The following is a 47,730-nucleotide window of genomic DNA, read 5'->3' as shown; positions in this document are numbered from 1 at the left end:
CCGAAATCTCTCTCCACGGCATCAACACCTCCCGCCAAAAGGCAAAAAGTGTTACCCATGTCTTCGGTACAAAACGTCACCTATCTCTCAGGTCGGACAATAAAGATCATAATTTCAGAATGTCATCGCGTGAGGCGAGGTGAGCCGATATCACGGCAAACTGAGGCGTTGGACGTCAGCCAGGCGTTGTTACGATCATCCGGGGCAAACAGCCGGTCGACCAATGCGACCGAGGAGAATCAGTGAACGGTGTCGCCGCAAAGATCCTCGTCGAGGAGACGCAGGGTCTCGAACAGGCTTTCGACAAGCATGTCGGTGAGTTCATCGGCCCTGTTTTCCGCGAGGATGCGTGCGATCGCCGTTTCCTGCTGTTCTCGGAAAAGCTCGGGGTCGATGGGCATTCCGTGGTCTCCTGCCTAGCTCGTTGTCGCCTCTTCATGCCTTGGCTAAGTCACCTGGCTTGCGCAGGGCTTGACCATGGTCGACAGGCATGGCGAAAGCGGGGCAGAGGCAAGATCACCGATTGAGGGAAGTTCGTGCGGACATTGCGCCAGCCGTATCGTTTCGAACAGGAGATTCGAAAAAGCCGGTTCGTAGCGGTTGCCGCACCCGTTGCCAGCGAAGCACTTGCACGCACTTTCATACAGGCACACATGGGCGGATCAGCAAACCACAATTGCTGGGCCTATCGCGTCGGCACTCTCTATCGCTTCAACGATGATGGCGAGCCGAGCGGAACGGCCGGAAAGCCGATATTGCAGGCGATTGATGGACAGGAACTCGACTGTGTGGCTGTCATTGTCCAGCGATGGTTCGGCGGTGTTCTGCTCGGGACAGGCGGACTGGTACGGGCTTATGGCGGAACTGCAGCGGCCTGTCTCAGGGCCGCCGACACCATCGAAATCGTTCCTACCGTGGTTCGTCGCGTGACAGGGAGCTTCAGCGATATCGCGACAATAAAGGCTCGCCTCGTTCCCCTTCCCGATACCACCATATCGGGGGAAACCTACGCGGCTGACGGCGCTGCGTTTCTGCTCGAAATTCCAACCGGCCGGCTTGAGAAGATCGGGAAACTTGTCGGAGATCTCACGGGCGGTCGGGTCTTTCTATCAGATCCGGACTGAGCGGAAGCCGTTCATACGGCCGCCTCTCCACCGACCAGAGAGCCGAACTTGGCAAAGAACTCACCAGCCAGTTTCTTTGCCGTCGAATCGATTAGGCGGCTGCCGAGCTGTGCGATCTTGCCACCGACCTCGGCCTTCACCGCATAGGTGAGAATCGTGGCATCCGGCCCGTCGGCCTGCAGCGATACATCCGCGCCCCCCTTTGCAAAGCCTGCGATGCCGCCCTTGCCTTCCCCGGAGATGGTGTAGGACGTGGGCGGATTGAGGTTCTGAAGTTCGACCGCACCCTCGAACTTTGCCTTGATCGGGCCAACCTTCAACACGACGCGGGCGGTCATGTTGGTGTCGGATGTCTTTTCCAGGCTCTCGCAGCCGGGAATCGCCTGCCGAAGGATTTCCGGATCATTCAGCGCCTGCCAGACCTTCTCGACAGGCGCCTCGATGCGCTCTGTTCCACTCATATCCATGATATATCCTCCCTCGTCCTCTCGTCAGAACCATGATGCCTCCACGCGTCATGGTTCTCGATCTCCGGCTTCATATTTCTATGGTCGGAGAGGAGAGCGCAATAGGAAGTTCAGGAAAGCCTGATAGACATAGGAACAGCGATCACCAACACGCGGGTTCAGACCCGCACCACCTGCTCCACCCTTTCCTCGGCCCCGAAGAAGCGGAGATAGCGTTCGACCTCCGCTGCGTCGCCGGTCGCCTTGCGGGGGTTATCGGAAAGCTTGACGGCCGGTCGCCCATTCGCTTCGCTTACCTTGCAAACGATGGAAATCGGCATGAGACCAGCGTTCTCCGTTGGTGCGCATCCGGCGAAATCATTGGTGAGGTTGGTCCCCCAGCCGAAGCTCATCCGCACGCGCCCCTCGAAATGGCGATAGGTGTCGATAATGGCATCGACATCCAGGCCGTCGGAGAAGATCAGCAGCTTCTGACGCGGATCGCGGCCCATCTTTTTCCACCACGCGATGATTTTCTCGCCGCCTTCGATCGGCGGCGCGCTGTCCGGGCGAAACCCGGTCCAGTCCGCCACCCACTCGGGCGCGTTCTTGAGGAACGCGGCGGTTCCGAACGCGTCCGGCAGAACGATCAGAAGATTGCCGCCGTAAAGCTGGTTCCAGTCCTGCAAGATCTTGTAGGGAGCCTCGGCGAGTTCCTGGTCATTGTTCGCGAGTGCCGCCGCGACCATCGGGAGTTCATGGGCGTTGGTCCCGACCGCCTCGAGATCGGAGTCCATTGCAAGGAGGACGTTGCTGGTGCCGGTGAAGGCCGGTCCGATACCCTCCTTCAACGCCTCGACGCACCAGCGCTGCCACAGAAAACTATGGCGGCGGCGAGTGCCGAAATCGGAAATTCTGAGGCCTGGCAATGCGCCGAGACGCTGGACCTTTTCCCACATCTTCGCCTTGGCCCGTGCATAGAGAACGTCCAGGGTGAAGAAGCCTAGCGACCGCATCGCTGCACGGCTGCGCAGCTCGTTGATGATCGCGAGAGCCGGGATCTCCCAAAGCGTCGTCTCCATCCACTTACCGCGAAATTCCAGCTGGTACTGGCCGTCCTTGCGGGAGAGCTCGTATTCCGGGAGCTGCAGGTTCGACAGCCAAGCGAGGAATTCCGGTTCGAAGATCTGTGCCCGGCCATAGAAGCTGTTACCGGCGAGCCAGATCATCTCCTTCTTGGCAAGCTTCAAGGTGCGCACATGATCGAGTTGCTCGCGCAGTTCCTGTTCATCGATCTCGTCGGCGAGCCGCACGGTCTTCGTGCGATTGATCAGTTCAAAAGTGGCATCCACCTCGGGATAGAGCTTCCAGATCATCTGGAGCATCAACAGTTTGTAGAAGTCCGTATCGATGAGGCTACGAACGATCGGATCGAGCTTCCAAGTATGATTGTAGACGCGCGACGCGATATCGGTTTTCGTCATGTGGTCGCCCGCCTCCGGATCAGGACATTAAGACGCGGCCAAACGGGCGCCCGCTTCGGACGCCCGTTATCAAAACATTTTGCACGAAAGTCTATAGCAAGGGCCGGGGAGACGGATCAGTTTCCAGCCTCGGGCTGCGTGCGCTGCTCCTGCGCGCTCGGCTGCTGCTCAATGGTGTTTTCAGGGTAGGCCTGCTCGACCGCGTTCTCTTCCGGCGGCGCGATGCTGCTTCCCCACCATTCCGCGGGAATCCATACCAGCATGGCGATGATGAGTCCCCCGAGAAGGACGATCAGGACCGGTCGTCCGATGGAGCCCTGCCGCGCTTCCGTCGGTGTGGCGGGATGTTCGCGGCGCTCCGGATAGGTTTTCTTCGGGCTCTCGCTTCGTGTGTTCAAGGTTCCGCTCCTTTGCTCTCAACAGGGCCTTTGCGGCCTTCAATGCCTGAGCAACGGGCTTGAGACGGAGAAGTTCCCGTTCTTCGAAAACCTCAGTAGCCTGCCTTTCTGTCAACGACATGTTCGAGGCTTTCACTTCGCTCGAACCGGGCGATCTGGTTTTCGGCGTGGCGGAACAGCGCCTGGACATCGGATGACGCCGCCGCATGCGGCGTGATGATCACGGTGTCAAATGCCCAGAGGGGACTGTCAGTACCAAGGGGTTCCCGCTCGAAGACATCGAGGGAGGCGCCACCCAATATCCCGCTCGACAATGCCTTCGCGAGATCGGCCTCCACCTGGCTACCGCCACGACCGGCATTGATAAAGACAGGCTTGCCGAGCGCGCCACCCTGCCGAAGCCGCGAAAAAAGCCTCGCGTTGTAGAGGCCTTTCGTTTCCGAGGTCAGCGGCAGCAGGCCGACGAGAATGTCGGTTTTGCCGAGGAAAGCCTCTAGGCTGGCCGCATCATAGGTGTCGACATCCTCGATATGTTTCTTTCCCCTCGACCATCCGATGACGTTGAAACCCATCACCTTCAGCTTCCGCAAAGAATCAAGTCCAAGGACGCCAAGCCCCATGATTCCGACAGTGACGTCACGCGCCTCCGGCTGGGGCTCGATATCGTACCACACCGCTGACCGTTGCTGCCGGATATAGTCCGGCAGACGCCGAAGATGGGCGAGGCACTGAAGAACAACCCATTCGCTCATCCGATCCGTCAGGCTGCGGTCGACGAAGCGGACAATCGGGATATCGGGCAGGTCGTAGTTCGACAGGATGTGATCGACGCCGGCGCCGCCTGAGAAGATGACCTTCAGATCTTTCGCCCTCTCCAAGAGGAACGGATCAGGCTTCCACAAAACGGCGTAAGGTATGCCGGAGAGATCGCGACCCTGATTGGCCTCGTCGCCGAGATCGACGACCTCGCGGCCCGCGAAGGCCCCGTCAAGCGCGGATTTTACCGCGTCACGGGAGAATTTGAGATCGACGAGAACCGCACCCAAAGACATGAGAACTCCAGATTATTGGCTGATACCGGCGATATCGACCGGCTTCAGATCGAAGGCCGCGGCCATCAGGGCACGGGTGTAATCCTGCTTGGGCGCCGAAAATATCTCGGAGGCCGGTCCCTGTTCGACGACCTTGCCATGGCGCATGACAATGACCTCATTGGCAAGCGCCTTCACCACCTTGAGGTCATGGCTGATGAACAGGTAGGCGAGATCATGCCTTTGCTGGAGATCGCGCAAGAGATCGACGACCTGGGCCTGGACGCTCATGTCGAGCGCCGATGTGGGCTCGTCCAGCATCACGAATCGTGGTTTCAGCACCATCGCGCGGGCGATTGCAATGCGCTGGCGCTGGCCGCCGGAAAACTCGTGTGGGTACCGCCAGCGGGTGTCCCGATCAAGACCGACCTCCTGCAACGCCCAGCAGACGCGTTCGTCGCGTTGCTCGAACGACAGGTTCCTCTCGTGAACCTTCAGACCTTCGGCAATGATTTCGCCGACAGACATTCGAGGGCTGAGAGAACCGTAAGGGTCCTGAAACACGATCTGGAGACGGTCGCGGTAAGGTCGCATCTCCTTGTAGGAGAAGCGATCAACCTCCTGACCTAGAAATACGATCCGGCCCCTGGAGGAAATGAGACGTGCCAGAGCAAGACCGAGGGTCGTCTTTCCAGATCCGGATTCGCCAACAATGCCCAGGGTCTGGCCCGCGCGCAGCGTCAGATCAACGCCATCGACTGCCTTGACGTGATCAACCACCGTGCGCAGGAAGCCCGACTTTATCGGAAACCATACCTTGAGGTCCCGGCCTTCCATCACGATGGGCTTCGAGGAGTCCAGCGGCGGCGGTTCGCCGCGGGGTTCCGATGCCAGAAGGTGTCGCGTGTAGTCATGTTTCGGAGCGCCAAAAATCTCCTCGACCGGTCCGGCCTCAACGATGCGCCCTTTCGTCATGACGCAGACCTTGTCCGCGAACCGCCGCACGATACCGAGATCGTGAGTTATGAAGAGCATGGACATGCCATGCTCGGCCTTCAAGCGCCCAAGCAACTCGAGGATCTGAGCCTGGACGGTCACATCCAGCGCTGTCGTCGGTTCATCGGCGATCAACAGTTTCGGACGGTTCGCAAGCGCCATGGCGATCATGACGCGCTGGCGCTGGCCGCCGGACAGTTCGTGGGGATAGGCGGCGAGCCGCTTTTCCGGTTCGCGGATGCCGACCTGGTTCAGCAGTTCGAGGACGCGTGCCCTTGCCTGCTGGCCGATGAGCCCCTGGTGTAGCGCGAGAATTTCCCCGATCTGCTTCTCGATCGTGTGAAGCGGATTGAGCGAAGTCATCGGCTCCTGGAAGATCATGGTGATGTCGTTGCCACGTACTTCGCGAAGTTCGCGATCCGACATCCGCATCAGATCCTTGCCCTCAAAAAGGATTTCGCCTGAAGGATGGCTGGCAGCCGGATAAGGCAGCAACTTCAGGATCGAATTGGCAGACACCGACTTTCCGGAGCCCGATTCGCCAACCAGCGCAACAATCTCCCCAGGAGAGACATCAAAGGAGATATGATCGACCGCGAGGTTCGATTTTCCACCCTGCTCGAACAGAACGGAGAGATCGCGAACGGAGAGAAGCGGCGCGGTCATCGGAACGTCTTTCTCGGATCGAAGGCGTCACGAACGGCCTCGCCGACGAAGATCAGGAGCGACAGCATGATCGACATCGTGAAGAACGCCGTGAGGCCGAGCCAAGGTGCCTGAAGGTTGCGCTTGCCCTGCGCAATCAACTCACCGAGCGACGGAGAACCCGGCGGCATGCCGAAACCGAGAAAATCAAGCGAGGTGAGCGTCGTAATCGATCCCGACAAGATGAAAGGCAGGAACGTCAAAGTGGCGACCATGGCGTTTGGAAGCAGATGGCGGAACATGATCGTCCAGTTGCCGACACCAAGTGCCCGGGCGGCATTCACATATTCGAAGTTGCGGGCCCGCAGGAACTCGGCGCGCACAATACCCACAAAACTGACCCACGAAAACAAGAGCATGATGCCCAGGAGTACGAAGAAACCCGGTGGCAGGATCGAGGCGATGATCAGCAGGATGTAAAGCACCGGTATCGAAGACCATATCTCGATGAAGCGCTGCATCAGTAGGTCGGTCGTTCCGCCGAAGTAGCCCTGCACGGCGCCCGCAGTGACCCCGACAAAGGCGGAGGCGATCGTCAGCATGAGCCCGAATAGAACCGAAATCCGGAAACCATAGATCATGCGCGCGGCAACATCGCGGGCCTGATCGTCGGTACCCAGCCAGTTGAGATTGCCGAGGACGCAGTCGGGATCCTCCGCCCCCAGCGCGTAGCCGGCGCAACGCTGCTCTTCGGGCATCAACCAGAAGGGCGCGGTGGGCGCCGAATGTGGGATGTTGGAGTTGACCGTGCGATACGAGTAGCGGATCGGTGGCCACACCATCCATCCGTTCGCCTCAATCTCGTCGCGGATGAAGGAGGAGCGATAATCGGTTACGGCAAGAAACCCGCCGAATTTCTCCTCGGGATAATCGATGATAACGGGCGCCAGAATCTCGCCTTTGTAGGAGACGAGGAGAGGCCGGTCATTCGCTATAAATTCGGCGAAGAGGCTGAGAACGAACAGGACCATGAAGATCCAGAACGACCAGTAGCCACGCCGGTTGGCGCGAAAATTCTCCAGCCGCCGGCGGTTCGTGGGCGACAGCCATGGTCGTTTCGGCGGCACAAGAGCGGGAGTGTGATCGGTCACGGCCATGTCAGACGTCCCGCCGTTCGAAATCGATGCGGGGATCAATCCACGTGTAGATCAGATCGGAGATGAGGCTGACGAATAGGCCCATCAGGGAAAAGATATAAAGGGTGGCGAACACCACCGGATAGTCCCGATTGACGATCGAGAGATAACCGAGCCGGCCCAGACCGTCGAGCGAGAAGATGTTTTCGATCAGCAGCGATCCGGTGAAGAATGCCGAGATGAAGGCGCCTGGAAAGCCAGCGATGACGATCAGCATGGCGTTACGGAATACATGACCGTACAGAACCTGACGCTCCGACAAACCTTTGGCGCGGGCTGTTACGACATACTGCTTCTTGATCTCGTCGATGAACGAGTTCTTTGTCAGAAGCGTCGTGGTCGCAAAGGCGGAAAGGGACAGGGCGATCAAAGGCAGGGTCAGATGCCAGAAGTAATCGATTATCTTCTCCCACCAGGTGAGTTCAGCAAAGTTGTCGGACACCAATCCGCGCAACGGGAACCAATCGAAGAACGAGCCACCGGCAAAGAGCACAATCAGCAGGATACCGAAAAGGAAGCTCGGCACGGCATAGCCGATGATGATCACGCCAGAGGTCCAGATATCGAAGGTCGAGCCGTCCCTCACCGCCTTCCTGATCCCCAGCGGAATGGAAATCGTGTAGGAAATCAGCAGGATCCAGACGCCGAGTGACACCGAAACCGGGAGTTTCTCGATGATCAGGTCGATCACCGTGGTGTTCCGGAAGAAGCTCTCGCCGAAGTCGAACCGGATGTAGTCCCACATCATGTCAAGGAAGCGGGTCAATGGCGGCTTGTCAAAGCCAAACTGGACCTCGAGCTTCCTGATAAGATCGGGATCTAGACCCTGAGCACCCCGGTACTTCGAACTCGTTTCATCCGCACCGAACTGGTTCAGAAGGTCTCCACCGCCGGACAGACGCTGGTCGGCACTGTCGCCCTGACCCGTCAGCTGGGCAATCACCTGCTCGACCGGCCCTCCGGGCGCGAACTGGATGACCAGAAAGGAAATGCCCATGATGCCGACCATGGTCGGTATCATCAGAAGCAGGCGACGCAGGATATAGGCACCCATCAGCGGCTACCTCCGCACCATGTCGCCCGTTCGTCGCCTGCGCGACAGTTACACGCCAAAATATTGCCCCTTCCGCTGGGTCCACGCAGACCGCGTTCGATTCGCTCCCCGCATTGGTAGCCGACGTCGCAGCAGACGCAAGTGGCTGTTGCCATCACTGCGCTTTCGCCCACCATATGTCGGGAAAACCGTTGGAATAGGTCGGTAGTTCTTCGGGATGCTGCAACCAGGATCGGTAGGCAAGCCTGGAAGCCCTCAGCGTGTAGCTCGGGACAACATAGGCGTTGGCAAGGAGAACACGATCGAGCGCCTTGGTTGTGGCGACCAGAGTGTCGCGGTCCTTGGCGAAGATGATCTGCTGGATGAGATCGTCGACGACAGGATCGCTGATACCCGCATAATTTCGGGATCCTTCGCGCGTCGCTGCATTCGATCCCCAGTAGTCCCGCTGTTCGTTTCCGGGATGAAGCGACTGGGCCCATCCGAGATAGATAACGTCGTAGTCGAACGAGCGAACCCTATTGGTGTATTGCGCCTGGTCGACCACGCGGACACTGACTCCGACGCCGATCTGACGCAGCTTTTCGGAAAATGACAGCGCCACGGGCTCAATCGTTGGTCCGCCCAACAGAATTTCGAAGACGAAGGGTTCCCCCGTCTTCGTGTTCGTCATCCGGCCGTTGCGGATTTCATAGCCGCCCTCACGGAACAGCACGATCGCCCGGCGAAGATTCTCGCGTAGTCTGGTCTGATCACCGGCAACCGGATTTTTATATGGAGCAGTGAAAATCTCCGGCGGAATCCTATCCCGGTACTGCTCCAGAATTTGCAGTTCCTGGCCGGAGGGCAGGCCTACCGATGCGAGATCGGAGCCATAGAAATAGCTGTCGATCCGCTTGTATTGTTCGAAGAACAGCGTCTTGTTCAGTTCCTCGAAATCGAACGCGTAGTTCAGTGCCTGCCGCACTTGCCTGTTTTTGAACTTGTCGCGCCGCATATTGGGAATGAAGCCGACCATGACGCCCGAGGACCGATAGTCGTTCTCAATCATTTCGCGCTTCACGTCGCCGTTGGCGACAGCCGGGAAATCGTAGCTGTTGGCCCAACGCATCGCCTTGTTTTCAAGCCAGAAGTCCGTATTGCCGGCGCGAAATATCTCGAATTCCACGTCCAGATCGGCATAGTAGGTATAGGTGACCGTCCGGAAGTTGTGATAGCCGATGTTAACGTTCAGATCCTTGCCCCAATAGTCGTCCCTCAGTTCGTATCGGACGTAAGCGCCAGGCTTGAAATCGGCGATCCGATAAGGGCCGGAACCCATAACCGGTTCAAGCGTCGTGCGCATGATGTCACGCGGCTTGCCGTCGCTGCCCGTCCCCTCCCACCAGTGTTTCGGCACGATGTCGAGCTGGCCGATGATTTTGGGAAGCTCTCGATTGTTCTTTTCGTCAAACGTGAACGTGACCTCGCGTTCACCGGTCTTTTCCGCCTTCATGACGTGGGCATAGTAGACTGCGTACTCGGGGGTCAGTTCCCTGAAGCGGTCGAAACTGAAAACGACATCCTCCGGTGTGACCGGCTGACCATCCGCCCATCTTGCCTCAGGCCTCAGACGGTAGGTGGCAAACGAGTAGTCGTCAGGATAGTGCACGGCCTCGGCAAGAAGCCCATATTCGGCATCGATCTCGTCGAGCGACGGCTTCATCAACGTCTCGGTGACGAGCGAGAGCCTCGGCGACAACCCCGATGCCAACTCGCCTTTTTCTAGCACCGGATTGAACGTATCGAAGGTGCCGCTTGCCGACAATCGCAGGTCACCACCCTTGGGGGCATCGACGTTGACGTAGTCGAAATGGGCAAACCCTTCAGGATATTTGACGGGTTCGACGATCGATGTACCGTGATACCAGGTCTTCTCCTGGGAGAAGCCCGTCGAGGGTACGATCAGGCACGCGAAAATCACGATCGCCAGGCGGCGCATGTCCATCATGCTCATCCCCTTGCTGTTTCTTGTTACGGACAGGATAGGGAGAAATTCGTCAAAAAACAGCCATCTCTGAACCGTAGTCGCGCAATCGGATTCACCGTTGTGTGATTTCGCGATACACTCCGACCAAATCGGCGGAGGCGGCAACCCGCGGTTTTGATGAGAACGAGGGCAACAAATGGGCGTCTACAAAACGATCATGACGGTGCTGTTGGCTGCGGCATCGGTGCTGGCGTCGGTTGACGCAAGCACAGCAACCGAGAAGCCTGCCAAGGAGCTTTTCGGCGCGGTGAAACTTCCCAGCCGTTCGACGCCCGAGACCTATGGCTTCTATTCGAAGGGTTGCATCAGCGGCGCCGTCGCAATCCCGACCGATGGACCGACCTGGCAGGCCATGCGCCTGTCCCGCAACCGCCGCTGGGGACATCCGCAGATGATCTCCCTGCTCGAGCGTCTTTCACGCGACGCTGCCCAATATGATGGATGGCCCGGACTTCTACTCGGTGATATCTCTCAACCCCGGGGTGGGCCGATGCTGTCTGGCCATGCGTCGCATCAGGTTGGTCTGGATGCTGACATCTGGCTTACGCCGATGCCATCACGAACGCTGTCGGCAAAGGAGCGTGAGGATATTTCGGCGACCTCGATGCTGAAAAAGAATACCTTCCTCACCGTCGATCCCAGTATCTGGACTCCGGCGCACGCGGCGGTGATCATGCGCGCCGCAAGCTATCCCGAGGTCGAACGCATCTTCGTGAACCCGGCGATCAAGAAGAAGCTCTGCGAAACCTGGAGCGGAGAGCGTTCGGCGCTCGGCAAGGTACGCCCCTACTATGGTCACGATTACCATTTTCACGTCCGGATAAAGTGCCCGGCCGATTCCGCCGGCTGCAAGGAACAGGCGGCCGTTCCCGCCGGCGACGGATGCGGCAAGGACCTCGCATGGTGGTTCACCGACGAACCGTGGGCGCCGCCCAAAAAAGACCCTAATGCCAAGCCCGCACCGAAACCGAAGCCTGCGAGGCTTGCGGATCTGCCGAAGGCTTGCGCCCGCGTTCTCGATGCGCCAGGCCCCGCCAGCGAAGCGGAGGTCACGTTGGGCAACGGGTTTACGCCGACCGTCGCTGCCATTGGTGCTGGTGCAGTTTCAACCTTCGCCGATTTGCCGGCCAGAGTTCCAATACCGATGGCTCGTCCTTCCGGCGACGAGTGAACGCTTTCCAAATGTCACGATGTTGATATAGACGTGATCAAATCGATTTAAGGCTGGCCGGCTGCGGGGAACGATGGCAGGGAAACCCTCTATTGCGCTGATCGCGCACGATCAGAAAAAAGATGATCTCGCTGACTTCGCCCACAGGCACGAGGCGGTGCTTGCCGGATGGCAGATCGTGGCAACCGGCACCACGGGTGGGCGGATCCAGCAGGCCTGCCCCAGCCTGTCCGTTCAGCGCATGAAAAGCGGCCCCCTTGGCGGAGATCAGCAGATAGGCGCGCTCATCGCGACTGGTGAGATCGACATGCTGATCTTCTTCGTCGATCCCCTGACCGCCATGCCGCACGATGTCGATGTCAAGGCACTTATGCGACTGGCAACCGTTTATGATATTCCCATGGCGCTTAACAGGGCGACAGCCGAACTGATGATCGCCCACGCCACTCGCTGAACCGATTCGCCGCTTGGACGCCCCTATGCCCAGATCTCACAACCTAGAAAACCCACCCTTCCCGATCCTCATCGGCGATATCGGCGGCACCAATGCGCGTTTCTGGCTGCTCGCGGATGCGCAGGCGGAGCCGAACCAGTTCCCGAACGTCCATACGGCCGATTTCGCCACGATCGACGCAGCCATTCAACAATGCGTGCTCGACAAAACCCCGGTACGGCCGAAATCGGCTATTCTCGCTGTGGCGGGGCCAATCAAGGGCGACGAGATACCGCTTACCAATTGCGACTGGGTGGTCAAGCCGAGGGACATGATCTCCGGACTGGGCTTCTCCGATGTCCTCATCGTCAACGATTTCGAAGCTCAGGCGCTCGCCGTGGCTACGCTGCCAGACGAGTACCGGCAGCCGATCGGCGATAATGTGGAAAGCCCCGTCGCGTCGCGCGTCGTTCTGGGTCCAGGGACCGGTCTCGGTGTCGCGGGTCTTGTTCACGCGCAGGACACGTGGTTTCCAGTGCCTGGCGAAGGCGGCCATGTCGACATCGGACCCCGCAGCCAACGCGATTTCGAAATTTTCCCTCATCTGGCGCCAATCGAGGGGCGGATTTCGGCGGAGCAGCTGCTCTGCGGACGCGGTATCGTGAACATCTACCAGGCGGTGTGCAAGGCAGACGGCCTTGAGCCACAGTGGCACGATCCAGCGGATGTGACGTCGCGCGCCCTTGCCGGTACAGACAGAGCCGCTGAAGAAACCATTTCCCTGTTCGTGACCTATCTCGCACGCCTTGCCGGTGATCTTGCGCTGATCTTCATGGCGCGTGGCGGTGTCTATCTTTCGGGGGGCATTTCACAGAAGATCGCCAGGGCACTTACAACGGATCAATTCCGCGCGGCGTTCGAAGACAAGGCACCTCACTCGGCCATGATGAAATCCATTCCGACCTTCATCGTGACCCATCCCCAGGCGGCACTTTCGGGGCTTGCCGCCTATGCGCGAGCGCCGTCCAGTTTCGGCCTCGCCACCGAAGGCCGCCGTTGGCGCTCGTCGTGACGCGCGGCATGCGCAACGCTGGTCAAAGCCAACGGGAATGGCTATAGAGCCGCGAGGTTAGCGCCAGATCGGCGCGTTCCTCCATGAAAGCGAATTCAGAAAGTCTTCGTATTGGCTGCCCAGACAAAGAAGGTCCCGGCGATCGACCCCGACAGCGTCAGCGCGGTTCTGAGGCGGATTGTATCAGAGAACGGACGCGATCACTGGCGCGGATACGCCTTTGCGATCGCCTGTCTGGCGACCGTGGCACTCACAACGGCGTTCACCGCATGGATCATGGAAGCCGTCGTCAACGAGGCGTTCGCCAATCGGAGGGCTGACGTTGTCTGGCTGATCTGCGGGTCTATCCTTGCCGCTTTCGTATTGCGCGGCTTCGCATCCTACGGACAGGCTGTGGCTCTTGCCAAGATCGGCAACAACATCGTTGCACGTTACCAGCGGCGCTTGTTCGCACATCTTATGAACCTCTCGGTGGGTTATTTCACCGATGCCCGCTCGGCCCACCTTTCGGCCCAGGTAAGCCAGAACATCAACGGCATACGCGATGTCCTGAACCTCACGGTCACTTCAATGGCACGCGACCTGCTGACGCTGATCGCGCTGATCGGGGTGATGCTGCTCAAGGATCCGGTACTGACGCTGATCGTCTTCGTCGTCGCGCCACCGCTACTGTGGGCCCTCCGATACATCTCGCGCCGCCTGCGCAGCGCGACCCGCGAATCCGTGATCTTCAACAGCCGCGTTCTTGGCGCGATGCAGGAAACGATCCAGGGGATCGCGATCGTGAAGGCGTTCACGATGGAAGCCGAACTGACCCGCAAGGTCGATGGTGTCATCACGGCTGCGGAAAATCGATCCAACAGGATTGCAAGGCTCAGCGAGCGCACATCGCCGATCACGGAGACGTTCGCGGGCGTCGCGATCTCCAGCGTGCTGGCTTATGCCGCATTTCGCTCGATCTATGGCGGCGTTCCGCCCGGCGCCTTCTTCTCCTTCGTCGCCGCATTGTTGATGGCGTACGAGCCTGCGAAGCGACTTGCAAAGCTGCAGGTGCAGATGGAACGCGCCGTCGTCAATGCCCGGATGATATACGAGATACTCGACTCCCAGCCGCATCAGCGCGACAAGCCGGACGCCAGGGATCTCGTTGTCAGCGAAGCACGGATCGAGTTTCGGCACGTCGGTTTCGCCTACGGTGAGAACGCGATCCTCAAGGACGTCAGCTTCGTGGCCGAGGGGGGCAGAACCACGGCGCTCGTGGGACCATCTGGTGCCGGCAAGTCGACGATCATCACGCTCATCCCGCGCTTCTATGATCCCGGCCAGGGAGAAATCCTGATCGATGGCCAAAACATCGCCGACGTGACCAAAGCCTCGCTTCGCCGCCACATCGCCTATGTCTCGCAGCAGCCTTACCTCTTCGAGGGCACGATCCGAGACAATATCCGTTATGGCAGACCGGATGCGACAGACGCCGAGATCGAAGACGCGGCAAAACACGCTTATGCGCACGATTTTATCATGGCTCAGCCCATGGGTTACGATACGCCTGTCGGCGAAAACGGGCTGACGCTCTCAGGAGGACAGCGCCAGAGACTGTCGATCGCGAGAGCGCTGGTGCGAAACGCGCCGATCCTACTCCTCGACGAGGCGACATCCGCGCTCGACACCGAATCGGAGGCTGCGGTTCAGAAGGCGTTGGACGAAGCCATGGGCGGACGCACCGTTGTCGTTATCGCGCACCGGCTTTCGACGGTCGTGAACGCAGACCAGATCATCGTGATGGAAGGCGGTCGGGTCGTCGAGCAGGGTATTCATGACGACCTTGCGCGCCGCGCCGACGGACTTTACGCTCGCCTCAACAAGCTGCAGGCGACGTCCGTTCACGACGTTACGATGCCGACGGGAGGTGAGAATAAATGACCCAGGCCATGAAACTGGTTGTGGTCGGAGCCGGCGGCCGGATGGGCCAGACGCTCATCCGCCTCATCCACGCCTCACCCGATACCGAGTTACACGCCGCAATCGAACGGCCCGGTTCGGTTCATATCGGCAGAGATGCTGGTGAGATCGCGGGGCTTGGTCCGATTGGCGTCGTGATAACAGACGATCCGCTTTCTGCCTTTGTGGCAGCCGACGGCGTCGTGGATTTCACGTCACCAGCGGCCTCTGTAGAATTTTCAGTGCTAGCCGCCCAGGCTCGTATCGTCCACGTCATCGGCACCACCGGATGCAGCAGTGACGATGACGCAAGATTTGCCGCAGCGGCGCGGCATGCGCGGATCGTCAAATCCGGCAATATGAGTCTCGGTGTCAATCTGCTGTCGGTTCTCGTACAGCAGGCGGCCACGGCGCTCGATGCCGCCGGTTGGGACATCGAAATTCTCGAGATGCACCACAAGCACAAGGTTGACGCGCCGTCAGGCACTGCACTTCTGCTTGGGGAAGCCGCCGCCAAGGGACGCGACATCGATCTAACGGACCACTCCGTGCGGGTCCGCGACGGACATACGGGGCCCCGCGAGGCGGGATCGATCGGATTTGCGACGCTGAGAGGCGGATCGGTGATCGGCGATCATTCTGTCATCATCGCTGGCGAAGGAGAAACCGTGACGCTTTCACACAATGCGGGAGACCGCACAATCTTTGCCCGCGGAGCGCTTAAAGCGGCGTTATGGGCGCGCGACCGCAAACCTGGATTCTATTCAATGCTCGACGTGCTCGGGCTTTCATCATCCCACTGACATATCCTTGGAGGATCCCTATGAGCGGCACCCTGGTTCTCGTCCGTCACGGCCAGAGCGAATGGAATCTCAAGAACCTGTTCACCGGCTGGCGTGACCCTGACCTAACGGAGCTCGGCGTGCAGGAAGCCAATGCCGGCGGCAAGGCGCTTGCCGACTATGGCATCAAGTTCGACGTGGCCTATACATCGGTGCTCAGCCGGGCCCAGAAGACGTGCCAGATCATTCTCGACAATGTTGGCCAGTCCGACCTGACTACAATCCGTGACGAGGCACTGAACGAACGTGACTACGGCGATCTGTCCGGCCTCAACAAGGACGATGCCCGTCAGAAATGGGGCGAGGAGCAGGTTCATATCTGGCGCAGGTCCTACGACATTCCGCCGCCGGGCGGCGAGAGCCTTCGCGACACCGGCGCACGCGTCTGGCCTTACTACCTCACTGAAATCCTTCCGCGAGTGCTGCGTGGAGAGAAGGTACTCGTCGCAGCGCACGGCAATTCCCTTCGATCGCTCGTGATGGTGCTCGACAAGCTCAGCAAGGAGCAGATCCTCAAGCTCAACCTGGCGACGGGCGTTCCGATGGTCTACAGGCTCAATGCCGATTCGACGGTCGCATCCAAGGATGTGCTGGGCGACATGTCTGGCGCTCACTGAGTCGGCGGCTGGCCGTTATCCATTGGTGACGGTCAGTTGCACACGGTCTGCGGGGAACCGCGTTACCGCGTACTGAACCGGCACACCGTCTAGATCCGTATTGAGAGCCTTCGTCATTAGAACGATAGCTCCGGGAGCCAAGCCCAGCGCCGCCAGGTCCGATTGTTCGGCATGGGCGGCGCTTATTTCCGTCTTGGCACGGACGTAGTCCTCTAATCCGCACAGTCCGAAGGCCCGCGTGATCGAGCCGGTCTGCTTATAGGCATCACCCATATTCTCGAATCGCGGCATGGGAAACCAACTGGTCGACGTCGAAACGGCGCGACCATCGGCCTTGCGGAGCGCTTCGATCCTCAGGACTGGCGCCAACCGTTCCAATTCCAACGATTTGGCGACTTCAATCGTCGCCGCCTCCACCTCCGAAAACAGAAGAATTCCCTCTATCTCCCTCGCCTGCTCGCCTATGCCCTCGGTGAAGCGGGTGCGACGGGAGATCGGAAAGGAGAAACGTTCGCGTCTTTCGATCAGCGTCCCCCGCCCCTGAACGGGCCTGACGATACCCTCCTGTCCGAGTGCTGCGAGCGCGGCGCGTACCGTGTGTCGATTGACGCCGAACTGCTCGGCGAGTGCTGCCTCCGGCGGGACCATACCCGTCTCGTCATACCGCCCCTCGGCAATGGAAACGCGGATCCGGTCCGCAATCTGGCGCCATAGCGCCACGCCATTCTGTCTCTGCACTGTTCTCACTGGCCCCATGTCACACTCTTGTCACTCGCCAAACGTAGAAGGAAAGAATAAGATGTGTAGTTGTCTATATAAATAGACATTTGTCGGAAAGCAAGGAGCGATCGATGGAGCTTCCAGCGGAAGGAATGACGGAGCCGCCCCGCAAACGCATCGTAGCGCTGCTGGCGAAGGCCACATCGAGGGAGTTGCAACTTGCCTGGGATGGCTTGGAACCGAAGCCGGAGGTGAGCATGCTTCGCGGACCTGAAACCGGTCTGGTCATGGTCAAAGGCAGGATCGGCGGTGGAGGTGCAGCCTTCAACCTCGGCGAAGCGACGGTAAGCCGGGCGACGATCCGCCTGACCTGCGGCACGGTCGGGCACGGTCAGACACTTGGAACGGGAAAGACCAAGGCGCGTCTGGCGGCGGTCTTCGACGCGCTTTGGCAAAAGCCGGAGACAAATCCGTTGGTAGAAGCGCTGCTGGCCACGGTGGCCGCGCGCCTCGAGGCGGAAGACCGCAAGAAGCAGGAGGAGACCGCGGCCACGCGCGTCGATTTCTTCACCATGGTTCGCGGAGAGGACAAATGATCCCCAAGACCGACGCATTCACCGGCGGTTTCAGCGAGCCCGTCTACCAGTCCCAGACCGTGTTCCGTGCGCTGATGGATGGAATGGCGCGCCCGGGAACCCTACAGACCGTGGCGACACAGGTAGCTCCACCGCCACCAGTGGGCGTGGCGGCCGGGGCCGTCGCACTTTGCCTCTGCGACCATGACACAACGATCTGGATGAGTTCAGCTCTGGGCAAGTCGGTCTTCGGCGAATGGCTGGGGTTTCATACCGGAGCGCCTTTGACGCGCGAGAAGACAGAGGCGCGTTTTGCCTTCTTCGAACTGGGGGCGGCTCTTCCCCCCTTCGGACTGTTTTCAACCGGCACCCAGGAATATCCAGACCGGTCTACGACCCTGATCGTTGAAGTGGCGCAACTCGCTGACGGCATCCCCCTGACACTGCGCGGTCCGGGCATTAAGGACACCCATGCCATTGCACCCGGTCCTTTGCCGGAGACCTTCGTTCGAAGCTGGGCCGATAATCGCGCCCAGTTTCCACGGGGCGTCGACGTGATTCTCACCTGCGGAGCGCAATTTGTCTGCCTGCCGCGCACCTGCACCATAACAGCTAGGGAGCAATGACGAATGTATGTTGCCGTCAAAGGGGGCGAGACCGCGATCTCCAATGCCCACCGTCTCCTCGCTGATCGGCGCCGCGGCGACCGTTTGCTGCCCGCGCTGACAATCGAGCAGATCGTCGAGCAGCTTGGACTTGCTGTCGACCGCGTCATGGCCGAAGCCTCGCTTTACGACCGGTCTCTTGCCGCCCTCGCCATCCGGCAGGCAAGGGGCGACCTGATCGAGGCGATCTTCCTGTTGCGGGCGTATCGCACAACGCTGCCACGCTTTGGCTATACGGTTCCGGTCGATACCGGCACCATGCTCATCGAGCGGCGGGTTTCGGCGACCTACAAGGATCTTCCGGGCGGCCAATTGCTCGGACCGACCTTCGATTACACCCACCGCCTCCTCGATCCTTCCTTGCTCGAAGACAGTGACGTTGACGAGCCCGTCCAGCGTGCCGATCTGCCGGAACCAGCCATGCGCGTATCGGAAATCCTCGCACAGGAGGGTTTGATCGAAAGCGATGGTGACATGCCGGAGGACCACCTGGCCGGTGACATCACGCGCGAGCCCATCGAATTTCCGATGACGCGCGATCTCCGGCTGCAGGCCCTGGCTCGCGGCGACGAGGGTTTTCTTCTCTCGCTCGCTTATTCCACGCAGCGCGGCTACGGGCGGACGCATCCTTTCGTCGGAGAGGTCCGGATCGGGGAGGTCGAGGTGGAAATGGACATTCCGGAACTTGGCTTTTCCGTTTCGCTCGGGCGTATCCGCGTCACGGAATGCCAAATGGTCAACCAGTTCAAGGGGTCCGCTAAGGCTCCACCCCAGTTTACCCGCGGCTACGGGTTGGTGTTCGGCCAGAGCGAACGCAAGGCCATGGCCATGTCGCTGGTCGACCGGGCGCTGCGCGTGGAGGAATTCGGAGAAGATATCGTCGCCCCCGCACAGGACGAGGAATTCGTCATTTCCCATTCCGACAACGTCCAGGCAACGGGTTTCGTCGAGCACCTGAAACTGCCGCACTATGTCGACTTCCAGGCGGAGCTCGATCTCGTGCGGCGAATGCGTTCGAAACATGACGCCAGCCGGCCCGCGCCGGACGCGATGAAGGAGGCCGCAGAATGAGTGCGCCGGCAACCGAACTCGCAGCCTACAACTTCGCCTACCTCGACGAACAAACAAAGCGGATGATCCGCCGTGCGATCCTTAAAGCTATCGCGATCCCCGGTTATCAGGTCCCCTTCGCAAGCCGGGAAATGCCCATGCCCTATGGCTGGGGTACCGGAGGCGTCCAGGTGACGGCATCGATCCTAGGGGCAGACGACATCCTGAAAGTGATCGATCAAGGCGCAGACGACACGACCAACGCAGTCTCCATCCGCGCCTTCTTCCAAAAGGTCGCGAACGTCGCCGTCACGACACATACCCGAGAGGCGACGATCATCCAGACACGCCACCGGATTCCCGAGGAGAAACTCTCGGAACACCAGGTTCTCGTCTATCAGGTTCCGATACCCGAGCCGCTTCGTTTTCTTGAGCCGCGCGAGACGGAAACGCGCAAGATGCATGCGCTCGAAGAGTACGGGCTGATGCACGTCAAACTCTATGAAGACATTGCACGCAACGGCCATATCGCCACCACCTACGCTTATCCGGTCAAGGTCAACGGCCGCTATGTGATGGACCCGTCGCCGACGCCGAAATTCGACAATCCGAAAATGCACAGATCCGAAGCGCTTCAACTTTTTGGCGCCGGTCGCGAAAAGCGCATCTACGCGGTTCCACCACACACGGATGTCGTCAGCCTCGATTTCGAGGACCACCCGTTCACGATCCAGAAGTTCCACAAGCCTTGCGCGCTCTGCGGCGCCGAGAACGTCTACCTCGACGAGGTAATCCTCGATGACAAGGGCAAGCGCATGTTCGTGTGCTCGGACACCGACCATTGCGAGGATCGCCGCGCCAAAGGGCATGTCGGCGAGATGCTGGCACAGACCAAGGACGCAGCCGAATGAACGATCTGCCTCTTCTCAAAGTCCGCAACATATCCAAATTCTATGGAAACAGGATCGGTTGCCGGGACGTCTCGTTCGACCTGTGGCCGGGGGAAGTGCTGGCTATTGTCGGCGAGTCGGGGTCGGGAAAAACGACACTCCTCAACTGCCTTTCGACACGGCTGATGCCCACGACAGGCTCGATCGACTACCAGATGCGGGACGGAAACTACCGCGAACTCTATCACCTGACGGAAGCAGAACGCCGTTTCCTGATGCGGACAGACTGGGGCTTCGTACACCAGAACCCGGCCGACGGTTTGCGCATGACGGTCTCCGCTGGCGCGAATGTCGGCGAACGGCTGATGGCGGTCGGACAACGTCACTACGGCAACATCCGTGCAACCGCGAGCGACTGGCTGGAGCGGGTCGAAATCAGCACCGACCGGATCGATGACCAGCCTCGGGCCTTTTCCGGCGGGATGCGGCAAAGGTTGCAGATCGCGCGAAACCTGGTGACCGGTCCGCGCCTCGTCTTCATGGACGAGCCGACGGGGGGCCTCGACGTTTCGGTTCAGGCAAGACTCCTCGATCTGGTGCGCGGTCTCGTTCATGATCTCGGACTGTCAGCCATTGTCGTTACGCACGATCTGGCGGTCGCTCGGCTTCTGTCTCACCGGATGATGGTGATGAAGGACGGCAACGTGATCGAGCACGGGTTGACCGACCGCGTTCTCGACGACCCGCGCGAGCCCTACACCCAATTGCTCGTCTCCTCGATCCTGCAAGTCTGAGCCGGGAGTTTCACCATGGCCACACCCCTCGTCGTTTCCGAAGTCTCCAAGAGCTTCACGATGCACCTGCGCGACGGTATTCGCCTGCCGGTCGTTTCCGACGTGTCCTTCTCCGTGGCGAGCGGGGAGTGCGTGGTACTCGGAGGTCCATCGGGCATCGGCAAAAGCTCGATCCTCAAGATGCTGTACGGCAACTATGGCGTCGATAGCGGCCAGATCCTGATCGAGCATGGTGGCCGTATCGTCGATCTGGCATCGGCCGATCCGCGCACCGTTCTGGAAATAAGAAAGAATACCCTTGGTTATGTCAGCCAGTTCCTGAGGACGGTGCCCCGTGTCGGAACACTCGACATCGTGGCTGAACCCCTGACCGCCCGGGGCGTCTCGGGCGATGAAGCGCGGCAAAGAGCAAGCGAATTGCTCGCCTCCCTAAATCTCCCGCACGAACTTTGGGGCCTGCCTCCTGCCACATTCTCCGGCGGCGAACAGCAACGCGTCAACATTGCGCGCGGCTTCATCACCGATCACCGCATTCTGCTTCTGGATGAGCCAACCGCCTCTCTCGACGCGACCAACCGCGCCGTCGTGGTCGACATGATCCGGCGGAAGAAGAAGGAGGGGGTCGCGCTACTTGGGATTTTCCACGACGAGGAAGTGCGGGAACTGGTGGCCGACCGTATTCTGGATGTTTCGCAGTATTCGCCTCGCAGGGCTGCAGCATGACCCGGAAGCTCGGCATCGAACCCTATGTGCATGAGAGCGCACGCGTCACCAACAGCACGATCGGTCGTTACACGGAAGTCTCTGAACGCTGCCGCCTCGACGAGGTCGAGATGGGGGACTACTCGTATATCATGCATGACGGTGCTGTCTGGTGTGCGACGATCGGCAAATTTGCCAATATCGCCGCGTCCGTACGCATCAATGCGACGAACCATCCGACATGGCGGGCCACTCTCCATCATTTCACCTATCGTGCCGCCGACTATTTCGAGGGCGCCGACAACGACACCGATTTCTTTGCGTGGCGGCGGGAAAATCGGGTGATTATCGGGCACGATGTCTGGGTTGGTCACGGGGCCACCATTCTTCCCGGCGTACATGTGGGCAATGGCGCGGTAATCGGCGCAGGCGCGGTGGTCAGCAAGGATGTCGCCCCGTACACCATCGTCGGCGGGGTGCCCGCGAAGCTCATTCGCGACCGTTTTGCCGCCGGGTTGGGCGAAGAAATGGACAAGCTTGCCTGGTGGGATTGGAGCCACGACCAATTGCAGGCCGCGCTCTCCGACTTTCGCGATCTTCCGGCTGAGGCGTTCGTCGAAAAATATCGATAAACCCTTTTACTTTCAAAATGTTGGCAAGCTTCACAATACCGTTAAAAAACTGACATTCGAACTTCATCAACCGCGCGTAGGTGGAAACGGTTCGAAAAAGTACAGGGGAACGGATGATGCGCTTCCAGCTGAAAGATGTGACGCGCCGTTTTGGCGACAACACTGCGGTCGATCGCATCAACGTCACTATTCCCTCAGGTCAGATGGTCGGCATCATCGGCCGTTCCGGCGCCGGCAAGTCGACAGTTCTCCGGATGATCAATCGCCTCGTTGAGCCGACTTCGGGGTCCATTCACTTCGGAGATTTAGAGGTTTCGTCACTGCGAGGGCAGGCGCTGCGCAACTGGCAACGTGACTGCGCCATGATCTTCCAGCAATTCAACCTGGTTCCGCGTCTCGACGTGCTTACGAATGTGATGCTGGGTCGTCTCAATCACCGATCCACCGCACTCAGCCTGCTCAACATGTTTACGCGCGAGGAGCGTCTCATGGCGATCGGGGCACTGGAGCGCCTGGGGATCGAGCAGGCGGCTCTCCAGCCGGCAGGCACCCTGTCTGGCGGACAGCAACAGCGCGTCGCCATTGCCCGGGCATTGATGCAGGCGCCGAAGATGATCCTCGCTGACGAGCCGATCGCTTCCCTCGACCCTCTGAACGCAAAGATCGTTATGGACGCGCTCCACGACATCAATCGGCGCGAGGGTATCACCGTCATCACCAACCTTCATACGCTCGATACTGCACGCGCCTATTGCGAACGTATCATCGGCATGGCGAAGGGGCGTGTCGTGTTTGATGGCACTCCCGAAGAGCTGACCAGCGACGCGGTGGCGGAAATCTACGGCACGGATGCGACCGGGGCCGGAATTGACGAAAGTCTCACCTCAACGAGCATCAACGCGACGCTGCCACAGAAGGTCGCGTCCCATCACCCATCACCGAAACTCCAACCCTTGGCTGCCGCCGAGGCTTGAGAGAAGCGCCATGATCGTAGGCCCGCGTAAAGGGCGCTGCATAACGCGATCTTATCCGGACTGATCCAACAAACAGGAGAGAACTCATGTTGAAGAAGACCCTGCTCGCCACGGCTGCCCTCGTCGCACTCGCCGGCGGCGCTCACGCCGAAGACCTCAAGGAATTCCGCATCGGTATCCTGGGCGGCGAAAACGAAGCCGACCGCCTGCGCAATTTCCAGTGCATGGTCGACAAGCTGCCGGCCGCCATCGGCGTCGAAAAGGTCTCGCTGTTCCCGGCAGCAGACTATGACGGCGTCATCCAGGGCCTGCTCGGCGGCACGCTCGACTACGCCGAACTGGGCGCATCCGGCTATGCCAAGGTTTACCTCGCAAACGCCGAAGCCGTGGAGCCGATCCTGACCACTGTCCAGACCGACGGTTCCATGGGCTATCACTCCGTGATGGTCGCACGCAAGGATTCGGGCATCACCAAGCTTGAGGAAATGAAGGGCAAGAAGCTCGGCTTCGCAGATCCCGATTCGACATCGGGCTATCTGATCCCGACCGTTACGCTGCCTGAAGCGATTGGCGGACCCGTAAAGGAGTATTTCTCCGAAACCGGCTTTGGCGGCGGCCATGAAAACCTGGTTCTTGAAGTGCTGAAGGGCACCTTCGACGCGGGCACGACATGGGCATCCGGCGTTGGCGAGTTCAAGGACGGCTACACCTCGGGCAACCTGCGCAAGATGGTCGATAAGGGTATCCTGAATATGGACGACCTTGTTGAACTCTGGCAGTCGCCGCTGATCCCGAACGGCCCGATCGTTATCCGCAGCTCGATGAACGACGACATGAAGACCAAGTTCAAGGAATTCATGATGGGTCTGCCGGAATCCGACCCAGCTTGCTTCTCGGCCATCCAGGGCGGCGACTTCAAGGGTTTCGCCGAAGTCAACGTCGACTTCTACAAGCCTATCATCGACGCCCGCAAGGCAACAATTGGCGGCTGATATAGTCCGTAATACCGAGACCGCCGGTCGCTCGACGATCGGCGGTCTTCCGTTGTTGACAGCAGTCGGAAGGATACCGGGCGATGGCCATGACGGCGATGCAGCCACATTTGAGCGAGCGCGGCGCAGCCGTCGAGCGCCATTGGCAGGAGCTGGCAGCAAAGCGGAGGATGTACACCATTCTCGGCGTTGTCATTCTCATAGTTGCGATCGGTGGATCGGTCTGGTTCGCTAACGAAACCAATGCCGGCAAGTTCTTCGATCGTCTGCCCTATTTCTTCGACTTCGTCGGGGAACTTGTGCCACGTGACGGCTGGGAAATCTGGAGAGCCTTGTTTGACCTTCCGTCTCCCTATGACGATGGCAGCTTGAAGTTCAATTATCCGGAAGGCCGTTTCTATATCACCGACACCCTCTACATTCCCGAATACTTCTACAAGATGATCGAGACGGTGAACATCGCGTTGATGTCGACCGTGATTGCCATGATCCTGGGCTTTGCCCTCGCGTTTCTCGCCGCCAAGAACATGATGCCTTACACGTGGATTCGTTGGCCGGTGCGGCGCTTCATGGAGATCCTTCGCGCTTTTCCCGAGGTCGTGATCGCCGGTTTCTTCCTTGCTATTTTGTCACTTGGCCCGATCCCCGCAATCATCGCAGTGACGATCCATACAATCGGAGCGCTCGGGAAGCTTTTCTTCGAAGTTATCGAGAATGCGGACATGCGCCCCGATGATGGCCTGCGTGCGGTTGGCGCGAACTGGTTCGAGCGTGTGTGGTTCGCAATCACGCCCCAGGTCATGCCGAACTTCATGAGCTATTTTCTGTTGCGCCTGGAGATCAACGTGCGCGCATCGACGATCATCGGCGCAGTTGGCGGCGGCGGTATCGGCGAAGTGCTGCGCCTGTCAATCAGCCAGGGTCACGAAGCAAAAACTCTTGCAATCATTCTCCTGTTGCTGACGACCGTTGTCGCCGTCGACCAGTTCTCCGCCTGGCTCAGACGCAAGCTCGTCGGCGAGCAGGCGTTCCACTCGGTTTCGTGAGGTTTCAAATGTCGACTATCACCGCTGCCGAGCTAAACCGCCTGGAACACCGTTATCCGGAAGTTTTGAAGCGAAGCCTCTGGCAACGCTACAGGGCGCCCTTTTCGGTTTTGGTTCTTACCCTTTACCTGATTTTCTGCTGGTGGTTCTTCGCCATTGGCAAGACGCTTTCCGAAGCCAATTGGGGGATAGCCGGCAACTATCTCGCCGATTGGGTATCGTACGAGATTCGTCCGGAATTCGAGATGGACCGCGACGGAGCGATCACCCTCGGTTACCCGCGTTTCGATCCGATCGGTCCAAATCCCGATCCAGACTGGATAGAGACCAAACGGGAGATGATCACGCGTGACAACTCCGCCGCTTCGGAGAAGCCCGCGGCAACGGCTATGCCGAAAGCCACTTCCTCCTTCAGCTTCATGGCGTCGCCAAGCCCACAGGCTGGCGATATGACGCCGGAAGCGCCGACTGCGCCGGCACCGCAAAGTGCTAGCCGCGAAGAGGCGATCGTCGAAGCAAACGTGATACTCGGTAGCAATGCCACCGTCTCGATCACAAGCGACACTGTCACAATGACACGCGGCGACGAAACTGTACGCCTGCTCCTCGATTCCGCGGCCGACACAGTGACCATCGACGGGCCGTCCGCAGACTGGGTCGAGCAACGCTATGAAGGCGGGCGCGTTATTGCGTATTTCGGCACCGCAGGGTGGCTCGACGTCTCATCGGAGCGTGTACGCGTGCGCAAGCGCTTCTTCGGCTGGGAGAATTTCATTTTTGATACGAATTCTCCCTTCTTCGGGATGTCTGCCGGTGAGGTGTGGCGCGCGGTTACGTCGGACGAACGACTTGATCCTAGCATGAGCAATCTGTCACTTGCTTGGAACAACATCCTCTATAATGCCTCGTGGCAACATCTCGATGTGTGGACCAAGTTGCTGCAGACCATCGTAATGGCATTCATGGGGACATTGCTCGCAATGCTCTTTGCATTTCCCCTTTCCTTCATCGCCGCGCGCAACATTACCCGGAACCGACCGGTGAATCAGGTCACGAAAAGACTGTTCGACTTCCTTCGGTCGGTCGACATGCTGATCTGGGCGCTGTTTTTCACCCGAGCGTTCGGCCCGGGACCGCTGGCCGGAATTTCTGCGATTTTCTTCACCGACACCGGCACGCTCGGTAAGCTCTACGCCGAAGCTCTGGAGAATATCGACGATAAACAGCGCGAAGGGGTGAAATCCGTTGGAGCTCCGGCACTTGCGGTGCAGCGTTACGGGGTGATGCCGCAAGTCATGCCGGTCTTCGCCTCCCAAGCCCTTTACTTCTGGGAGTCGAATACCCGCTCTGCGACCATCATCGGCGCCGTCGGTGCCGGCGGCATCGGCCTCAAGCTCTGGGAGGCGATGCGGACCAATTCCGACTGGGAGAACGTGGCCTATATGGTTTTGCTGATCCTGATCGTCGTTTTCATCTTCGATCACATATCCAACGCCATTCGGTCGCGCCTGATCGGGAGAACGATGCACTAGTCGGAGGCGAGGCGACCGTCGCCCGTCTTTGTCGATCGACAACACCGGCTCTGGTATCATAACAGACTGCCATAAAACCAACTGGGACATCACCTTGCGCTACGCGATCTACTTTTGCCCGCACCCCGGGGCTCCCCTGAACGAGGCGGCGGCCCGGTGGCTCGGCAGGGATGCCTTTTCGGAGGCGGTCTATCCGCTTTCGGCGGAGAACGGACTGTCGTCAGAAGACCTGTTCGCTCTTACGGCGGATCCACGGCGCTACGGCTTCCACGCTACGTTGAAGGCACCATTCCGTCTGGCGTCCGACTTTGGCGAAAGCGATCTTCTCTCCGCCTTCGCCGATTTTTGCGCCACCACGGGTCCGATCGAGATTCCACGTGTCACCCTCGGACAGATCGGCGCGTTCTTCGCGATTGTACCCGACAAGGTTTACCCTCAGCTTCAGAACTTCGCGGCTTCGGTGGTAGAGGGATTTGAACGATTCCGCGCGCCGCTGACCGAGGCGGACATCGCAAGGCGCAAGCCTGAGCGCCTATCGCCGGCGCAGCGCGACAATCTCGGTCGTTGGGGTTATCCGTACGTGTTCGATGAATTCCGTTTTCACCTGACGCTGACCGGCCAGGTTCCCGGCGAGAAACAAGCAGCATTCCTCGAGCTTCTGCAATCGCGCTTTGCCGCTTTCGTCGATCGTCCGCTGGCGATCGCCGGCTTGGGTCTTTTTCGTGAGGAAGAGCCGGGCGGTCCTTTTATTGTTCACACCTGGCGGCCACTCGGCGCAGCCTGAACCCGGAAGAAAAACATGTTGAAGGAAACCGTTCTCTCCAATGCCAGGATCGTCCTCGATCAAGATATTGTCGATGGGACCGTGATCATCCGCGACGGGCGGATCGCTGATATCTCAAGTGGGCCTTCGCGCATCGGCGAGGACTTCGGGGGAGACTACCTCATCGCAGGCCTTGTGGAATTGCACACCGACCATCTGGAAGCCCACTACTCTCCACGCCCGGGCGTTCGCTGGAACAAGATTTCCGCCATTCAGGCGCATGATGCGCAAGTCGTGACCTCCGGTATTACCACCGTCTTCGATTGCCTGCGCATGGGCTCGGATGAGGACGGTGGCTTTACCAAGGGCGAGATGCGTGAGATGGCAGACGCGATCCAGTCGGCCGCCCGTGAAGATCGCCTGCGTGCCGATCACCTGTTGCACCTGCGATGCGAAGTATCGGCGGCAGATGTGCTTGAACACTTCTCCGACTTCGAAAACGATCCGGCCGTTCGGCTGGTGTCGCTGATGGACCATGCACCTGGCCAGCGCCAGTTCCAGACGATGGAACAGTACACACTTTACTACAAGACCAAGCGCGGCCTCTCGGACGAGGAATTCGCGCACTTCGTCGCCCGTCGGCAGGAATCGTCTGAGCGCTATGCGGCTCCCCATCGCGAACGCCTTGCGAGCGTGTGCGCAGCGCGTGGCATCACCATTGCCAGCCATGACGACGCGACGCTCGCCCATGTCGAGGAAGCCAAGAGTTATGGCGTGAGGCTCGCGGAGTTTCCGACGAGCCTTGACGCTGCCGACGCATCGCATGCGGCTGGCATGAGCGTGCTAATGGGAGCTCCGAACGTGGTCCGCGGAAAATCCCACTCCGGCAATATAGCCGCTCGCGATCTCGCCTCGCGGGGCGTACTCGACGTGCTGTCGTCGGACTATGTGCCGCTTAGCCTGCTGCACGCTCCATTCGTACTCGCCGACGAATTCGAAAACATAACGCTGCCAAAGGCGCTTGCGATGGTCACCTCGACACCGGCCAAGACCGTGGGTCTTGACGACCGGGGTCACATTGCTCCTGGCCTTCGCGCCGACCTTGTTCGGGTGCGCAGGGATCATGGTGTTCCTGTCGTGCGCTCCGTCTGGCGGGAAGGCGAACGGGTCGCCTGATGTCACGCGCAACAGCGACACAGGATCAAAGCCGCGGGACGCTTGTCGTTGTCGTCGGTCCGAGCGGCGCAGGGAAGGACACGTTGATCGGTAGATCTATGGAACAGTTCGCCGGCCGTGAAGATGTTCATCTCGTGCGCCGTGTCATTACCCGACCGGAAGACGCGGGCGGCGAAGACCATCGGGGGGTCACTGCCGAAGAGTTTGCGGCCATGCGCGCGACCGGCGCCTTCGCAGTCGACTGGGATGCGCATGGTTTGAGCTATGGCATACCGGCCTGCGTTCACGAGAAGCTCGCACTGGGTCACCTCGTCATTGCCAACGGATCGCGCTCAGCCTTGCCGCTGTTCGCATCCGCCTTCGATCCCCTACTGGTCATCAACATCTTCGCCCAACCGGACGTGCTCGCGCGCCGGCTGGAACTGCGAGGGCGAGAGAGCCGGGAAGACATTCTCGCCCGGCTGGCCCGTGGTTCATTGCAAGTCGATGGACCGTTCAACGTCATCTCGATCGACAACAGCGGCGAGGTCGACGAGGCGGCCCGCATGCTCATCGATATCCTCGAACCTCTGATCGGCTGCAACTGACACAGGCACGCCCGCCGATCAGGGATCGCCAATGCTTTCGACCGACGACAGCATCGAGATCGCATGGTTTAGTGCCACACCCGCCGCCTCCATCATCTGCGGCATGACAAGCCATTCGAGCGTCCAGGCCGATCCGGAGCGCTCCTGTTCATGGACCAGCGCATGATGGATGGCGGACACCTGAACTGCGTTGAATCGCGCCAGCGCGACCAGAACTTCGGCCCGCACCGGGTTCTGCTTGTGCGGCATCGCCGACGAACCGCCACCGCCACCGATTGAAATCTGGCCTATGCCATTCTGCACCATCAGTGCAGCGTCCTGGCCGATTTTGCCAAGGCTCCCGGTCACCTTGGATAGGAAATTGGCAAGATCAGCGATCCGCCTGCGATCGGTATGTGGAACATAATCCGGAACGTGAAGGGACAAACGGTCTGCAAGCTTCCGGCGCACTGGCTCAATACGGTCCCCGTACTTTTCAGCCGTTCCTGCGGCGCCCCCGAGCGAGACGACGGCGATCCCTTCGCGGACAACGGGAAGTTCCCCGGCCAGTTGACGAACGGAGGTGCGCCAGTTGCCCACCCGATCGGCGACGCTGATCGGAATTGCTGCCTGCATTCTGGTCCGTGCCATAAGAGGCTTCTCGCCGAACCGGAGGATCAACGACCCCAGTTCTCGTTCCACCGCTTCAAGTCTTCCCGCAAGGATGTCCAGGACGGAAGCCGCCTTCATGGCGAGCGCCGTGTCAACGACGTCCTGCGACGTCGCTCCAAAATGCACTGCCTTCGCATGCTCACCGTCAACATATCGGCGCAACTGGTCGACAAGTCCGGGGACGGGCACACCGTCCTTGAGCGTTGACGCCGCAAGCGCCTCCATACCGACCTTGAAAGACGACACTGCGGCTCGAATTGCGTCGACTGCCGGAGTGGAGATAAAGCCGACGTCTGCACCCGCCTCCGCCAGTGCCACCTCAAACGCGAGCATCGCTGCGATATCCGCGTCTGCGTCCAACTGCTTGCCGATCTCGACGTCGCCGAGCAGTCTGTCGAGGTACGCGAGAGAGCTAAGCGACATCCGTCAGACTCGTCCCAGCGCGAGCGCGATGCCCTGCCCGACACCGATGCACATGGTCGACAAGGCATAGCGACCGCCGGTGAGGGAAAGCTCCAGAGCTGCGGTGCCGGTGATGCGGGCGCCGGACATGCCGAGGGGATGGCCAAGCGCGATCGCTCCACCATTTCTGTTAACGCGGGGATCGTCGTCAGCAATCCCCAGTTCACGGAGTGTCGCGAGACCCTGTGAGGCGAAGGCTTCATTGAGCTCGATCACGTCGAACTGGCTTTCCTTCATTCCAAGGCGTGTCATCAGTTTCTGTGAGGCTGGCGCCGGACCGATACCCATCACACGCGGCGGCACACCGGCTGTGGCACCACCAAGGATTCGCGCGATCGGCGTAAGCCCATGTTTCCTCGCCGCCGCTTCCGATGCAATGATCAATGCCGCGGCACCATCGTTCACACCCGATGCATTTCCGGCTGTCACCGTGCCACCGTCCTTCTTGAAAGGCGTCCCGAGCTTGGCAAGCGCTTCCATCGTCGTTGCCCTCGGATGCTCATCGCGATCGACGAGTAGCGGATCGCCTTTTCGCTGCGGAATACTCACCGGCGTGATCTCCCTCGCCAGCCGCCCGTTCGCCTGCGCCTCAGCGGCTTTTGCCTGACTCCGGAGCGCAAAGGCATCCTGGTCTTCACGGCTCACACGATAGTCTTCCGCAACATTCTCGCCCGTTTCCGGCATCGAGTCGACGCCATATTGTTTCTTCATCAGCGGATTGACGAAACGCCAGCCGATGGTCGTGTCGTAAATCTCGGCATTGCGGGAAAAAGCCGTCTCAGCCTTCGGAAGCACGAAGGGCGCACGTGACATGCTTTCCACTCCACCCGCGATCATCAGCTCCGCTTCGCCGGACTTGATCGCCCTCGCCGCAGCGATGACGGCGTCCATGCCGGAGCCGCACAGCCTGTTTATGGTGGTCCCTGTCACCGAAACCGGCATCCCGGCCAAAAGAAGTGACATACGGGCGACATTGCGGTTGTCTTCTCCTGCCTGATTGGCACAGCCGAAGATGACGTCGTCGATCGCTTCCCAGTCCACGCCTACATGGTTCTCCATCAGCGCTTTCAATGGGATGGCTCCGAGATCGTCGGCCCGAACCGACGAAAGCGAGCCGCCGAAGCGGCCGATCGGCGTGCGGATGTAGTCGCAGATATAGGCTTCGGTCATGTCATCATTCCTACACGACGGGAACGATCAAGTCGCCGATCGCACCCTTGATTTTCAGTTCCGCGCCGGTCACAGCCTGCAAGTCGTCATAGGAGATCTGCGGCAGCTTCTCGAGCAGGACGAAATGACCATTCTCGATGTCGACAACAGCGAGCGAGGTATAAACGCGGGTAACACAGCCGACACCGGTCAATGGCATCGTGCATCGCCGCAGAAGCTTAGGGTCGCCATTCTTGGTGACATGTTCCGTGATGACAGCAACGCGCTTGGCACCGTGGACGAGGTCCATTGCTCCACCCACCGCCGGAACTCCACCCTTGCCTGTCGACCAGTTGGCAAGATCTCCGTTCTCCGCCACCTGATAAGCGCCGAGAATCGCAACGTCGAGATGACCGCCACGGACCATGGCGAAGCTGTCGGCATGATGAAAGAAGGCCGCGCCGGGCTTAAGCGTAATCGCCTTCTTGCCGGCATTGATGAGGTCCCAGTCTTCCTCGCCCTTTGCCGGCGCTTCACCGAAGCCGAGCACGCCGTTTTCTGTGTGGAAGATCGCCTCCCGTCCGCCCGGCTGAAACTTCGCGACCATCTCGGGAAAACCGATTCCCAGATTGACGTACGCACCATCCTCGATGTCCTGCGCCGCGCGCCAGGCGATCTGCTCGTTGGAAAGCTTGATGTTGTTCAATGCGTCGCTCATGGATAGACGGCTCCCTCGCGGTTGAGGACTTCTTCCTGCTTCGGGTCGGATACTTCTACAATGCCGTCGACGAAGATGCCTGGGGTGATGACATGCTCCGGATCAATCCCACCTGCATCCACAATCCGCGATACCTGGGCTATTGTCCTGGTCGCAGCCATGGCCATCAGGGGATTGAAGTTGCGCGCGGCCATTCGGTACGTCAAGTTGCCCAGAGGATCGCCCAGTTCGGCCTTGATGATCGCGAAATCCGCCTTCAGCCAACGCTCCTGAACGTAGTGGCGCCCGTCGAACTCGGCGACCGGCTTACCCTCGGCCAATTCAGTCCCATAGCTGGTCGGCGTATAGAATGCAGGTATGCCCGCACCTCCGGCACGAATGCGCTCGGCGAGCGTTCCCTGAGGAACGAGCTCGAGTTCAATTTTTCTTGCGAGATAGAGATCGGTAAACACCTTTGGGTCCGCCGAACGCGGAAAAGAGCAGATCATCTTCCTGATCAATCCCTGCTCGATCATGGCGGCGAGGCCCACATGCCCATTACCAGCGTTGTTGTTGATGACCGTAAGGTTCCTGGGGCCCTTGTCTATCAGCGCATGAATAAGCTCGATCGGCGCCCCCGAGCCGCCAAACCCACCGATCATCACCGTCGCGCCGTCGCCGATACCGGCAACCGCATCGACCAGCGTCGCAATCCTCTTGTCCATCCGCATTCTCCATACCGGCGCGGCGTGTTTCTCGCCTGCAGCCTCAGCGTTAAGTCGAAAGATGAACCCTATCCCTGATTGGATGGGCTTCGTCTCTTCCTCTTCCGATCAGATGTCGAAAAAGATGGTCTCCTTCTCACCCTGCAAGTGGATATCGAACGTGTAGGTATTGCCGTCCTTCCGCGCGATCAGCGTTGGCACGCGCACTTTCAATTCGATGCGGCCGAGGATCGGATCCTCGGCGTTGGCGGCTTCCTCGTCCGGAAAATACATGCGGGTCTGGAGGCCGATATTGATGCCACGCGCCACTATCCAGAATGTGATGTGCGGCGCCATCAGCTTCCCGTTCGAGTGCGGGACGCGCCCCGGCTTTATCGTCTCGAAAAGAAATTCACCTGTCGCCATGTCTCCGGGGCATCGAGCCCATCCGAAGAATTCCGGATCCGCTTTTCCACGCATCTCCGACGGGCTCTGGTAGAAGCCATCGGCGTCGGCCTGCCATATCTCCACCAAGGCGTCCTTTAGCGGCGTTCCGGATCCGTCATAGACGAAGCCCCGAACGGTAATACGCTCGCCCTTCGTCTTGTCGTTGTAGAGCGGGCCGGAGCCAAGGTCTTTTTCATAAACCCCGTGGATGCCGCTGAAATTGGGCGTGCAGCCTATATGCACATAGGGACCTGCCGTCTGCGAGGCGGACTCTTTCAGATAGCCGAGTGGCTGGACCATGTCAGTTGCCCTCCTTGCGGTTTTCGAACATCGTCGAACGGCGACCACGCAAGACAATATCGAACTTGTAAGCCCGCATATCGTGCGGAATGGTATTGTTCATGTCGAGCGGGGCGACAAGGCGCTTGATCGCCTCCTCGTCCGGTATGGTTTTCACGATGGGACAAATCCAGATCAGCGGATCGCCTTCAAAGTACATCTGCGTGATCAGGCGCTGGGCGAAGCCGTGTCCGAAGATCGAGAAGTGAATGTGGGCGGGCCGCCAGTCGTTGACACCATTCGGCCAGGGATAGGGGCCCGGCTTGATTGTCTTGAACCAGTAGTAGCCGTTTTCATCGGTGATCGTGCGACCAACACCGCCAAAATTCGGATCGAGCGGCGCCAGGTAGGTTTCCTTCTTGTGCCGGTAGCGGCCGCCCGCATTGGCCTGCCAGAACTCCACAAGCGCACCATCGACACCCACGCCACGCTCGTCCAGCACACGACCATGCACCAATATACGTTGCCCGATCGGCATCTCTCCCGGTTTTGCGTAGTTGGATATGAGATCGTTATCGAGTTCGTTCAGCATATTGTGGCCGAATACGGGACCGGTGATCTCGCTCTTGGTTCCATCAAGGGAGATCAGGGCCCGCTGCGGCGATCGCAGGACAGTCGTCTTGTACCACGGCGTATAGGCCGGCGGATGCATCTCGCGGTCACGGGCGAAAAATGCGCCCGTTTCAGGCATGGTGTTCCTCATTTTCCCTCCTCCGACACGGTCGTGTCCTCGATCTGTTGCAGCGCGGCCTTCACGATCTTGATGGCGTGATTGGCGGCGGGAACGCCGGCATAGATTGCCACGTGCAGCATTGCTTCCATCAGGTCGTCTTTTGTGGCACCGGTATTTCTGGTCGCCTGGACATGCATGGCCACTTCCTCGTCGTGGCCGAGTGCCGCAAGTAGAGCGATGGTGACGATAGAGCGTTCGCGCTTCGTCCAATTGGGCCTTGACCACACATGCCCCCAGGCCGCCTCGGTGATAAGGTCCTGAAACGGCTCGTCGAACGCCGTCTTGGAGGCAACAGTCCCGTTGACATAGCTGTCACCCAGGACCTGACGACGGGTTTCCATACCCTGATTGAAGCGAGCCGATTTTTGTTCTCCGCTCATGCTCTTCCTTTCATGGCTTGCCGGTAAAGGAGCGGATAAGGCGTGCGAGCGCCTCCGGCTGCTCCACACAGGGAATGTGTCCGCATTCCGCGATAACCTCAAAACGAGAGCCGGGGACGCCATCGGCGGCGCGGCGCACAAGATCGACAGGCGTCGACCCGTCCTCGTCACCGACAACAAACAAGGCGGGCACGGTGATTGTGGGCAAAACATCGGTGAAGTCGGTGTCGCGCAGAGCCTTGCAGGTCTGCACATAACCGTTGATGGACTGGCGTTCCATCATCAGCCTGTAACCCGACAGTTCCTCCGGACGCTCCGTCCGGAAAGCGGGCGTGAACCAGCGTTCCATTACGCTTTGCGAGATTGATTCGAGGCCACCTTTGTCGATAGCATCGATTCGAGCATTCCAGACATCCGCCGTCCCGATCTTCGGCGCGGTGTCGCAGAGGATCATTCGTCTCACGAGATCCGGCCGCTTCCGCCAGAGGCCCTGAACGATCAATCCGCCAACCGACAGGCCACAGAAGACCGCTTTTGATATGCCGACATGCTCCACGAGGCCGATCAAATCGTCGACAAGATCATCCATCATAAACGGCGACGGTCCGAGACCTGAGAGCCCGTGACCGCGCGAATCGTAGAGCAGGATCGACACGTCGTCCTCCAGCTCGTCGAACAGCGGCAACCAAATCCGAAAGTCGGTACCGAGCGAATTGGAGAAGACGATTACCTTCCTCGCAGACGCGTCGCCGATCATTTCGTAGTGGACAGTGGTGTCGTTGACGTTGGCAAAAGCCATGATTTTCTCCTCTGAGACCAAATTAGGCGGTGAAATAAGCAAGGTAAAATGATATTTCGGACCAAATCCATAACAGATTGGGAATGCTTTGGACGCACGGATCAAGTTTCGGCACTTGCAGACGTTTCTCGAAGTCGGGCGGCATCGCAGCATCGGCAAGGCCGCCGATGCTCTCGCGGTTACGCAGCCTGCTGTCTCCCGAACGATCGGGGAACTGGAAACCATTCTTGGCGTCGCCCTTGTCGAGAAAGAGGGCCGCGGTATTCGCCTGTCTCATTTTGGCGATATATTTCTCCGGCACGCAGGAGAATGCGTGGCGGCAGTGCAGAGGGGGATCGATTCGATTGCAGAGGTGCAGAAGTCGGAGGGGCCGCCCATCCGGATCGGCAGTTTGCCAACCGCCTCAACAACCTTCCTGCCGGATGCCGTGTCAGATTTTCTGCGACAGCAAACAGGAAGTCAGGTCACCATAGTTTCCGGAGACAACAAAGTTCTGCTCGACGCCTTGAGGCTAGGCGAACTCGATCTGGTGGTTGGCAGACTGGGCGCCCCGGAGCGGATGACGGGGCTGTTTTTCGAGCCGCTCTACAGCGAGGAGGTAGTGATCGTGACACGGCCCTCGCACCCACTTGCCGCCCGTCGCAACTTCACGCTGAACGAACTCGCCAACTATGTCGTACTCATGCCGATCGCCGGCTCGGTCATCCGACCATTCGTCGACCGGCTGCTTCTGACGAACGGCATTCCGGATCTGCCAAACACTATAGAAACGGTCTCCGATTCGTTCGGTCGCGCCTACACAATGCGCCATGATGCCGTCTGGATCATTTCGCGGGGCGCTGTCGTCAACGACCTTGCCGGAGGCGGCCTTGCCGAACTGCCCGTCGACATGAAGGAGACCCGGGGCGCGGTGGGTCTGACGACCCAAGCGACGTCGGAGCCGAGTGCGGCTCTATCGCTCATGAAGCAGGTTATTCGGGAGCACGTGGCATCACGCGCCGGTTAGTCGCTTCCCGTCAGTGCGCTTCATCCCAGTTGTTCGCCGCACGTGCATCCACTTTAAGCGGCACTTTCATGGAGATAGCTGGCATGGCCGCATTTTCCATGACATCAACAACCAGTGGAATAACCGCCTCAACTGCCTCGTCTTCCACCTCGAATATCAGTTCATCATGGACCTGCAGGAGCATTCGCGCACGCGCGCCAAAACCGGCCGCATCGAGCGCGGGCTCTACCCGTACCATCGCACGGCGAATGATATCTGCCGCCGATCCCTGGATCGGCGCGTTAATCGCCGCCCGTTCGTTGAAGGCCCGCATAGACGGGTTTGACGATTTGATATCCGGGTAGTGCGCGCGTCGACCGAAAATCGTTTCGACATATCCGTTTTCGCGCGCAAAGGCTTTGGTGCCCTCCATGTAGTCCCTGATGCCGGGGAAGCGCTCGAAATACTTCTTGATATATTCGCCGGCTTCCGACCTCTCTATGGCAAGCTGGTTTGCCAGACCGAACGCAGAGATGCCGTAGATTATGCCGAAGTTGATCGCCTTGGCACGGCGACGGATTTCCGAAGGCATTCCGTCGACCGGAACTCCAAACATTTCCGAAGCCGTCATCGCATGGATGTCGATCCCGTCGGCGAAAGCCTGTCGCAATTGCGGAATGTCGGCGACATGGGCCAGCACACGAAGCTCAATCTGACTGTAGTCGGCGGACAGGAGCTTATGGCCGGGTGTCGAGATGAAGGCGGTTCGAATCTTTCTGCCCTCGGCCGTGCGAACCGGTATGTTCTGCAGGTTGGGCTCCGAGGAGGAGAGGCGCCCGGTTGTGGTAGACGCGAGAGAATACGAGGTATGAACGCGTTTCGTCTGCGGATGAACGTAGCCTGGCAGGGCGTCCGTGTACGTCGATTTCAGCTTCGTGAGCTGTCGCCAGTCAACGATCTTGCGCGGCAGCTCAGCACCTTCCGCTGCAAGATCCTCAAGCACCTGTGCGGACGTCGACCACTGGCCCGTCTTCGTCTTGGTGCCTCCGGGAAGCCCCATGCGACCAAACAGGATATCACCTAGCTGTTTGGGCGAGCCGATGTTGAAGCGCTCACCCGCAAGTGTATAAATCTCTTCTTCAATGCCAGCCGCCTTTTGGGCAAGCTCTCCAGACAAGCGGGACAAAATCTGCCGATCAACGGTTATGCCACGTTCTTCCATCTCGGCAAGAACCGGAACCAGTGGCCGCTCCAGCCGCTCATAGACGCGCATCAATCCGTCAGCCACAAGCTTCGGCTTCAGAACCATCCAAAGCCGCAACGTCACATCGGCGTCTTCCGCCGCGTAGGCTGTCGCTTTTTCGATGTCCACCAGATCGAATGTGACGCTCGATTTGCCCGAGCCGGCCACGTCCTTGTACGCGATCGGCTCATGCCCGAGCCAGCGCTCGGAGAGGCTGTCCATTCCGTGGGCGCCGCGCCCGGCCTCCAGCACGTAAGACATCAGCATCGTGTCGTCGAAGGGAGCGACAGAGATGCCATAGCGTTTCATCAGGAGGTAGTCGTATTTCAGGTTCTGGGCGATCTTCAGGACTGCTGGGTCTTCCAGCAAGGTCCTCAATGCCGCCAGTGCTTCCCGCTCCGGAATCTGGCCATCCGACAATCCTCCCCCCAGCAGATCGCCATGACCGCTCTTGTGGTTCAACGGAACATAAGCAGCGCGGACCGGCAGGCCGGCCGGCGAAGCAGCGTTGTCCGGAATAGCAAGGGAAAATCCCACCAGCTCCGCCTGCATCGGATCCAACGAAGTCGACTCGGTGTCGAAAGCGACGATACCGGCTTCCCTGGCCGCCCTGATCCAGTCGGCAAGAACGGTCATGTCTCGGATCGTGACATAGGATGACCGGTCGATCTGCCCTCCCAGGAAGGCCGCGGATCGGGCTGCGGAAAGGTCATGCGGACTCTGCTCTCCGGCAGACCGGGTCGCAGAGGCTGCAGTGCCGGACATAGTCGCGGCGGACAACGGCGTCGGAGTTTCGCCTCCAGAGATCGTATCCAGATCGGGTCCGTGGGCGGCGGCGCCCCACTCCACAGGTACATGGCCCGGTTCGACGTCATTCACGGAGGTTCCAGTCGCTTCTCCCACGCGCCGCGTCAGCGTTGAGAACTCCATGGTCTTCAAAAATGCGATCAGTTTCGGACCGTCTTGCGGCTCAAGAACCAGCGCATCCAGATCCAGCTCGAGAGGCACGTCCGTGCGCAACGTTACGAGCTGGCGCGACAGAAGCGCCTGCTCGGTGTTGGCGATGATCGATTCGCGTCGCTTGTCCTGCTTGATCTCGCCGGCTCTCGCGAGAAGGGTATCCAAATCGCCGAACTGCTCAAGCAGCTGTGCCGCCGTCTTCGGACCGATGCCCGGGATTCCGGGGATGTTGTCGGTCGAGTCCCCTGTCAGTGACTGCAGGTCGATCATCTTCTCAGGCGGGACGCCCCACTTCTCGATAACGTCCGGAATGCCGATCTGCTTGTCCTTCATGCTGTCATACATGTGGACGTTGGGGGTCACCAATTGCATCAGATCCTTGTCGGAAGAGATGATCGTGACGTCGGCGCCAGCGGCCTCGGCACGCCGCGCGTAGGTGGCGATGATGTCATCGGCCTCGAATCCCTCCGTTTCGATGCAGGGAAGATTAAAGGCGCGGGTCGCCTCCCTGATCAGGCCGAACTGCGGCACCAGATCCTCCGGTGGCGCGCTGCGGTTTGCTTTGTAGGCTTCGTAAATTTCCTTGCGGAACGTTTTTGACGAATAGTCGAAGATTACGGCGAAATGCGTCGGCGTTACGCCGACGGAGGTGTCGCGGGCATCCGTCAATAACTTCCAAAGCATGTTGCAGAAGCCGGAGACAGCGCCCACGGGAAGGCCGTCCGACTTGCGGGTAAGGGCCGGCAAAGCATGAAAGGCCCGGAAGATGAAACCCGAGCCGTCAACGAGGAAGAGATGATCGCCTTTTTTCATGGCTGCATGGATAGCGCGGGCCATGCGTAAGGTCCATTGAAACTTGACCGTCGGGCTGCTCAGTGCCTCACGCCAACGTTACCGAATTGTAATCCACCCTTCCCTTGAAAAACCATATTTGGCCTATCATTTCCTAGTCACCGGCGATTGATCACGCCGCAGTCTGATAGTTGGCTCGTCCCCCGCCGCGTCAGACTTGGGCAAAGGCCTTATCCCCCTCTCCGGGCCTTTGTCCTACTTTTTCAGACCGCCACGGCCCGCCTCCAAGCCGTGGCGGTTTTTGCTTATTCGGGCTGCGAAAATTTCCCTGAAGCCGCATTCGATCGCTAGCAATTTATTATAAGTTTCGCGTGAGACTGCGGCCGTTCGTAACAGTGGCTTTCAAGTACATGGATTCTGCAACCTACCTCGCGGCACAGCTGGCCAAGGGCTTTTCGCGCTCACTCCACACCAAGGCCGTGAAACTCGGGTTTTCTCCCGGGCAATTTCCTATTCTGCTGGAACTTTGGGATGAAGAGGGCCTTACCCAGGCTCAGTTGCTCGAGCGCGTGGACGTCGAGCAAGCCACCATGGCGAACACTTTGTCGCGCATGCAGCGGGACGGACTGATCGAGCGGCGGCCGCATCCGACGGACAAGCGTGCGCAACTCATCTATCTGACGGATAAGGCACGCTCGATGCGGGACGAGGCCATCTCTGTCGCATCCGAGGCCGATGACGCGCTCTTTAAGGGTTTCCGGCGTTTCGAGCGCGAGTTGATGCTGGAATACATTCGTCTGGCGATCGACAACGCCCGCAAACTCTAGCCGGCATTTTTTCCAAGAAGTCTCGAAACAGCCGACCCGTTGGTTTATCGTCCGCGTCCATTCGCAATGCAGGACTTGGACATGACCCAACTTTCAGCCGTGCTCGATCGAGCCGATCAGAACTTCTCCGCCAGTCTCGACCGTCTGTTCGACCTGGTGAGAATACCGTCAATCTCGACCGACCCAGCCTATGCTGCCGATTGCCGCAAGGCCGCTGAATGGCTGGCAAAAGTCTTGTCAGAGCTCGGCTTCGAGGCATCGGTGCGCAACACGTCAGGCCATCCCATGGTGGTGGCTCATCATGAGGCAGAGGCACCGGATGCGCCACATGTGCTGTTCTACGGTCACTATGACGTACAGCCCGTCGATCCCCTCAACCTGTGGGACAATGACCCATTCGATCCGTCCATTCGAGAGCTTGAGGGCGGACGAAAGGTCATTACCGGTCGTGGGACGGCTGATGACAAGGGGCAGTTGCTGACCTTCGTCGAGGCTTGCAGAGCATACAGGGACATTCATGGCGGCCTGCCTATCAGAATTACCATCCTGTTCGAGGGAGAGGAGGAGTCCGGCTCGCCATCCCTCAAGCCGTTTCTTGAGGCGAATGCGGCGGAACTGAAAGCTGACTACGCCCTGGTTTGCGACACCGGCATGTGGGACAGGGATACACCCGCGATTGCCGCAGCCTTGCGGGGCCTGGTCGGCGAGGAGGTGACGATCAAGGCCGCTGATCGCGACCTGCATTCAGGCCTCTTCGGCGGCGCGGCGGCCAATCCCATCCACATCCTTGCAAACATCCTGGCAGGACTTCATGACGAAACCGGTCGGGTCACGCTGCCGGGGTTTTACAACGGCGTTGAGGAAACGCCAGCGAATATAAAGGCGTCGTGGGAAAAGCTGGGCAGAAGTGCCGAGAGTTTTCTGGGTGAAGTCGGCCTTTCTGTTCCGTCAGGCGAGAAGGGGCGATCCGTACTTGAACTCACCTGGGCAAGACCGACGGCAGAGGTCAATGGCATCACGGGCGGATATACAGGAGAAGGCTTCAAGACGGTTATCGCCGCTCAAGCCTCCGCCAAAGTATCTTTCCGTCTGGTCGGGCAACAGGATCCGTCGGCGGTTAGGGAAAGCTTCCGCGCCTATGTCCGCTCGAAGATACCGGCGGATTGCACGGTCGAATTCCATGAGCACGGGGGCTCACCCGCCATTCAACTGTCCTACGACTCGCCTGTCCTGACGAAGGCCAAGACTGCGCTTTCCGATGAATGGCCGAAACCGGCTGTCGTGATCGGCATGGGTGGGTCGATACCGATCGTAGGCGATTTCCAGAAGATGCTCGGCATGGACTCGCTTCTCGTCGGATTCGGGCTGGTGGATGACCGCATCCATTCGCCGAACGAAAAGTACGATCTTCAATCCTTTGAAAAGGGCATCCGCTCGTGGATCCGGATCATCGATGCGCTTGGGAAGTAATCAAAACGCAAAAAGGTCGGGCATGCCCGACCTTTTCATCGTCTCAGAACAAAACGCCAGTACATCCGTGGTCGAATTTTCCGAGTAGTACATGAGAAACCCGTCCGGGCTCTACATTGTCTGTAGCAGGATGGTCCTGCATCTAGGTTAAATAAGTCTTACATTCCACTTCCTTAGGACGACGCCAAAGGAGAGGTCAATGAGTCTCGAATCAGTTCGTTCGTTCTTTGCCGTACACGCACCGGAAATAGCGGTGATTGTCACAGAGGCAAGTTCTGCAACGGTTCCTCTTGCGGCCGAGGCGCATGGAGTAGAACCGGACCAGATCGCGAAGACCATCTGCGTGAAGGTCGGCGACACGGTCATGCTGGTCGTGACAGCGGGTACGAGGAGACTTGACAACAAGAAGTTCAAGGAGAAATTCGGCGCAAAGCCGCGAATGCTGGGCGCGGACGAGGTCCTTGCGCTGACAGGCCACCCGGTCGGCGGCGTTTGTCCCTTCGGGCTTGCAAGCGATCTACCTGTTTACTGCGATATCTCTCTTAAGTCGTTCACCGAAGTCGTACCGGCAGCGGGAGCCACCAACGCGGCGGTGAAAGTCGCTCCCGATCTTATGGCGACCTTGACACGGGCGACCTGGATAGACCTCTGCCAAGCGCCGGACGGCAGTGAAAATGCTGCGTAAACCGAGGGTTAACCTCCCCTTAAATAGCCGCATTTAAATTCAATCAATAAGTTCAGGCTTCGCCTAGGTTGCCGTGATTGATCCAAGGCGCCTTTTCCCGACATGTTATCAGAGGAACGTCACCGGTTCGCTATGGCAGGCAGACGAAACCCGAAACAACGTATAGAGCCGACCCTCGACCTTATGGATAACGACGAGGATGAGCTGCGGCTTGATCCGCGGGACAGAGGTTCCTCCGCCGGAAAGAAGTCGGGTCGCGAAAGAACGAGAAAGAAAAGTTCCGGCACGAGGTCGAAACGGCGGGAGACACGGGAACGGAGCGGTTTGGGCTCGCTTCTCCGCAACCTCATATACTGGTGCATCGTCCTTGGAATTTGGGGCGGCATCGGTGTGGCCGGCATCGTTCTCTATTATGGTGCGCGCATGCCAAGCGCGAGCACGTGGAGCATTCCCGAGAGGCCGCCCAACCTCAAGATCGTTGCGGTAGACGGGACGGTGATTGCCAATCGCGGCGCCACAGGCGGCGAAGCACTGCCCCTGGAGGATATGTCGCCGTTCATTCCTCAGGCGGTGATGGCCATCGAGGATCGCCGGTTCTACTCCCACTTCGGGGTCGATCCGTTCGGCCTAGCTCGCGCCGTCGTCAACAACCTGACCGGACAGCCGATTCAGGGAGGATCCACGATCACCCAGCAGCTGGCAAAGAACATGTTTCTTTCCCCCGACAGGACAATTGAGAGAAAAGTCCAGGAGGTGCTGCTGGCTTTCTGGTTGGAGCAGAAGTACACGAAAGACCAAATTCTGGCGATGTACCTCAACCGTGTCTACTTCGGTTCGAACGCTTATGGTGTCGAAGCCGCATCGCGCCGCTACTTCAACAAGTCCGCGCGCGACGTCAATCTGGGAGAGGCAGCACTTCTTGCCGGACTTCTCAAAGCGCCGTCGCGACTTTCGCCTGCCCGCGACCCAGATGCGGCAGAAGCGCGCGCCCAGGTCGTTCTCGGCGCGATGCGTGAGGAGGGCTACATCACCGACGACGAGGTGAAGACGGCAATGTCGCAATCTCCGACCAAGGCGAAAAGCTACTGGAGCGGCGCCGGCCAATACGTGGCCGATATGGTCATGGACGACGTGAAGCTGCTTCTCGGCAATGTCGAGGAAGATCTGCTGGTGGAGACCACCATAGATACCTCGCTTGAGAAAAAGGCCGAAGCGACGATCACCGAGGCGCTCGGGGCCGAAGGACAGAAGCTGAATGCCTCTCAGGCGGCCTTGGTGTCGATAGACGGCACCGGAGCAATCCGCGCCCTCGTTGGCGGCAGAGATTACGCGACCAGCCAGTTCAATCGTGCCTACAAGGCACGGCGGCAACCGGGCTCGGCCTTCAAACCTTTCGTCTACGCGGCGGCAATGGAAATAGGGATGCGCCCTTCGTCCGTCCGCAATGACGCGCCAATCCGGATCGGGAACTGGACGCCGGAAAATTACGACCAGAAGTACCGCGGCGAAGTCAGTCTCGGCAATGCCCTGGCGAATTCGCTCAATACGATCGCAGCCCAACTTGTCATGGAAGTCGGACCTCAGCAGGTGGTCAAGCTCGCCCACCGTCTCGGAATCGAGTCCGAATTGCAGGCCAATGCTTCTATCGCGCTCGGGACGTCGGAAGTCTCGCTCGTCGAGCTCACCTCAGCCTACGCACCGTTCATGAACGGAGGCTACAAGGCAACACCGCACATCATCCGCCGAATTTCCAATGCATCAGGAACAGTGCTTTATGAGACCGACTACCAGAATCCGCCCCGAGTCCTGAGTGAACCGGTCGTCGGTGCGATGAATTCGATGCTGACCCGCGTGGTGACCGAGGGAACCGGTAAGTCCGCGCGCCTTGATGGTTGGCAGGTCGCTGGCAAGACGGGCACGACGCAGTCATTCCGCGACGCGCTCTTTGTCGGCTACACGGCAAATCTGACAACCGGCGTCTGGTTCGGCAATGATGACGGTTCGTCCATGAAGAAAGTGACAGGAGGGGGGCTACCGGCAAAGGCATGGAAGGATTTCATGACCGCCGCGCACGCGGGTCTTCGTCCAGCGCCGCTCGGCGGGACGGTGGCACCGGAAACGACAGAACCATCTCTCACGTCGATGATCCACGACATGCTTCTCGGAGGTGGTCAATCATCAACGGCCTATCCGCCTCCACCCACTCCGGCGGCGGCACCGGCAACACCCGAGGCTGACTTTGGGCCTACGGCGACGGTCGGGCCCACACCGCCCGCGGATGTCGGTCAGCAGGCGCCGGCAACACGAAGGACGACCCTGCTCGACGTAATCATGGGTCAGTAACACCCCGCTTCTACAGGTCGGAGCAAGATCGGAAAGGCATGGTTTGTTGCGGCGTGTGACATCCGGACTACCGAACGCTGTCAAAGTTTGAGTGGCCGTCTTTTCCCGACGCGAGGTCCACAAGGAGCCTTGCAGTCGGAAAACGCGCTTCTTATATACGCCGCATACGAGCAGCCTTCGCTGCGAGACCTTAAGACAATCCACGTCAAGGGGCCGTCAATGGAATGCCTGATCCGGGTTCCGACGGTCTGCTTCAAGGAGAGAATGACATGGCTAAAGTAATCGGTATCGACCTCGGAACGACCAATTCCTGCGTCGCCGTCATGGATGGCAAGGACGCGAAAGTGATCGAGAACTCGGAAGGCGCGCGGACCACACCGTCCATGGTTGCCTTCAGTGACGACGGCGAACGTCTCGTCGGCCAGCCGGCCAAGCGTCAGGCAGTCACCAACCCGACCAATACTCTCTTCGCAGTGAAGCGCCTGATCGGCCGCCGCCATGAAGATCCGACGGTTGAGAAGGACAAGGGTCTCGTCCCCTTCCATATCGTCAAGGGCGACAACGGCGATGCCTGGGTCGAGGCACAGGGCAAGAAGTATTCTCCGTCGCAGATTTCGGCGATGGTACTGCAGAAGATGAAGGAAACGGCGGAAGCCTATCTTGGCGAGAAGGTCGAGAAGGCTGTTATCACGGTTCCTGCCTACTTCAACGACGCACAGCGCCAGGCTACCAAGGACGCAGGTCGCATCGCGGGTCTTGAAGTGCTGCGCATCATCAACGAGCCGACTGCCGCCGCTCTTGCCTACGGTCTGGACAAGAAGGATGGCAAGACCATCGCAGTTTACGACCTTGGTGGTGGTACGTTCGATATCTCGGTCCTGGAAATCGGTGATGGCGTCTTCGAAGTGAAGTCGACCAATGGCGATACCTTCCTTGGTGGTGAAGATTTCGACATGCGTCTCGTCGAGTATCTCGCAGCCGAATTCAAGAAGGACAATGGTATCGACCTGAAGACAGACAAACTCGCGCTTCAGCGGCTCAAGGAAGCTGCTGAAAAGGCGAAGATCGAACTGTCTTCGTCTCAGCAGACTGAAATCAACCTCCCGTTCATCACGGCTGATGCGTCCGGTCCGAAGCACCTCACGCTGAAGCTCACGCGCGCCAAGTTTGAAAGCCTGGTGGATGACCTGATCCAGCGGACTGTCGCACCGTGCAAGGCCGCCCTCAAAGACGCGGGCGTCTCTCCGAGCGAAATCGACGAAGTTGTTCTCGTCGGTGGCATGAGCCGCATGCCGAAGGTACAGGAAGTCGTCAAGCAGTTGTTCGGCAAGGAGCCGCACAAGGGCGTGAACCCGGATGAAGTCGTGGCACTCGGTGCGGCCATCCAGGCCGGTGTTCTGCAGGGCGACGTCAAGGATGTGCTGCTGCTCGATGTCACGCCGCTGTCGCTTGGTATCGAAACACTGGGTGGCGTCTTCACCCGTCTGATCGATCGCAACACGACGATCCCGACGAAGAAGAGCCAAGTGTTCTCGACCGCCGACGACAATCAGCAGGCCGTGACGATCCGGGTCTCGCAGGGCGAGCGCGAAATGGCCGCGGACAACAAGCTGCTCGGCCAGTTCGACCTGGTCGGCCTGCCGCCGGCACCCCGTGGCGTTCCGCAGATCGAAGTCACTTTCGATATCGACGCGAACGGCATCGTTCAGGTTTCGGCTAAAGACAAGGGCACGGGTAAGGAACAGCAGATCCGAATCCAGGCTTCTGGTGGTCTTTCCGACGCCGATATCGAGAAGATGGTGAAGGATGCCGAAGCGCATGCCGACGAAGACAAGAAGCGTCGCGCTGCCGTGGAAGCCAAGAACCATGCGGAAAGCCTGATTCACTCCACCGAAAAGTCACTGAAGGACTACGGTGACAAGGTTTCGGAAGCTGACCGCAAGGCGATCGAAGATGCGGTGGCTGCGCTGCGTGCGGCGGTTGAAGTCGCCGAACCAGATGCTGACGACATCCAGGCGAAGACGCAGTCGCTGATGGAAGTATCGATGAAGCTTGGCCAGGCCATCTATGAAGCCCAGCAAGCTGAGGGTGGTTCGGAGTCCCCGGCAGGCGATGATAACGTCGTTGATGCGGACTATGAGGAAGTGAAGGACGAAGACACGAAGAAGTCGGCTTGATGAAAAGCCGCCCTGTTCGGTCGCGTTCAAACTCTCTGTGGCTGGTCCTTGGGCCAGCCCTCTTCCTTACGACTTCAAGCTTTTCCTCCGCCTTGGCAAGTGATCGCGAAACTTTTCGCGTTGTCGCCGCGGAGGAAGGCCGCGTGTCGGCTGCCGTGACGGCAAAAGATGGCAAGACACTGCGAAAATCCGTCGCGTCACTTGGCAAACTTATTGAAGCGGCCTTGAACAAGCGAGATCGGGGGGAAGCCGTCAGCAGTTGCGACATGGCCGCTCATTCCTTGGGTTTCGTTGCTGCGTCCGTCGTTGA

47 protein-coding genes (1 of these 47 cut by a window edge) are annotated in these 47,730 nt (G+C 59.2%); 28 read left to right on the top strand and 19 right to left on the bottom strand.

Going from position 1 to position 47,730, the window contains the following annotated elements; translation table 11 throughout:
* Positions 1–239: 239 nt before the first annotated feature.
* Positions 240–401, bottom strand: a complete 162-nt coding sequence (locus tag J5J10_RS18075) for a hypothetical protein (protein ID WP_208548101.1) — start codon at positions 399–401, stop codon at positions 240–242.
* Positions 402–536: 135 nt separating this feature from the next.
* On the opposite strand from J5J10_RS18075, the gene J5J10_RS18070 reads away from it, so the two are divergent.
* On the top strand, positions 537–1,124 hold the full coding sequence (locus tag J5J10_RS18070; protein ID WP_211930922.1) for a YigZ family protein: 588 nt from the start codon (positions 537–539) through the stop codon (positions 1,122–1,124).
* An 11-nt stretch (positions 1,125–1,135) separates the two neighbouring features.
* Here the strand turns inward: J5J10_RS18070 and J5J10_RS18065 are convergent, their stop codons facing one another.
* The 8 genes from J5J10_RS18065 to J5J10_RS18030 all read right to left on the bottom strand — a co-directional run bounded on the left by J5J10_RS18065 (position 1,136) and on the right by J5J10_RS18030 (position 10,355).
* Positions 1,136–1,591 carry a carbon monoxide dehydrogenase subunit G gene (locus J5J10_RS18065; RefSeq protein ID WP_211930921.1) on the bottom strand — a complete coding sequence of 152 codons (456 nt, stop codon included), beginning with the start codon at positions 1,589–1,591 and terminating at the stop codon, positions 1,136–1,138.
* A 158-nt stretch (positions 1,592–1,749) separates the two neighbouring features.
* Positions 1,750–3,054: a nicotinate phosphoribosyltransferase gene (gene pncB / locus J5J10_RS18060; protein ID WP_211930920.1), complete on the bottom strand. Its 1,305-nt coding sequence runs from the start codon at positions 3,052–3,054 to the stop codon at positions 1,750–1,752.
* 116 nt (positions 3,055–3,170) lie between these two features.
* Positions 3,171–3,452 carry a hypothetical protein gene (locus J5J10_RS18055; RefSeq protein ID WP_211931309.1) on the bottom strand — a complete coding sequence of 94 codons (282 nt, stop codon included), beginning with the start codon at positions 3,450–3,452 and terminating at the stop codon, positions 3,171–3,173.
* A gap of 92 nt (positions 3,453–3,544) precedes the next feature.
* Complete coding sequence (locus J5J10_RS18050) at positions 3,545–4,504, bottom strand: glyoxylate/hydroxypyruvate reductase A (RefSeq protein WP_211930919.1); 960 nt, start codon at positions 4,502–4,504, stop codon at positions 3,545–3,547.
* Positions 4,505–4,516: 12 nt separating this feature from the next.
* Positions 4,517–6,145, bottom strand: coding sequence for an ABC transporter ATP-binding protein (locus tag J5J10_RS18045; RefSeq protein WP_211930918.1), 1,629 nt, complete (start codon positions 6,143–6,145; stop codon positions 4,517–4,519).
* Entirely contained in the window at positions 6,142–7,281 is a 1,140-nt protein-coding gene (locus J5J10_RS18040; protein ID WP_208548095.1) for an ABC transporter permease, read from the bottom strand. Before J5J10_RS18040 ends, J5J10_RS18045 begins: the two co-directional genes overlap by 4 nt.
* 1 nt (position 7,282) lies before the next feature.
* The gene (locus J5J10_RS18035) at positions 7,283–8,374 is read right to left on the bottom strand and encodes a microcin C ABC transporter permease YejB (protein WP_211930917.1); all 1,092 of its coding nucleotides are present in this window, start codon (positions 8,372–8,374) and stop codon (positions 7,283–7,285) included.
* A 154-nt stretch (positions 8,375–8,528) separates the two neighbouring features.
* A complete protein-coding gene (locus tag J5J10_RS18030) occupies positions 8,529–10,355 on the bottom strand; it encodes an extracellular solute-binding protein (RefSeq protein ID WP_249116948.1) in 1,827 nt (608 codons plus the stop codon).
* Between the two features lie 184 nt (positions 10,356–10,539).
* On the opposite strand from J5J10_RS18030, the gene mepA reads away from it, so the two are divergent.
* From mepA to J5J10_RS18000, 6 genes are all read left to right on the top strand, one after another.
* Positions 10,540–11,574 (top strand): penicillin-insensitive murein endopeptidase, encoded by a 1,035-nt coding sequence (gene mepA, locus J5J10_RS18025; RefSeq protein WP_211930915.1) that lies wholly within the window; start codon positions 10,540–10,542, stop codon positions 11,572–11,574.
* Positions 11,575–11,647: 73 nt separating this feature from the next.
* Positions 11,648–12,028, top strand: coding sequence for a methylglyoxal synthase (locus J5J10_RS18020; protein ID WP_211930914.1), 381 nt, complete (start codon positions 11,648–11,650; stop codon positions 12,026–12,028).
* Positions 12,029–12,053: 25 nt separating this feature from the next.
* Positions 12,054–13,079 carry a glucokinase gene (locus J5J10_RS18015; RefSeq protein WP_211930913.1) on the top strand — a complete coding sequence of 342 codons (1,026 nt, stop codon included), beginning with the start codon at positions 12,054–12,056 and terminating at the stop codon, positions 13,077–13,079.
* 111 nt (positions 13,080–13,190) lie between these two features.
* Positions 13,191–15,002, top strand: coding sequence for an ABC transporter ATP-binding protein (locus J5J10_RS18010; protein WP_211930912.1), 1,812 nt, complete (start codon positions 13,191–13,193; stop codon positions 15,000–15,002).
* Positions 14,999–15,823, top strand: a complete 825-nt coding sequence (gene dapB, locus J5J10_RS18005) for a 4-hydroxy-tetrahydrodipicolinate reductase (protein WP_211930911.1) — start codon at positions 14,999–15,001, stop codon at positions 15,821–15,823. Before J5J10_RS18010 ends, dapB begins: the two co-directional genes overlap by 4 nt.
* A 20-nt stretch (positions 15,824–15,843) precedes the next feature.
* On the top strand, positions 15,844–16,479 hold the full coding sequence (locus J5J10_RS18000) for a 2,3-bisphosphoglycerate-dependent phosphoglycerate mutase (protein ID WP_211930910.1): 636 nt from the start codon (positions 15,844–15,846) through the stop codon (positions 16,477–16,479).
* 15 nt (positions 16,480–16,494) lie between these two features.
* Here the strand turns inward: J5J10_RS18000 and phnF are convergent, their stop codons facing one another.
* Entirely contained in the window at positions 16,495–17,235 is a 741-nt protein-coding gene (phnF, locus tag J5J10_RS17995) for a phosphonate metabolism transcriptional regulator PhnF (protein ID WP_211930909.1), read from the bottom strand.
* A 95-nt stretch (positions 17,236–17,330) separates the two neighbouring features.
* Here phnF and phnG point away from each other — a divergent pair, with 95 nt between their 5' ends.
* From phnG to phnN, 14 genes are all read left to right on the top strand, one after another.
* A complete protein-coding gene (gene phnG / locus J5J10_RS17990) occupies positions 17,331–17,795 on the top strand; it encodes a phosphonate C-P lyase system protein PhnG (RefSeq protein WP_211930908.1) in 465 nt (154 codons plus the stop codon).
* Positions 17,792–18,400: a phosphonate C-P lyase system protein PhnH gene (gene phnH / locus J5J10_RS17985; RefSeq protein ID WP_211930907.1), complete on the top strand. Its 609-nt coding sequence runs from the start codon at positions 17,792–17,794 to the stop codon at positions 18,398–18,400. Before phnG ends, phnH begins: the two co-directional genes overlap by 4 nt.
* 3 nt (positions 18,401–18,403) lie before the next feature.
* On the top strand, positions 18,404–19,510 hold the full coding sequence (locus J5J10_RS17980; RefSeq protein ID WP_211930906.1) for a carbon-phosphorus lyase complex subunit PhnI: 1,107 nt from the start codon (positions 18,404–18,406) through the stop codon (positions 19,508–19,510).
* Positions 19,507–20,400: an alpha-D-ribose 1-methylphosphonate 5-phosphate C-P-lyase PhnJ gene (locus J5J10_RS17975; protein ID WP_211930905.1), complete on the top strand. Its 894-nt coding sequence runs from the start codon at positions 19,507–19,509 to the stop codon at positions 20,398–20,400. Before J5J10_RS17980 ends, J5J10_RS17975 begins: the two co-directional genes overlap by 4 nt.
* Positions 20,397–21,173, top strand: a complete 777-nt coding sequence (phnK, locus tag J5J10_RS17970; RefSeq protein ID WP_211930904.1) for a phosphonate C-P lyase system protein PhnK — start codon at positions 20,397–20,399, stop codon at positions 21,171–21,173. Before J5J10_RS17975 ends, phnK begins: the two co-directional genes overlap by 4 nt.
* Before the next feature lie 15 nt (positions 21,174–21,188).
* Entirely contained in the window at positions 21,189–21,896 is a 708-nt protein-coding gene (gene phnL, locus J5J10_RS17965; RefSeq protein ID WP_211930903.1) for a phosphonate C-P lyase system protein PhnL, read from the top strand.
* Entirely contained in the window at positions 21,893–22,507 is a 615-nt protein-coding gene (locus J5J10_RS17960) for a DapH/DapD/GlmU-related protein (RefSeq protein ID WP_211930902.1), read from the top strand. Before phnL ends, J5J10_RS17960 begins: the two co-directional genes overlap by 4 nt.
* 116 nt (positions 22,508–22,623) lie before the next feature.
* Complete coding sequence (gene phnC / locus J5J10_RS17955; RefSeq protein WP_211931293.1) at positions 22,624–23,481, top strand: phosphonate ABC transporter ATP-binding protein; 858 nt, start codon at positions 22,624–22,626, stop codon at positions 23,479–23,481.
* Positions 23,482–23,567: 86 nt separating this feature from the next.
* Positions 23,568–24,473, top strand: coding sequence for a phosphonate ABC transporter substrate-binding protein (gene phnD, locus J5J10_RS17950; protein ID WP_208548078.1), 906 nt, complete (start codon positions 23,568–23,570; stop codon positions 24,471–24,473).
* Positions 24,474–24,556: 83 nt separating this feature from the next.
* Positions 24,557–25,519: a phosphonate ABC transporter, permease protein PhnE gene (gene phnE / locus J5J10_RS17945; RefSeq protein ID WP_208548077.1), complete on the top strand. Its 963-nt coding sequence runs from the start codon at positions 24,557–24,559 to the stop codon at positions 25,517–25,519.
* 8 nt (positions 25,520–25,527) lie between these two features.
* Complete coding sequence (gene phnE, locus J5J10_RS17940; protein WP_211930901.1) at positions 25,528–27,051, top strand: phosphonate ABC transporter, permease protein PhnE; 1,524 nt, start codon at positions 25,528–25,530, stop codon at positions 27,049–27,051.
* A gap of 94 nt (positions 27,052–27,145) precedes the next feature.
* Positions 27,146–27,835, top strand: a complete 690-nt coding sequence (locus J5J10_RS17935) for a DUF1045 domain-containing protein (protein WP_211930900.1) — start codon at positions 27,146–27,148, stop codon at positions 27,833–27,835.
* A 15-nt stretch (positions 27,836–27,850) separates the two neighbouring features.
* Positions 27,851–28,990, top strand: coding sequence for an alpha-D-ribose 1-methylphosphonate 5-triphosphate diphosphatase (locus tag J5J10_RS17930; RefSeq protein WP_211930899.1), 1,140 nt, complete (start codon positions 27,851–27,853; stop codon positions 28,988–28,990).
* Entirely contained in the window at positions 28,990–29,577 is a 588-nt protein-coding gene (gene phnN, locus J5J10_RS17925; protein ID WP_211930898.1) for a phosphonate metabolism protein/1,5-bisphosphokinase (PRPP-forming) PhnN, read from the top strand. The genes J5J10_RS17930 and phnN overlap by 1 nt, the downstream gene beginning before the upstream one ends.
* Positions 29,578–29,595: 18 nt before the next feature.
* Here phnN and J5J10_RS17920 read toward each other — a convergent pair whose 3' ends face one another.
* The 8 genes from J5J10_RS17920 to pcaD form a co-directional block, all read right to left on the bottom strand.
* Positions 29,596–30,651: a 3-carboxy-cis,cis-muconate cycloisomerase gene (locus J5J10_RS17920; protein WP_211930897.1), complete on the bottom strand. Its 1,056-nt coding sequence runs from the start codon at positions 30,649–30,651 to the stop codon at positions 29,596–29,598.
* A gap of 3 nt (positions 30,652–30,654) precedes the next feature.
* The gene (pcaF, locus tag J5J10_RS17915) at positions 30,655–31,860 is read right to left on the bottom strand and encodes a 3-oxoadipyl-CoA thiolase (protein WP_211930896.1); all 1,206 of its coding nucleotides are present in this window, start codon (positions 31,858–31,860) and stop codon (positions 30,655–30,657) included.
* A 10-nt stretch (positions 31,861–31,870) separates the two neighbouring features.
* Positions 31,871–32,557, bottom strand: a complete 687-nt coding sequence (locus tag J5J10_RS17910; RefSeq protein WP_208548071.1) for a 3-oxoacid CoA-transferase subunit B — start codon at positions 32,555–32,557, stop codon at positions 31,871–31,873.
* On the bottom strand, positions 32,554–33,261 hold the full coding sequence (locus J5J10_RS17905) for a 3-oxoacid CoA-transferase subunit A (protein ID WP_211931292.1): 708 nt from the start codon (positions 33,259–33,261) through the stop codon (positions 32,554–32,556). Before J5J10_RS17905 ends, J5J10_RS17910 begins: the two co-directional genes overlap by 4 nt.
* A gap of 108 nt (positions 33,262–33,369) precedes the next feature.
* Positions 33,370–33,987: a protocatechuate 3,4-dioxygenase subunit alpha gene (pcaG, locus tag J5J10_RS17900; protein WP_211930895.1), complete on the bottom strand. Its 618-nt coding sequence runs from the start codon at positions 33,985–33,987 to the stop codon at positions 33,370–33,372.
* 1 nt (position 33,988) lies between these two features.
* The gene (pcaH, locus tag J5J10_RS17895; protein ID WP_208548068.1) at positions 33,989–34,729 is read right to left on the bottom strand and encodes a protocatechuate 3,4-dioxygenase subunit beta; all 741 of its coding nucleotides are present in this window, start codon (positions 34,727–34,729) and stop codon (positions 33,989–33,991) included.
* Positions 34,726–35,139 (bottom strand): 4-carboxymuconolactone decarboxylase, encoded by a 414-nt coding sequence (gene pcaC / locus J5J10_RS17890; protein ID WP_211930894.1) that lies wholly within the window; start codon positions 35,137–35,139, stop codon positions 34,726–34,728. Before pcaC ends, pcaH begins: the two co-directional genes overlap by 4 nt.
* Positions 35,140–35,149: 10 nt before the next feature.
* Positions 35,150–35,938, bottom strand: coding sequence for a 3-oxoadipate enol-lactonase (gene pcaD, locus J5J10_RS17885; protein ID WP_211930893.1), 789 nt, complete (start codon positions 35,936–35,938; stop codon positions 35,150–35,152).
* 76 nt (positions 35,939–36,014) lie between these two features.
* On the opposite strand from pcaD, the gene pcaQ reads away from it, so the two are divergent.
* Positions 36,015–36,944, top strand: a complete 930-nt coding sequence (gene pcaQ / locus J5J10_RS17880) for a pca operon transcription factor PcaQ (RefSeq protein WP_211931291.1) — start codon at positions 36,015–36,017, stop codon at positions 36,942–36,944.
* Between the two features lie 10 nt (positions 36,945–36,954).
* Here the strand turns inward: pcaQ and polA are convergent, their stop codons facing one another.
* A complete protein-coding gene (gene polA / locus J5J10_RS17875) occupies positions 36,955–39,939 on the bottom strand; it encodes a DNA polymerase I (RefSeq protein ID WP_211931290.1) in 2,985 nt (994 codons plus the stop codon).
* Positions 39,940–40,328: 389 nt separating this feature from the next.
* Between polA and J5J10_RS17870 the strand changes: the two genes are divergently transcribed.
* The 6 genes from J5J10_RS17870 to J5J10_RS17845 all read left to right on the top strand — a co-directional run.
* Positions 40,329–40,745, top strand: a complete 417-nt coding sequence (locus J5J10_RS17870; RefSeq protein ID WP_208548065.1) for a MarR family transcriptional regulator — start codon at positions 40,329–40,331, stop codon at positions 40,743–40,745.
* Positions 40,746–40,826: 81 nt separating this feature from the next.
* The gene (locus J5J10_RS17865; RefSeq protein WP_211930892.1) at positions 40,827–42,215 is read left to right on the top strand and encodes a dipeptidase; all 1,389 of its coding nucleotides are present in this window, start codon (positions 40,827–40,829) and stop codon (positions 42,213–42,215) included.
* A gap of 199 nt (positions 42,216–42,414) precedes the next feature.
* On the top strand, positions 42,415–42,900 hold the full coding sequence (locus J5J10_RS17860) for a YbaK/EbsC family protein (RefSeq protein ID WP_211930891.1): 486 nt from the start codon (positions 42,415–42,417) through the stop codon (positions 42,898–42,900).
* Between the two features lie 132 nt (positions 42,901–43,032).
* Positions 43,033–45,243: a transglycosylase domain-containing protein gene (locus J5J10_RS17855; RefSeq protein ID WP_211930890.1), complete on the top strand. Its 2,211-nt coding sequence runs from the start codon at positions 43,033–43,035 to the stop codon at positions 45,241–45,243.
* Positions 45,244–45,512: 269 nt separating this feature from the next.
* Positions 45,513–47,420, top strand: coding sequence for a molecular chaperone DnaK (gene dnaK, locus J5J10_RS17850; protein ID WP_208548061.1), 1,908 nt, complete (start codon positions 45,513–45,515; stop codon positions 47,418–47,420).
* Between the two features lie 143 nt (positions 47,421–47,563).
* Positions 47,564–47,730, top strand: the 5' portion of a protein-coding gene (locus tag J5J10_RS17845) for a hypothetical protein (protein ID WP_211930889.1). Its footprint extends 157 nt past the window's final position; 167 of the gene's 324 nt are visible here — the first part of the coding sequence; it begins with the start codon at positions 47,564–47,566; its stop codon lies beyond the right edge, outside the window.

Source organism: Ciceribacter sp. L1K23 (assembly GCF_018122705.1).
Taxonomy (GTDB): Bacteria; Pseudomonadota; Alphaproteobacteria; order Rhizobiales; family Rhizobiaceae; genus Allorhizobium.
The sequence above is the reverse complement of the archived record's forward strand: the minus strand, read 5'-3'. Positions and strand labels throughout refer to the sequence as shown.

Excerpts from the sequence above, each read along its gene's own strand:
- pcaG (WP_211930895.1), bottom strand. The coding sequence starts at position 33,987 with ATGGTCCAGCCACTCGGCTATCTGAAAGAGTCCGCCTCGCAGACGGCA.
- J5J10_RS18000 (WP_211930910.1), top strand. The coding sequence starts at position 15,844 with ATGAGCGGCACCCTGGTTCTCGTCCGTCACGGCCAGAGCGAATGGAAT.
- J5J10_RS17930 (WP_211930899.1), top strand. The coding sequence starts at position 27,851 with ATGTTGAAGGAAACCGTTCTCTCCAATGCCAGGATCGTCCTCGATCAA.
- J5J10_RS18015 (WP_211930913.1), top strand. The coding sequence starts at position 12,054 with ATGCCCAGATCTCACAACCTAGAAAACCCACCCTTCCCGATCCTCATC.
- phnD (WP_208548078.1), top strand. The coding sequence starts at position 23,568 with ATGTTGAAGAAGACCCTGCTCGCCACGGCTGCCCTCGTCGCACTCGCC.
- J5J10_RS18020 (WP_211930914.1), top strand. The coding sequence starts at position 11,648 with ATGGCAGGGAAACCCTCTATTGCGCTGATCGCGCACGATCAGAAAAAA.
- J5J10_RS17905 (WP_211931292.1), bottom strand. The coding sequence starts at position 33,261 with ATGGACAAGAGGATTGCGACGCTGGTCGATGCGGTTGCCGGTATCGGC.
- dapB (WP_211930911.1), top strand. The coding sequence starts at position 14,999 with ATGACCCAGGCCATGAAACTGGTTGTGGTCGGAGCCGGCGGCCGGATG.
- J5J10_RS18030 (WP_249116948.1), bottom strand. The coding sequence starts at position 10,355 with ATGCGCCGCCTGGCGATCGTGATTTTCGCGTGCCTGATCGTACCCTCG.
- J5J10_RS17975 (WP_211930905.1), top strand. The coding sequence starts at position 19,507 with ATGAGTGCGCCGGCAACCGAACTCGCAGCCTACAACTTCGCCTACCTC.
- J5J10_RS18075 (WP_208548101.1), bottom strand. The coding sequence starts at position 401 with ATGCCCATCGACCCCGAGCTTTTCCGAGAACAGCAGGAAACGGCGATC.
- J5J10_RS18045 (WP_211930918.1), bottom strand. The coding sequence starts at position 6,145 with ATGACCGCGCCGCTTCTCTCCGTTCGCGATCTCTCCGTTCTGTTCGAG.
- pcaH (WP_208548068.1), bottom strand. The coding sequence starts at position 34,729 with ATGAGGAACACCATGCCTGAAACGGGCGCATTTTTCGCCCGTGACCGC.
- phnF (WP_211930909.1), bottom strand. The coding sequence starts at position 17,235 with ATGGGGCCAGTGAGAACAGTGCAGAGACAGAATGGCGTGGCGCTATGG.
- dnaK (WP_208548061.1), top strand. The coding sequence starts at position 45,513 with ATGGCTAAAGTAATCGGTATCGACCTCGGAACGACCAATTCCTGCGTC.
- phnC (WP_211931293.1), top strand. The coding sequence starts at position 22,624 with ATGCGCTTCCAGCTGAAAGATGTGACGCGCCGTTTTGGCGACAACACT.
- phnE (WP_211930901.1), top strand. The coding sequence starts at position 25,528 with ATGTCGACTATCACCGCTGCCGAGCTAAACCGCCTGGAACACCGTTAT.
- J5J10_RS17870 (WP_208548065.1), top strand. The coding sequence starts at position 40,329 with ATGGATTCTGCAACCTACCTCGCGGCACAGCTGGCCAAGGGCTTTTCG.
- J5J10_RS17920 (WP_211930897.1), bottom strand. The coding sequence starts at position 30,651 with ATGTCGCTTAGCTCTCTCGCGTACCTCGACAGACTGCTCGGCGACGTC.
- J5J10_RS17860 (WP_211930891.1), top strand. The coding sequence starts at position 42,415 with ATGAGTCTCGAATCAGTTCGTTCGTTCTTTGCCGTACACGCACCGGAA.
- J5J10_RS18035 (WP_211930917.1), bottom strand. The coding sequence starts at position 8,374 with ATGGGTGCCTATATCCTGCGTCGCCTGCTTCTGATGATACCGACCATG.
- J5J10_RS18065 (WP_211930921.1), bottom strand. The coding sequence starts at position 1,591 with ATGGATATGAGTGGAACAGAGCGCATCGAGGCGCCTGTCGAGAAGGTC.
- phnE (WP_208548077.1), top strand. The coding sequence starts at position 24,557 with ATGGCCATGACGGCGATGCAGCCACATTTGAGCGAGCGCGGCGCAGCC.
- phnK (WP_211930904.1), top strand. The coding sequence starts at position 20,397 with ATGAACGATCTGCCTCTTCTCAAAGTCCGCAACATATCCAAATTCTAT.
- pncB (WP_211930920.1), bottom strand. The coding sequence starts at position 3,054 with ATGACGAAAACCGATATCGCGTCGCGCGTCTACAATCATACTTGGAAG.
- J5J10_RS18050 (WP_211930919.1), bottom strand. The coding sequence starts at position 4,504 with ATGTCTTTGGGTGCGGTTCTCGTCGATCTCAAATTCTCCCGTGACGCG.
- phnH (WP_211930907.1), top strand. The coding sequence starts at position 17,792 with ATGATCCCCAAGACCGACGCATTCACCGGCGGTTTCAGCGAGCCCGTC.
- J5J10_RS17980 (WP_211930906.1), top strand. The coding sequence starts at position 18,404 with ATGTATGTTGCCGTCAAAGGGGGCGAGACCGCGATCTCCAATGCCCAC.
- J5J10_RS17910 (WP_208548071.1), bottom strand. The coding sequence starts at position 32,557 with ATGAGCGACGCATTGAACAACATCAAGCTTTCCAACGAGCAGATCGCC.
- J5J10_RS17960 (WP_211930902.1), top strand. The coding sequence starts at position 21,893 with ATGACCCGGAAGCTCGGCATCGAACCCTATGTGCATGAGAGCGCACGC.
- mepA (WP_211930915.1), top strand. The coding sequence starts at position 10,540 with ATGGGCGTCTACAAAACGATCATGACGGTGCTGTTGGCTGCGGCATCG.
- J5J10_RS17855 (WP_211930890.1), top strand. The coding sequence starts at position 43,033 with ATGGCAGGCAGACGAAACCCGAAACAACGTATAGAGCCGACCCTCGAC.
- polA (WP_211931290.1), bottom strand. The coding sequence starts at position 39,939 with ATGAAAAAAGGCGATCATCTCTTCCTCGTTGACGGCTCGGGTTTCATC.
- pcaF (WP_211930896.1), bottom strand. The coding sequence starts at position 31,860 with ATGACCGAAGCCTATATCTGCGACTACATCCGCACGCCGATCGGCCGC.
- J5J10_RS17865 (WP_211930892.1), top strand. The coding sequence starts at position 40,827 with ATGACCCAACTTTCAGCCGTGCTCGATCGAGCCGATCAGAACTTCTCC.
- pcaC (WP_211930894.1), bottom strand. The coding sequence starts at position 35,139 with ATGAGCGGAGAACAAAAATCGGCTCGCTTCAATCAGGGTATGGAAACC.
- pcaD (WP_211930893.1), bottom strand. The coding sequence starts at position 35,938 with ATGGCTTTTGCCAACGTCAACGACACCACTGTCCACTACGAAATGATC.
- J5J10_RS18040 (WP_208548095.1), bottom strand. The coding sequence starts at position 7,281 with ATGGCCGTGACCGATCACACTCCCGCTCTTGTGCCGCCGAAACGACCA.
- phnL (WP_211930903.1), top strand. The coding sequence starts at position 21,189 with ATGGCCACACCCCTCGTCGTTTCCGAAGTCTCCAAGAGCTTCACGATG.
- phnG (WP_211930908.1), top strand. The coding sequence starts at position 17,331 with ATGGAGCTTCCAGCGGAAGGAATGACGGAGCCGCCCCGCAAACGCATC.
- phnN (WP_211930898.1), top strand. The coding sequence starts at position 28,990 with ATGTCACGCGCAACAGCGACACAGGATCAAAGCCGCGGGACGCTTGTC.